Annotated in this window: 54 protein-coding genes and 3 tRNA genes (1 of these 57 cut by a window edge); 41 read left to right on the forward strand and 16 right to left on the reverse strand. The window is 67.2% G+C overall.

The genetic code is table 11. From position 1 onward, the window contains the following. Positions 1-98 precede the first annotated feature (98 nt). Positions 99-1,004 (reverse strand): M23 family metallopeptidase, encoded by a 906-nt coding sequence (locus ACWF4Z_RS26855; RefSeq protein ID WP_452245920.1) that lies wholly within the window; start codon positions 1,002-1,004, stop codon positions 99-101. A 256-nt stretch (positions 1,005-1,260) separates the two neighbouring features. Then, positions 1,261-1,893, reverse strand: a complete 633-nt coding sequence (locus ACWF4Z_RS26860) for a DUF899 family protein (RefSeq protein ID WP_452245921.1) — start codon at positions 1,891-1,893, stop codon at positions 1,261-1,263. Positions 1,894-2,090: 197 nt separating this feature from the next. Between ACWF4Z_RS26860 and ACWF4Z_RS26865 the strand changes: the two genes are divergently transcribed. From ACWF4Z_RS26865 to rpmG, 3 genes are all read left to right on the forward strand, one after another. After that, positions 2,091-2,163: transfer RNA gene (locus tag ACWF4Z_RS26865), tRNA-Thr, on the forward strand. 50 nt (positions 2,164-2,213) lie between these two features. Beyond that, a tRNA-Met gene (locus ACWF4Z_RS26870) sits at positions 2,214-2,287 on the forward strand. A 68-nt stretch (positions 2,288-2,355) separates the two neighbouring features. Beyond that, complete coding sequence (gene rpmG / locus ACWF4Z_RS26875; protein ID WP_209692755.1) at positions 2,356-2,523, forward strand: 50S ribosomal protein L33; 168 nt, start codon at positions 2,356-2,358, stop codon at positions 2,521-2,523. Positions 2,524-2,596: 73 nt separating this feature from the next. Here the strand turns inward: rpmG and ACWF4Z_RS26880 are convergent, their stop codons facing one another. After that, positions 2,597-3,343, reverse strand: coding sequence for a hypothetical protein (locus tag ACWF4Z_RS26880; RefSeq protein WP_452245922.1), 747 nt, complete (start codon positions 3,341-3,343; stop codon positions 2,597-2,599). Between the two features lie 82 nt (positions 3,344-3,425). On the opposite strand from ACWF4Z_RS26880, the gene ACWF4Z_RS26885 reads away from it, so the two are divergent. From ACWF4Z_RS26885 to ACWF4Z_RS26895, 3 genes are read left to right on the forward strand one after another with little or no spacing between them, the layout of a single operon-like run. After that, positions 3,426-3,848 carry an FAS1-like dehydratase domain-containing protein gene (locus ACWF4Z_RS26885; protein ID WP_452245923.1) on the forward strand — a complete coding sequence of 141 codons (423 nt, stop codon included), beginning with the start codon at positions 3,426-3,428 and terminating at the stop codon, positions 3,846-3,848. Continuing rightward, positions 3,845-4,252: a MaoC family dehydratase gene (locus ACWF4Z_RS26890; protein ID WP_452245924.1), complete on the forward strand. Its 408-nt coding sequence runs from the start codon at positions 3,845-3,847 to the stop codon at positions 4,250-4,252. Before ACWF4Z_RS26885 ends, ACWF4Z_RS26890 begins: the two co-directional genes overlap by 4 nt. Positions 4,253-4,260: 8 nt before the next feature. Next, positions 4,261-5,274 carry a UDP-N-acetylmuramate dehydrogenase gene (locus ACWF4Z_RS26895; RefSeq protein WP_452245925.1) on the forward strand — a complete coding sequence of 338 codons (1,014 nt, stop codon included), beginning with the start codon at positions 4,261-4,263 and terminating at the stop codon, positions 5,272-5,274. A 205-nt stretch (positions 5,275-5,479) separates the two neighbouring features. Here the strand turns inward: ACWF4Z_RS26895 and ACWF4Z_RS26900 are convergent, their stop codons facing one another. The 3 genes from ACWF4Z_RS26900 to ACWF4Z_RS26910 are packed head-to-tail and all read right to left on the reverse strand — an operon-like array spanning position 5,480 to position 7,967. Further along, positions 5,480-5,998: a hypothetical protein gene (locus ACWF4Z_RS26900; protein ID WP_452245926.1), complete on the reverse strand. Its 519-nt coding sequence runs from the start codon at positions 5,996-5,998 to the stop codon at positions 5,480-5,482. 19 nt (positions 5,999-6,017) lie between these two features. After that, positions 6,018-6,632 (reverse strand): 2'-5' RNA ligase family protein, encoded by a 615-nt coding sequence (locus tag ACWF4Z_RS26905; protein WP_452245927.1) that lies wholly within the window; start codon positions 6,630-6,632, stop codon positions 6,018-6,020. Between the two features lie 12 nt (positions 6,633-6,644). Continuing rightward, positions 6,645-7,967, reverse strand: a complete 1,323-nt coding sequence (locus ACWF4Z_RS26910) for a hypothetical protein (protein ID WP_452245928.1) — start codon at positions 7,965-7,967, stop codon at positions 6,645-6,647. Between the two features lie 525 nt (positions 7,968-8,492). On the opposite strand from ACWF4Z_RS26910, the gene ACWF4Z_RS26915 reads away from it, so the two are divergent. Next, the gene (locus ACWF4Z_RS26915; protein WP_452245929.1) at positions 8,493-9,041 is read left to right on the forward strand and encodes a hypothetical protein; all 549 of its coding nucleotides are present in this window, start codon (positions 8,493-8,495) and stop codon (positions 9,039-9,041) included. A 10-nt stretch (positions 9,042-9,051) separates the two neighbouring features. Here the strand turns inward: ACWF4Z_RS26915 and ACWF4Z_RS26920 are convergent, their stop codons facing one another. The 4 genes from ACWF4Z_RS26920 to ACWF4Z_RS26935 form a co-directional block, all read right to left on the reverse strand. Continuing rightward, a complete protein-coding gene (locus tag ACWF4Z_RS26920; RefSeq protein ID WP_452245930.1) occupies positions 9,052-10,422 on the reverse strand; it encodes a TrpB-like pyridoxal phosphate-dependent enzyme in 1,371 nt (456 codons plus the stop codon). 64 nt (positions 10,423-10,486) lie between these two features. Next, positions 10,487-11,056: a histidine phosphatase family protein gene (locus ACWF4Z_RS26925; RefSeq protein ID WP_452245931.1), complete on the reverse strand. Its 570-nt coding sequence runs from the start codon at positions 11,054-11,056 to the stop codon at positions 10,487-10,489. Next, on the reverse strand, positions 11,053-12,093 hold the full coding sequence (locus ACWF4Z_RS26930) for an adenosine deaminase (RefSeq protein ID WP_452245932.1): 1,041 nt from the start codon (positions 12,091-12,093) through the stop codon (positions 11,053-11,055). The genes ACWF4Z_RS26925 and ACWF4Z_RS26930 overlap by 4 nt, the downstream gene beginning before the upstream one ends. A gap of 37 nt (positions 12,094-12,130) precedes the next feature. Further along, on the reverse strand, positions 12,131-13,324 hold the full coding sequence (locus ACWF4Z_RS26935; protein WP_452245933.1) for a pyridoxal phosphate-dependent aminotransferase: 1,194 nt from the start codon (positions 13,322-13,324) through the stop codon (positions 12,131-12,133). Between the two features lie 269 nt (positions 13,325-13,593). Here ACWF4Z_RS26935 and ACWF4Z_RS26940 point away from each other — a divergent pair. The 5 genes from ACWF4Z_RS26940 (at position 13,594) to rplA (ending at position 16,509) form a co-directional block, all read left to right on the forward strand. Continuing rightward, positions 13,594-13,666 (forward strand) — tRNA-Trp (locus ACWF4Z_RS26940). A gap of 55 nt (positions 13,667-13,721) precedes the next feature. Further along, a complete protein-coding gene (gene secE / locus ACWF4Z_RS26945) occupies positions 13,722-13,964 on the forward strand; it encodes a preprotein translocase subunit SecE (RefSeq protein ID WP_363687857.1) in 243 nt (80 codons plus the stop codon). Between the two features lie 283 nt (positions 13,965-14,247). After that, positions 14,248-15,219: a transcription termination/antitermination protein NusG gene (gene nusG / locus ACWF4Z_RS26950; protein ID WP_452246002.1), complete on the forward strand. Its 972-nt coding sequence runs from the start codon at positions 14,248-14,250 to the stop codon at positions 15,217-15,219. A gap of 12 nt (positions 15,220-15,231) precedes the next feature. Beyond that, positions 15,232-15,663 (forward strand): 50S ribosomal protein L11, encoded by a 432-nt coding sequence (rplK, locus tag ACWF4Z_RS26955; protein ID WP_452245934.1) that lies wholly within the window; start codon positions 15,232-15,234, stop codon positions 15,661-15,663. A gap of 123 nt (positions 15,664-15,786) precedes the next feature. Beyond that, the gene (gene rplA / locus ACWF4Z_RS26960; protein ID WP_452245935.1) at positions 15,787-16,509 is read left to right on the forward strand and encodes a 50S ribosomal protein L1; all 723 of its coding nucleotides are present in this window, start codon (positions 15,787-15,789) and stop codon (positions 16,507-16,509) included. A gap of 58 nt (positions 16,510-16,567) precedes the next feature. Here rplA and ACWF4Z_RS26965 read toward each other — a convergent pair whose 3' ends face one another. Next, positions 16,568-17,422, reverse strand: coding sequence for a methionyl-tRNA formyltransferase (locus ACWF4Z_RS26965; RefSeq protein ID WP_452245936.1), 855 nt, complete (start codon positions 17,420-17,422; stop codon positions 16,568-16,570). A 161-nt stretch (positions 17,423-17,583) separates the two neighbouring features. On the opposite strand from ACWF4Z_RS26965, the gene ACWF4Z_RS26970 reads away from it, so the two are divergent. Next, positions 17,584-18,603, forward strand: a complete 1,020-nt coding sequence (locus tag ACWF4Z_RS26970; RefSeq protein WP_452245937.1) for a DNA glycosylase AlkZ-like family protein — start codon at positions 17,584-17,586, stop codon at positions 18,601-18,603. 93 nt (positions 18,604-18,696) lie between these two features. Here ACWF4Z_RS26970 and ACWF4Z_RS26975 read toward each other — a convergent pair whose 3' ends face one another. After that, entirely contained in the window at positions 18,697-19,740 is a 1,044-nt protein-coding gene (locus ACWF4Z_RS26975; protein WP_452245938.1) for an alpha-hydroxy acid oxidase, read from the reverse strand. 305 nt (positions 19,741-20,045) lie between these two features. Between ACWF4Z_RS26975 and srmL the strand changes: the two genes are divergently transcribed. Beyond that, positions 20,046-21,167, forward strand: a complete 1,122-nt coding sequence (gene srmL, locus ACWF4Z_RS26980) for a PheS-related mystery ligase SrmL (protein ID WP_452245939.1) — start codon at positions 20,046-20,048, stop codon at positions 21,165-21,167. On the opposite strand, the gene ACWF4Z_RS26985 is transcribed toward srmL, so the two are convergent. Next, on the reverse strand, positions 21,154-21,654 hold the full coding sequence (locus tag ACWF4Z_RS26985) for a hypothetical protein (protein WP_452245940.1): 501 nt from the start codon (positions 21,652-21,654) through the stop codon (positions 21,154-21,156). The genes srmL and ACWF4Z_RS26985 overlap by 14 nt on opposite strands. Positions 21,655-21,820: 166 nt before the next feature. On the opposite strand from ACWF4Z_RS26985, the gene ACWF4Z_RS26990 reads away from it, so the two are divergent. The 3 genes from ACWF4Z_RS26990 to ACWF4Z_RS27000 are packed head-to-tail and all read left to right on the forward strand — an operon-like array spanning position 21,821 to position 24,436. Then, positions 21,821-23,098 (forward strand): sensor domain-containing protein, encoded by a 1,278-nt coding sequence (locus ACWF4Z_RS26990; RefSeq protein WP_452245941.1) that lies wholly within the window; start codon positions 21,821-21,823, stop codon positions 23,096-23,098. Between the two features lies 1 nt (position 23,099). Beyond that, entirely contained in the window at positions 23,100-23,744 is a 645-nt protein-coding gene (locus tag ACWF4Z_RS26995) for a response regulator transcription factor (RefSeq protein WP_452246003.1), read from the forward strand. Beyond that, a complete protein-coding gene (locus ACWF4Z_RS27000; RefSeq protein ID WP_452245942.1) occupies positions 23,744-24,436 on the forward strand; it encodes a DUF4097 family beta strand repeat-containing protein in 693 nt (230 codons plus the stop codon). The genes ACWF4Z_RS26995 and ACWF4Z_RS27000 overlap by 1 nt, the downstream gene beginning before the upstream one ends. Here the strand turns inward: ACWF4Z_RS27000 and ACWF4Z_RS27005 are convergent, their stop codons facing one another. The 3 genes from ACWF4Z_RS27005 to ACWF4Z_RS27015 are packed head-to-tail and all read right to left on the reverse strand — an operon-like array spanning position 24,437 to position 27,966. Then, positions 24,437-25,069 carry a bifunctional 4-hydroxy-2-oxoglutarate aldolase/2-dehydro-3-deoxy-phosphogluconate aldolase gene (locus ACWF4Z_RS27005; RefSeq protein WP_452245943.1) on the reverse strand — a complete coding sequence of 211 codons (633 nt, stop codon included), beginning with the start codon at positions 25,067-25,069 and terminating at the stop codon, positions 24,437-24,439. 10 nt (positions 25,070-25,079) lie between these two features. Further along, positions 25,080-26,663 carry an N-acyl-D-amino-acid deacylase family protein gene (locus ACWF4Z_RS27010; RefSeq protein ID WP_452245944.1) on the reverse strand — a complete coding sequence of 528 codons (1,584 nt, stop codon included), beginning with the start codon at positions 26,661-26,663 and terminating at the stop codon, positions 25,080-25,082. Position 26,664: 1 nt separating this feature from the next. Next, positions 26,665-27,966, reverse strand: coding sequence for an amino acid deaminase (locus tag ACWF4Z_RS27015; protein WP_452245945.1), 1,302 nt, complete (start codon positions 27,964-27,966; stop codon positions 26,665-26,667). Between the two features lie 141 nt (positions 27,967-28,107). Between ACWF4Z_RS27015 and ACWF4Z_RS27020 the strand changes: the two genes are divergently transcribed. From ACWF4Z_RS27020 to tuf, 24 genes are all read left to right on the forward strand, one after another. Next, positions 28,108-29,085, forward strand: a complete 978-nt coding sequence (locus tag ACWF4Z_RS27020; RefSeq protein ID WP_452245946.1) for a sugar kinase — start codon at positions 28,108-28,110, stop codon at positions 29,083-29,085. After that, the gene (locus tag ACWF4Z_RS27025) at positions 29,082-29,816 is read left to right on the forward strand and encodes an IclR family transcriptional regulator (protein ID WP_452245947.1); all 735 of its coding nucleotides are present in this window, start codon (positions 29,082-29,084) and stop codon (positions 29,814-29,816) included. Before ACWF4Z_RS27020 ends, ACWF4Z_RS27025 begins: the two co-directional genes overlap by 4 nt. 15 nt (positions 29,817-29,831) lie before the next feature. Further along, a complete protein-coding gene (locus tag ACWF4Z_RS27030) occupies positions 29,832-30,236 on the forward strand; it encodes a RidA family protein (protein ID WP_452245948.1) in 405 nt (134 codons plus the stop codon). A gap of 246 nt (positions 30,237-30,482) precedes the next feature. Continuing rightward, positions 30,483-31,643 (forward strand): MFS transporter, encoded by a 1,161-nt coding sequence (locus ACWF4Z_RS27035; protein WP_452245949.1) that lies wholly within the window; start codon positions 30,483-30,485, stop codon positions 31,641-31,643. 242 nt (positions 31,644-31,885) lie between these two features. Then, a complete protein-coding gene (gene rplJ / locus ACWF4Z_RS27040; protein ID WP_452245950.1) occupies positions 31,886-32,506 on the forward strand; it encodes a 50S ribosomal protein L10 in 621 nt (206 codons plus the stop codon). A 63-nt stretch (positions 32,507-32,569) separates the two neighbouring features. Further along, complete coding sequence (rplL, locus tag ACWF4Z_RS27045) at positions 32,570-32,956, forward strand: 50S ribosomal protein L7/L12 (protein ID WP_452245951.1); 387 nt, start codon at positions 32,570-32,572, stop codon at positions 32,954-32,956. Between the two features lie 237 nt (positions 32,957-33,193). Then, positions 33,194-34,141, forward strand: a complete 948-nt coding sequence (locus ACWF4Z_RS27050; RefSeq protein WP_452245952.1) for an ABC transporter ATP-binding protein — start codon at positions 33,194-33,196, stop codon at positions 34,139-34,141. Continuing rightward, entirely contained in the window at positions 34,138-34,911 is a 774-nt protein-coding gene (locus ACWF4Z_RS27055) for an MlaE family ABC transporter permease (RefSeq protein ID WP_452245953.1), read from the forward strand. The genes ACWF4Z_RS27050 and ACWF4Z_RS27055 overlap by 4 nt, the downstream gene beginning before the upstream one ends. A gap of 5 nt (positions 34,912-34,916) precedes the next feature. Further along, positions 34,917-35,750, forward strand: coding sequence for an MlaE family ABC transporter permease (locus ACWF4Z_RS27060; RefSeq protein WP_452245954.1), 834 nt, complete (start codon positions 34,917-34,919; stop codon positions 35,748-35,750). Next, the gene (locus tag ACWF4Z_RS27065; RefSeq protein WP_452245955.1) at positions 35,747-37,075 is read left to right on the forward strand and encodes an MCE family protein; all 1,329 of its coding nucleotides are present in this window, start codon (positions 35,747-35,749) and stop codon (positions 37,073-37,075) included. The genes ACWF4Z_RS27060 and ACWF4Z_RS27065 overlap by 4 nt, the downstream gene beginning before the upstream one ends. Next, positions 37,072-38,118 (forward strand): MCE family protein, encoded by a 1,047-nt coding sequence (locus tag ACWF4Z_RS27070; RefSeq protein ID WP_452245956.1) that lies wholly within the window; start codon positions 37,072-37,074, stop codon positions 38,116-38,118. Before ACWF4Z_RS27065 ends, ACWF4Z_RS27070 begins: the two co-directional genes overlap by 4 nt. Then, positions 38,115-39,128: an MCE family protein gene (locus tag ACWF4Z_RS27075; protein WP_452245957.1), complete on the forward strand. Its 1,014-nt coding sequence runs from the start codon at positions 38,115-38,117 to the stop codon at positions 39,126-39,128. The genes ACWF4Z_RS27070 and ACWF4Z_RS27075 overlap by 4 nt, the downstream gene beginning before the upstream one ends. Further along, a complete protein-coding gene (locus ACWF4Z_RS27080) occupies positions 39,128-40,315 on the forward strand; it encodes an MCE family protein (RefSeq protein WP_452245958.1) in 1,188 nt (395 codons plus the stop codon). Before ACWF4Z_RS27075 ends, ACWF4Z_RS27080 begins: the two co-directional genes overlap by 1 nt. Further along, positions 40,312-41,556 (forward strand): MCE family protein, encoded by a 1,245-nt coding sequence (locus ACWF4Z_RS27085; protein WP_452245959.1) that lies wholly within the window; start codon positions 40,312-40,314, stop codon positions 41,554-41,556. The genes ACWF4Z_RS27080 and ACWF4Z_RS27085 overlap by 4 nt, the downstream gene beginning before the upstream one ends. Continuing rightward, on the forward strand, positions 41,553-42,845 hold the full coding sequence (locus ACWF4Z_RS27090; RefSeq protein ID WP_452245960.1) for an MCE family protein: 1,293 nt from the start codon (positions 41,553-41,555) through the stop codon (positions 42,843-42,845). The genes ACWF4Z_RS27085 and ACWF4Z_RS27090 overlap by 4 nt, the downstream gene beginning before the upstream one ends. Then, on the forward strand, positions 42,842-43,366 hold the full coding sequence (locus tag ACWF4Z_RS27095; RefSeq protein ID WP_452245961.1) for a hypothetical protein: 525 nt from the start codon (positions 42,842-42,844) through the stop codon (positions 43,364-43,366). Before ACWF4Z_RS27090 ends, ACWF4Z_RS27095 begins: the two co-directional genes overlap by 4 nt. Positions 43,367-43,370: 4 nt before the next feature. Next, positions 43,371-44,075, forward strand: coding sequence for a hypothetical protein (locus tag ACWF4Z_RS27100; protein ID WP_452245962.1), 705 nt, complete (start codon positions 43,371-43,373; stop codon positions 44,073-44,075). 277 nt (positions 44,076-44,352) lie between these two features. After that, entirely contained in the window at positions 44,353-47,838 is a 3,486-nt protein-coding gene (gene rpoB, locus ACWF4Z_RS27105) for a DNA-directed RNA polymerase subunit beta (RefSeq protein WP_452246004.1), read from the forward strand. Between the two features lie 71 nt (positions 47,839-47,909). Next, on the forward strand, positions 47,910-51,770 hold the full coding sequence (locus tag ACWF4Z_RS27110) for a DNA-directed RNA polymerase subunit beta' (protein WP_452245963.1): 3,861 nt from the start codon (positions 47,910-47,912) through the stop codon (positions 51,768-51,770). A gap of 201 nt (positions 51,771-51,971) precedes the next feature. Next, positions 51,972-53,366, forward strand: coding sequence for a nuclear transport factor 2 family protein (locus ACWF4Z_RS27115; RefSeq protein ID WP_452245964.1), 1,395 nt, complete (start codon positions 51,972-51,974; stop codon positions 53,364-53,366). A 344-nt stretch (positions 53,367-53,710) separates the two neighbouring features. Further along, positions 53,711-54,085, forward strand: coding sequence for a 30S ribosomal protein S12 (gene rpsL / locus ACWF4Z_RS27120; protein ID WP_452245965.1), 375 nt, complete (start codon positions 53,711-53,713; stop codon positions 54,083-54,085). Then, positions 54,085-54,555: a 30S ribosomal protein S7 gene (gene rpsG / locus ACWF4Z_RS27125; RefSeq protein WP_112243231.1), complete on the forward strand. Its 471-nt coding sequence runs from the start codon at positions 54,085-54,087 to the stop codon at positions 54,553-54,555. Before rpsL ends, rpsG begins: the two co-directional genes overlap by 1 nt. A 122-nt stretch (positions 54,556-54,677) precedes the next feature. Beyond that, positions 54,678-56,738, forward strand: a complete 2,061-nt coding sequence (gene fusA / locus ACWF4Z_RS27130) for an elongation factor G (RefSeq protein WP_452246005.1) — start codon at positions 54,678-54,680, stop codon at positions 56,736-56,738. Between the two features lie 72 nt (positions 56,739-56,810). Further along, positions 56,811-57,046 carry the 5' portion of an elongation factor Tu gene (gene tuf / locus ACWF4Z_RS27135; RefSeq protein WP_452245966.1) on the forward strand. It continues 958 nt past the right edge of the window, so 236 of the gene's 1,194 nt are visible here — the first part of the coding sequence; its start codon is at positions 56,811-56,813; its stop codon lies beyond the right edge, outside the window.

The following is a 57,046-nucleotide window of genomic DNA, read 5'->3' on the forward strand; positions in this document are numbered from 1 at the left end:
GACTTTGTAGAGCTTCAAGAGTTCCCCCTCTTGGAAGTGTGGGGGAAACCGTAGCGGGTGGAAGGAATCGACCTCCCACCCGCCTGGTGATGCTGCGATTACGGCGTGAGGCCGTGGGAGCGGAGCCAGGGGTCGGGGTCGATGGGGGCGCCGCCGTTGGGGAGGACCTCGAAGTGGACGTGGGGGCCGGTGGTGTTGCCGGTCATGCCGATCGCGCCGACCTTGGTGCCGGCCTCGACGGTGTCGCCGACCGAGACGTCGAACTCGGACATGTGGCTGTACGACGTGACCGTGCCGTCGGCATGACGCACCTTCACCTGGCGGCCGTAGGCGCCTTCGAAGTCGGCCTGGATGACCTCGCCGGCCATCACGGACAGGACCGGCGTACCCATCGGGGCCGCGAAGTCGAGGCCGGTGTGGTTGTGGGCCCAACGCCCGCCGGCCTGGTCGAAGCGAGCGGTCAGGTGGTAGCCCGTGGTCGGCAGAACGACCTTCGGTGCCGCCTTCGCCTTGGCGATAGCGGCAGCCTTCGCCGCAGCAAGTGCCTTTGCCTCCGCAGCAGCCTTCTTCGCGGACGCTGCCTTCGCGGCAGCCAGCGCGAGTCCCCGGCGCTGGGTCAGCGTGGCCGTCGCGGCCAGCTTCGCCGAGCGCTGCTTGGCGAGCTGCTCGGCCTGGGCTTGCCGAGTCGCGGTCAGGCCAAGATCGATCCGGGAAGCGTCCCGCGAACCGAGGTCACGCCGTTCGACGCGGGCCGCCGTCAGAGCGCTGGCCTGTGAGGGGCTCAGTCCAGTGCTCGGGGAGGAGGTGGACGGTCCGGCCGCGGACGAACTGACTCCGACGGCGGTCGTCCCGGCTGCGGCGGCCAGAGCGGCGGTGAGGCCGATCAGCTGCGCGCGGCGGCCGGCACCGCGGCGAGGGGAACGGTGCTTACCCGCCCGGCCCGGTGCAGCCGGTCGACGGGGTGCCGGCCGTTCTACATCCGGCACGTCATGGTGAGGGGGCACGAGAAACCTTCCAGGGAGAGGCACGCCGTCGCTGAGGGGGTGCGACAGCTCATCGACCATAACGACAAGGTCACGGACGCCTCAAACACAGATTGCGAACAGATGAACGAATTCGCGCACGCTCGGTAAGGACCCCTTGTCACCGCGTGCCCGCCCAGGCGTGAACCACCCGGCTCGATCGACGGATCGAGCCGTGATGCGGATCACCCGGTGAATGGCGTCGATCAGCACCCCCGGACCGGTATAAGCCGGGGCCTCAGCCGTACGTCGGGTGCTGCGGCCACCCCTGCGGTGAGTCCTCCCAGGCTTCCTGGCGGCCGTACGGCGCGAGGTCGAGGATGTTGTTCACGAACAGCAGTCGGTCCACGCCGCGCTGACCGGTCGAATAGGTGCGGTACACCTCGTCCCCGTCCCGCAGGAACATGCTGAACAGGAAGCCGCCGCCCGCGCCACAGTCCGCGGAGAACGTCGTACCGGCCGATGAGGCGAACGGGACCGACCAGCCCATCTGCTTCCAGTAGCCGGCCATCTGGTCGAGCGGCATGTCCGACACCGTCGCCCAGGCCACGCCGTCCGCCGAGAGACCGCGGAGGTCGGTCACCTGCCTGGTGAATGCCGTGCAGCCAGGGCAGAAGTGATCCGGCCCGACGTTCATGAACTGATAGAGCGCGAGCTGTGGCCGGTCGCCGAAGAAGTCCAGCAGTGTCACCGGCCCGTCCGGCCCAGCGAACGTGTACTCGCCGAATCGCACCATCGGCAGCCGCCGGCGCTCCGCCGCCAACCGGTCCTGGGCTCGCGTGGCCTCCTTCTCGCGCAGCAGCAGGTCGTTTCGCGCCTGCTCCCACTCCGCGGCGGAGACCACCGGAGGCAGTGCTTTCGCATCACTCATGTCCTCGTCCTCTCAGAGAGTCTTTCGAAGGTACGACGGAGCGGAGCTCCCGCTTTCGACATCGGTCGGCCGGAAAAGTGGTCAGATCTACCGCGGGGAACCGGTATGCTTTCCGGGACGGACTGAGGGGCCTGCACAGTGCGGTCGGCTCGATTTCACATCGGGGCGACGGACCGTGTAATCTCTCTCCTCGGCCCGCCCCTTTAGCTCAGTCGGCAGAGCGTCTCCATGGTAAGGAGAAGGTCTACGGTTCGATTCCGTAAAGGGGCTCTGAGTACGACGTCTCACCCGGTCCGCCGGGTGGGGTGGCGGACTTACCCGGCGGGGTAGCTCAGGTGGTTAGAGCACACGGCTCATAATCGTGGTGTCGCGGGTTCGACTCCCGCCCCCGCTACCCACCAACGCAGTATCTCGAGAGTGCGATCACCCAAGTTGCGCACTCCTGAACACGAAGAGGCAGCAGTGGCCAAGTCAACCGACGTCCGCCCGAAGATCACGCTGGCGTGCACGGTCTGCAAGGAGCGCAACTACATCACCAAGAAGAACCGGCGGAACGACCCGGATCGTCTTGAGCTGAAGAAGTACTGCGCTCGCTGCAACGACCACACCGAGCACCGCGAGACCCGCTGACCTCAGCAGCTTCGCGAGGGCCGCTTCGGATTGCCGAAGCGGCCCTTTCGCTATGCCCTCTTTTGGTGCGAGGTCACACGGTCAGGATCGGGCGGCCGCCCTCGTAGGCGGTGAGGCGCTCGTCGCGGGGAGTGAGGCAGCAGGAGCCGCACACAGTGCCGGTGCCGACCTCGCTGGTGTAGTAGAGACAGCAGGTGTTGCGCAGGTAGACGAGCTTGCCGGCGGCGGTCGCCACCTCGCCGAGTCGGGCCAGGCCGCCGGGTGCCTTGGCCACGAAGGTCTGCCAACGTTCGAGCAGGTACGCCGGTTCCACGGTGACGTCCTCGCGAGTCGCCGCGCAGAACCCCATCGCGCACCCAGCCGCCACACCGCCATGCAACTGACGGACGCCGGCGCGGGTCCGGCGGTGGAGCTCGGCCGACAGCAGAAGCAGGTGCTGGCGGAGGACAACGTCGTACAGCGTCTCCAGTCCGCCCGGTAGGAAGCTGGCTGAGCGCACTGCGACGGCCGCCAGCCCATGTCCGTCGTGCGGCCGGACCCAGAGGTTGTGCGGGCGGATGTCGAGGACGTGGCCTTCCAGCGCCCACAGGAGTAGTGCGGCCGCGGGGGCGCGGCCGGCGTAGAAGGACAGGAAACTGAGGGCGTTCGCGTGGGCGCTGCGGTGGCTACTGGCCTCGTCGTCGCGCTTGAGCAGTTCGGTCAGCTCGGGGCCGTCCGGCTCCAGAATCCGGTCCACTCGCAGCCACTCAGGCCCGGTCGGCTCGCCGATGCGAAGCTCGTACCGAGGCGCATACCTGGCCAGCGCCGCCACTGCCGTCACGTTCAACCTTCCCCAGTCCCGGTCGTACAACAGAGTGGGTGGCGGCACTCAGTATCTCAGTGTGCCAGTAGGGTTGTCCGATATGACGATCGACGCCACGATGGTCGGCCGGAGCTACTCGGCCGCCGAGTCGTACCAGGTGGGGCGGGAGAAGATCCGCGAGTTCGCCGATGCGATCGGCGACGGGAACCCGGCGTACCGGGGGGACGACGCGGTCGCGCCGCCTACCTTCGCGTTCATGCTCGGTAGCCGCGCGCTGGAGCAACTGCTGAACGACGAGGAGCTCGGCCTGCGGCTGGACCGGATCGTGCACGGCGCGCAGAAGTTCACCTACACGCGCCCGATCAAGGCCGGCGACGACATCGCGGCGACCGCCACCATCACCACCGTCCGCAAGGCCGGGGACGTCGAGGTGATCATGTACGAGACCGCCCTGACCACGGTCGCCGGCGAGCTCATCGCCACCTCGGCCTCCACGATCTCCCACAACCGGGCGGACGCATGAAGACCGCCGACGTTGGCCTGGAGCTTCCGCCGCTGACCGTGACGCTGCGGCGCGACGACCTGGTTCGGTACGCCGGTGCGAGCGGCGACTTCAACCCGATCCACTGGAGCGACCGGATGGCGTCCGCGCTCGGGCTGCCCGGCGTGATCGCGCACGGCATGCTCACGATGGCTTCCGCGGTCCGCGTGGTCACGGACTGGCTGGACGACCCGGCCGAGCTGGTCGAGTACGGCGTACGGTTCACCAAGCCGGTCGTCGTACCGGACGATGACAAGGGTGCGAGCGTGACGTTCTCGGCCAAGGTCGACAAGGTCACCGATGGGCTGGCCGAGATCGACATCACCGCGATCGCGGGCGAGGAGAAAGTGCTCGGCCGGGCCAGGGCGGTCGTGCGCGTCCAGTGAGAACCAACGTGCCGCTGGCTGACTTCACCACCCTCCGGATCGGCGGGCCTGCCGATCGGTTCGTCGAGGTGACGACCGAGGACGACCTGATCACCGCCGTCCGTGACGCCGACGCGGCCGGGGAACCGGTGCTCCTGCTGTCCGGCGGCAGCAACGTCGTGATCGGCGACGACGGCTTCCGCGGGACCGTGGTCAAGATCGCGACGCGGGGGATTCGCGTGGACGCGGACATGTGTTCCGGGGCGATGGTCAACATCGCGGCTGGTGAGGACTGGGACGCTGTCGTCCAGCGAGCGATCGCCGAGGAGTGGAGCGGCCTCGAATCGATGTCCGGGATCCCTGGGCTGACCGGCTCGACGCCTGTGCAGAACGTCGGCGCCTACGGTCACGAGGTCGCCGGGACGATCGCGTCGGTCCGGGTCTGGGATCGGGTCGAGAACGCGGTCCGCACGATGTTCGCCGCCGACTGTGACTTCAGCTACCGCAACTCGCGCTTCAAGGCCGACCCGTCGCGGTACGTCGTACTCGAGGTCACCTTCCAGTTGACGCTCGGCGATCTCTCCGCGCCGATCGAGTACGCCGAACTCGCCCGCGTACTCGACGTCGAACCAGGCTCGCGCGCCCCGATGGCCGAGGTCCGGGAAGCCGTCCTCGCCCTCCGCCGCAGCAAGGGTATGGTCCTGGACCCCGACGACCACGACACCTGGAGCGCCGGCTCCTTCTTCACCAACCCCATCCTCGACACCCCCGCCGAGGTCCCCGCCGGCGCCCCCCAATGGCCCCAACCCGACGGTCGCGTCAAAACCAGCGCCGCCTGGCTGATCGAACACGCCGGCATCTCCAAAGGCTTCACCATCGGCGCCGCCGCCGTCTCCACCAAACACACCCTCGCCCTCACCAACCGAGGCACCGCCACCGCCAAAGAACTCCTCTCCCTAGCCGCCCACGTAAGAACCCAAGTCCACCAAGCCTTCGCCATAACCCTCACCAACGAACCAGTCCTGGTGAACTGCTCGCTGTAGGTATGCAGGCGCGAGGTCGGCTGACCCGCCCACCGACCTCCGCACTTGTTGGTCGCGGCGGGTCGGATCGGTCGCCCACCGACCACCGCACTTCTTAGTGGCGCGGGGTCGGATCGGTCGGTATAGTCTTTGGTGCCTAGGGCAATAGCCTGCGGAAGTGGACCCGGCAGCCATCCGGACGGTTGGTGAGCCGGGTTTTGCGCGTCTAGAGCGCCTCGAGCTCGCAGTACTTCCGCACCTGCTCCCGCCATTCGCGCCCTCGTGCCCACGCCCACACCACGGCGTCCGGCACCCATAGCAATGGATCCAGGTGTGGTGCGAGGAGCTCATACTGCAGGCTGTCGGCACAGCCGTACGCCCGCACAGCGCGATAGAGCGTCTGACGGTCGGACTGAAGCGTCGACTCATCCCGCTCCACCACCAGCCTCTCGGTAGTTGGTGCGGCATCCTCGACGATCGCGGTCAAGCAGCGCTGCCGACTCTCCACGCCTGTGTGCGATGCGGCGTACAGCTTGACCTGGAAGTCGAGCTCGGTGATCTCCGCGAGGATCTTGCGCTGGCGGGCCGGGGATTCCTTCTGGAAGTGGATCCGGCGTTGGCCTGCGAGCAGGAGACTCGTGAGGGCTTTCCGGTTGGGGTTCACGGAAGGGGCGGGGCAGGTTGCTGCGGCCATGAGGAGGCCGTGGGCCTTGTTCTCGTCGACGAAGGTGTGGAGGCGGTGCATCGAGTAGGAGCGATGCGGGTTAGTTGAAGGGTGTGGTGAGGGTGGGGGTCCAGTGGTAGAGGTGGTGGGTTCTGGTGAGGGAGATGAGGGTCAGGGCGGTGAGGGAGAGGGCTGTGGAGGGGCGGGGGTGGGCGTTGAGGCGGCCGGTCAGGGGAGCGGTGGGGGTCTGGTTGTTGCTGTAGGCAAGGGTTATGTGGGGGTCGAGTTCGGGGAGTTCGGGGACGGCGTCGTCGCCCCAAACGTCGGTGATGGCGGCTCGGGTGAGGGCGCGGAGGTGTTGGAGGGGCTCGATCGGGCGGACCGGGAGCTGGATGGATTCCGGGTCGAGGACGGCGGGGCCGATCGTGACGGGGATGGGTCCTAGGCCGGTGACTCGGAGCCGGGTCGCTTCGATGATGCCGGCCAGGTCTGCCTCGGAGACCCGGTCGGCGAAGCCGATGCCTTGCAAGGTGAGGTGCAGCCACTGCAGCGGCACGGGCGTGAAGCCGGGGAGCTCGTCGAGCAGATCGGCGTACGACGCCTGGAGCGCAGCGATCTCGGGTCGGCCCGCGAACGTGATGTGCCACGTGTAGAAGGAACGGCCGGGTCGCCAGCCGGGACGCCAGTACCAGTGGTCACGAGTCTCTTCGAACATCGGCGGGTCCTTTCACTTGCTCGGATTGGGTGCGGCCCGGCTGGCCGGGTGGCGGGTGAAGACCCGGATGGCGTCGTGCAGAGCGCGCGCCTTCGGATCGTTGGCGTGTTTGCTCATCCGGGTCAGGGCGGCGACCTCGCTGATCCGGTGGATCAACGGGCGCACCCGGTACTCGACCGGGGTGTTCAGGACGACGGCGACGGCCTCCGTCGCGCCGTCGAGCTCGCCGAGATGCAGGAGGGCCTTGGCCTGCTGGAGCCTGACCATGCGTTCGGAGCCGAAGTTGCGTGCCGCGTACGGCGACGCCTCGAACAGCGCGATGCCTCGATCAGCGTGAGCCAGGGTGAGCTGGGCCTCGCTGAGCGCCAGGTGGGCGTCGGACCAGATCCCCTCGGCGCGCTCCGGCGTACAGAGAAACGGGCCGCCGAGCTCCGCCACGTCGGTGCGGACCGTGGTGCGCTTGGCGATCGTGAGCGCCTCGCGAGCCTCGGCATGGCGGCCCGAGCGGGCCAGATCCACCGCGGCCACGCTGGCGAGGAAGAGGGTGGAGCTGCCCGACGCGTAGCGGAGACCGTCCTCGGCGTACGACGTCGCCCGGTCGAAATCGTCCTGCCAGAACGCGGCGGTGTGCTGGGTCGCACGGACCCACGCCCGCAGGTCGTCGCGGTCCGCCGCATCGGCGCACGCCCAGGCTGTGCGGGTGTGGTTCTCCGCGACGTCCGGGCGGCCGAGATCCACCGAGATCCAGGCGAGCAGGTTGAGCGCCCAGCCGGCCGCGGCGTACAGGTCGCGGGTCTGGTTCGGCGCCTGCCGTCCGGAGAGCAGCCGGAACGCACGGTCCCGGATCGCCCGGCCGCGAACGTACAGCGGTTTCGTCGGGGAGCGGAGGTAGCCCTGGGTGATGCGGAGGATGTCGGCATGCAGTTGCTCGACCGTGAGGTCGCCGACGTTGGACTCCTCGGCGAGGGCGAGCTGTGCGACGGACTCGTCGCCGGCCTGCACCAGGTCGTCCTCGAGATCGATCACCGAACTGACGCCTGGCTCGGGATCGAGGACACCGAGTCCGCCGGGTGGGACGAAGCCCAGCTCGCTGTCGTCGGCGACGTTCAGGACGAACCGGAGACCGGATCGGTACGCGGCGCCGGGCCAGCGGACGGCGCCGCGTTCGAGCTTGGCGAGGTAGTGCCCGTCGAGCTCGTACTTCGTCTCGGTCGTTTCCCAGAGCCAGGTGCAGACCGCCTCGGCGAGCTCGGCCCGCGACATCTGCTCACCGGGCGCGCGCCGCGACGGCGTTCGCTCCCGTGCGGCTCGCAGCAGTTCGTTGGGCTCTGACATGGCGGTAACTGTAGGTGCGCGAACACCCTCTGCGACCCCGAAGACAGGGGCTCCGGGCGATCTGCCCCAAGCTGCCCCGCGATGCCCCGGCATGCCCCGGATTCCCCGCTGTGAAAAGGGTTTCCGGCCACCTCGCGGCGCTGCCGGGAGCCGTGTCGGGGCAGATCGGCGCTGTCGAGACGCTCGCTGAGCGTGAAGAGCCGGGGCAGACCCGGCCAGACCGGGGCAGATGGCGCGGATCAGCCGGGCAACCGCGCCGTTGAGGCGGTGGACAGGACGACGCGACCGGGGATTGTCGGGGACGCGGAGTGCCGAGGTGGTGGAAGGCGCTGGTTGTTGCCGGCGGGCAGCCGGGGGGAGGCGCAGATTGTTGGGGGTGGGCAGCGGGGAACGCGCGGGTTGTCGGGGTGGGGAGCGGGGGATGGTGGAGATGGTCTGACCGGGGCTGACGGGTTTGTCTGGGCACACGGACGGGTGCGGATGGCCTGGCGTGGGTGGAGGTTGTGCGGACTTTAGGGTGGGTGGATGGGCGAGGAAGCGGTGACGACGTTGCGGGCCGAGCTCGATCGGTTCGAGCGGGCGGACGAAGGGCTTGCCTTACTGGAGGTCTTTCTCGAGGTAGCCCGGCCGCGGTTGGGGCCGGTGGTTCTGGACCCGGTGGGACTGCGGTTGTCGGACCAGTTGGCGACCGACCGGGGGTTGGTGCTCGAACTGATCGAGGGGATCGAGAGCGAGCCGCAGACGAACGGACGAGTGGTCGAGCGTGGATTCGATATGGACGACGAGCAAGCGCGGTGGGACTACGTGCGGTTGGCTTACAGCTCCCGGCAGGCGACCGTGTGGAGCGCTCGCCAACGCACGACGTACTTCGAGGCCGCGAACTTCCCGGCCACCAACTTCGCGACGACGGGTCGTGAGACCAGCGGGCAGCACAGAGCGACGTACTGGCTGCCGGACAGCCTCAAGGCTGAGTACTTCGAGGCGTTGACGGCCAGGGGGTGGGCCATCCCGGACGACTGGTTGGCTGCCGTGGCCAAGCGGCCCAAGCCCTGGTGGAAGCGCGGCGGGCGTTAACCAGTGGGCATCACCCCAGGACCGGAAGGCGGGACAGTGCGTCGGCCACGGCGGACTGGATGTCGGCGTCGTCCCATGATCGGTCGGTCATGGCGCCGGTGAGGTAGGCGTCGTACGCGGCGAGGTCGAGGTGACCGTGACCGCAGAGCGCCGTGAGGATGACCTTCTCCTCGCCGGACTCCTTGCAGCGTTGGGCTTCCTCGATCGCGGCGGCCAGCGCGTGCGTCGGCTCGGGAGCCGGCACGATACCTTCCGTCCGGGCGAACTGGAGGCCGGCGGCGAAGCACTCTGACTGCGGTTTCGCGACCGCCTCGATCTCGCCGGTCTCGTAGAGATGGCTGATCAGGGGGCTCATCCCGTGATACCGCAGCCCGCCGGCGTGGATCGGATCGGGGACGAAGTCGTGGCCGAGGGTGTGCATCTTCATCAGCGGCGTCATCCCAAGCGTGTCACCGAAGTCGTACGCGTACGTCCCCTGGGTCAGGGACGGACACGCGGCCGGCTCGACTGCCCGGACGACCGGTGCCATCCGGCCGGCCCACCGCTCCCGCAGGAACGGGAACGCGAGACCGCCGAAGTTCGACCCGCCGCCGGTGCAGCCGACCAGCAGGTCGGGCGTCTCGCCGACCATCGCCAGCTGGATCAACGCTTCCTCGCCGATGATCGTCTGGTGTAGCAGCACGTGGTTCAGCACTGAGCCGAGCGCGTAGTGCACGTCTGGGTCCTGGACGGCGGCCTCGACCGCCTCGCTGATCGCGATGCCGAGCGATCCCGTGGAGTCAGGATTCTCGGCGAGGATCTTGCGTCCGGCCTCGGTCAGGTCCGACGGACTCGGGTGCACGGTGGCGCCGAAGACCTCCATCATCGTGCGGCGGTACGGCTTCTGGTCGTACGACGCACGCACCTGCCACACCTCGCACTCCAGCCCGTACTGCACGCACGCGAAGGCCAACGCCGTCCCCCACTGGCCGGCGCCGGTCTCGGTGGTGAGCTTCCGGACGCCGGATTTCGCGTTGTAATAGGCCTGCGGGACGGCCGTATTCGGCTTGTGTGAGCCTGCTGGCGAGACGCCTTCGTACTTGTAGTAAATCCGTGCCGGCGTATCGAGCGCCTTCTCCAGCCGATGCGCCCGGTACAGCGGACTGGGCCGCCACAGCTTGTAGACATCCAGCACCTCGCCAGGAATGTCGACGTACTGATCCTGTGAGACCTCTTGCCTGATCAGGTCCATCGGGAACAGCGGCGCGAGGTCGTCCGGCCCGATCGGTTGCCCTGTCCCCGGGTGCAGCACCGGCGGCGGGGGAGTCGGCAGATCGTGCAACACGTTGTACCAACGGGTTGGCAGTTCGTCCTCTGGCAGCAGGATCTTCGTCGGCGTCATGCACGCAAAGTTAGGCCCACGCCAGATGCCCCCACAATGACCTGCTCAGGAACTCGACCGGCACTTATTCTGCCCACCCCAAACGCTCGACCACCCGCCCGCGCACCCGGTAGACAACGTTGGACGGCTGCCCGAGGTGCAATGCGTCCGTCACGCCCAACTGCTTCAACAGCATCCGCCCGATCATCTCGTGCGACACCACCAACGGCCGCGCACCGGCGACCTGCGCCAAGGCCCGGCCGGCCCGTACGTCGGCATCCGCATAACTCTCGCCATCAGGAAAGCGGAAGCCGTACTTGTCCCGATCCCGCGCCGCACGCTGTCCCGGCCACCCCGCGTCGATCTCCCCGGACGTGAGGCCGGACCACGCGCCATGCGCGACCTCGGCCAGGTCATCGAGCACCCGAACCGGCAGCCCGAGCCTCGAGCCGAAGATTTCCGCCGTGCGGCGAGCGCGGCCGAGCGGACTGCAGAACAGAGCGTCGATCCCCTCGTCGCGCAGCAGGTCCGCGTTCCGGCGGGCCTGAAGCAGACCCAGAGCGGTGAGCGGCGAGTCGAGCCGTCCTTGGCGGCGTCCCTCGACGTTCCACTCGGTCTGACCGTGGCGGGCCAGGTAGACGACGTCGAACGTCACGCCGGGATGGTGGCTGGGGTTGTGGCGCCTAGCCAGGTGTCGATGTCTGCTAGCAACGTCTTCTGGATGTCGGGTGGGGCGGTGGAGGCGAGGACCGAGCCTCGGGCCAAGTCCGCCAGCTCCTGGTCGGTGAAGTCGTGGACAGAGCGGGCTGTCTCATACTGCTCGGCCAAGCGCGAACCGAACAGCAGTGGGTCGTCGGCGCCGAGGGCGATGCGGGCGCCGGCTTCGTAGAGCTGGCGGAGCGGCACGTCTTCGATGCGGCGGTAGACACCGAGTGAGACGTTGGAAGCCGGGCAGACCTCCAGTGCGACCTGCGCGTCGACCACTCGCTTCAAAAGCTCCGGATCCTCGACCGAGCGCACCCCATGGCCGATCCGCCCGGCGCCAAGCTCATCCAGGCAAGTCCGCACGGTCGCTGGACCACACAGCTCACCGCCGTGCGGTGTAGACAGCAGTCCGGCGTTCCGGGCGATCCGGAAGGCGGGCGCGAACTCAGACGTCGTACCTCGGCGCTCGTCGTTCGACAGACCGAATCCGACCACACCACGACCGACGTACTGCGAGGCGAGCCGCGCCAGCGTCCGTGCGTCGAGGGGATGCCGGGTGCGGTTCGCGGCGATGATCACCTGGACGGCGATCCCGGTCGATGCGGATGCCTCCCGCGCCGCGTCCAGAACGAGATCGGTGAACGGTGTGATCCCGTGGAACCGGTTCGCATATCCGGACGGGTCAACCTGGATCTCGAGCCACCGGGAGCCGTCGGCCTTGTCGTCTTCGGCGGCCTCGCGGACCAGACGCCGTACATCGTCCTCCGTGCGCAGCACCGAACGCGCAATGTCATACAGCCGCTGGAACCGGAACCAGCCGCGCTCGTCGGCCGCGGACAGATCCGGCGGCCAGTCGGTCCGCAGCGCGTCCGGCAGCCGGACCCCGTGCTTGTCCGCCAGCTCGACCAGCGTGAGGTGCCGCATCGACCCGGAGAAGTGCAGATGCAGGTGTGTCTTCGGCAGCACCCGCAGATCCCGCTGCGTCATTACCGAAGGTTACCGACCCCGCACCTATCAAGAGAAATCAGCTGAGCAACTTTGCGATCCGGCCGACGCCTTCGACGAGGTCGGCGTCACCAAGGGCATAGGAGAGGCGCAGGTACCCAGGCGCACCGAAGGCCTCGCCCGGGACGACCGCGACCTCAGCCTGCTCCAGGATGAGGTCGGCGAGCTCGGCTGAGGTTGTCGGCGTACGTCCGTTGATGTCTTTGCCGAGCACACCCTTGACCGACGGGTACGCGTAGAACGCGCCAGTGGGCTCGGGGCACTCGACACCAGGGATCTCGTTGAGCAACCGGACCATGGTCAGCCGGCGGCGGTCGAAGGCCTTCTTCATCTCCTCGACCGCGGACAGGTCACCAGAGACGGCCGCCAGGGCAGCCCGCTGCGCGACGTTGCAGACGTTGCCGGTCTGGTGCGACTGCAGGTTCGCCGCAGCCTTGATCAGGTCCTTCGGCCCGATCATCCAGCCGACCCGCCAGCCGGTCATCGCGTACGTCTTGGCCACACCATTCAGTACGACGGTCTTGTCGGCGAGCTCCGGCACCGCGACCGGAAGAGAGGTCGACTTCGCCCCGCCGTACGTCAGGTGCTCGTAGATCTCGTCCGTGATCACCCAGAGGTCGTGCTCGAGCGCCCAGCGGCCGATCGCCTCGATCGCCTCCGGACTGTCCACCGCACCGGTCGGATTAGAGGGAGAACAGAACAGCAACACCTTGGTCTTGTCGGTCCGGGCCGCCTCGAGCTGCTCGACGGTGACGGAGTAGTTCTGCGACTCGTCCGCGAACACCTCGACCGGCACACCGCCCGCGAGCCGGATGGTCTCCGGGTACGTCGTCCAGTACGGCGCCGGCAGCAGCACCTCATCACCTGGGTCGAGCAGGGTGGCGAACGCGTTGTAGACCGCGTGCTTGCCACCGTTCGTGACCAGGATCTGGCTCGGCTCGACCTCGTACCCCGAGTCCCGCTTCGTCTTCTCGACCAGAGCCTGCTTGAGCTCCGGCAGGCCGCCGACCGGGCTGTAGCGGTGGTTCTTCGGATCCCGTGCGGCCGCGACGGCGGCCGCCACGATGTAGTCCGGCGTCGGGAAGTCCGGCTCACCGGCCCCGAAGCCGATCACCGGGCGCCCGGCCGCCTTGAGCGCCTTCGCCTTGCTGTCCACCGCCAGCGTCGCCGATTCACTGATGGCGCCGATCCGCGCCGAGATCCTGGAACCCATGGGTCCCATCCTGGCACTCGGCGGCGGCCGGATGCAGCGCGATATCACCAGCTGATGCTCCGGGGAACACACCAAGGCCGTGGTCCGTTGACACCCGATGAAGGCTGTAAGGTTCTGCTCGCGGTGCGGCGCCCGATGGGGGTCGTGCGGGGAGGGCCTCAGTTCGACCAGGTGGCTCAGACCCCGTACACTCTTCTAGTCCGGGCGTTGGTGGCCCTGATCCGGCATGCCCGAGATCAGGTTCCGCGCGGCGTCCGGAGGGATTGCAAAGGGCACTAGCTCAACTGGCAGAGCATCGGTCTCCAAAACCGAAGGTTGGGGGTTCAAGTCCCTCGTGCCCTGCAAATCCTGACCGGCGCAGGGCCGGTCAGGCCGCCGCTAGCGAAAGAGGTAGGTCGTGACGGAGACGCGCACCCCGGCACCGTCCGGCGCCGGCAAGCCTGCGGAAGGCAAGCAGCGCAGGGGCCTGCTGCGTTTCTACCGCGAGATCGTCGCCGAGCTCCGCAAGGTCGTCTGGCCGACTCGTAAGCAGCTGTCCACCTATTTCGTGGTCGTCCTGACCTTCGTGGTGTTCGTCATCGCGATCGTGTCGGTGCTCGACCTCGCGTTCGGCTGGGCGATGTTCAAGATCTTCGGCTGAGGTTCGCCCCAGCCGACACTCCCGCCCACGCCCCAGCCGCGGGTCCCGGCCTCCCGGCCCGGCCCCGAAGCAACACAAGACCGATCCACAGATGACGGAGTACAACGTGTCCGAGCGCGACGACGAGGTCCTCGACCTGGAGGACGACTTCGACGTATCCGCTGACTCCGACGACCTCGAATTCGACGAGAACGCCACCGACGACGACCTGTTCGCCGCTGACGACGACGATGACGACGACCCGTTCGCGGGCCTCGACACCGACGACGATGACGACGACGTCGTGGTCGCGGAGGCCGAGGAGTACTCCGCCGACGACGAGGCCGAGGAGCCCCCGGCCGACGACGACGACTCCGACGCCGAGCCGCTCGTGGTGGTCCCGGCCGACGACGAGGCCGAGGACGCCGACGTGGTGACCGAGGACGACGTCGAGGACGCGGCCGAGGAGCTGGCCGAAGAGACCGCGGAGACCGCGCCCGCCAGCACCGAGGAGGTGCCGGCGCCGGTCGACGAGGTCGTCTTCTCCAGCGCCGACGACGATGACGACGCCGACGAGGACGAGGCGGACGACGACGCGGATGTGGACGCGCTCGACGCGGCCGCCGCGGCGGTGGCCGACGAGCCCGAGGAGCCGGTCGACCCGCTCGAGGAGCTCCGCAGCCGGCTGCGGTCCCAGATCGGCGACTGGTACGTCGTGCACACCTATTCAGGGATGGAGAACCGGGTCAAGGGCAACCTGGAGAACCGGATCAACTCCCTGAACATGGAGGACTACATCTTCGAGATCATCGTGCCGACCGAAGAGGTCGCCGAGATCAAGAACGGGCAGCGCCGGATGGTCAAGCGCACCGTGCTCCCCGGCTACGTGCTGGTCCGGATGGATCTGACCGACGAGTCCTGGTCGACCGTGCGGCACACGCCGTCGGTGACCGGCTTCGTCGGAAACAGCCAGAAGCCGGTCCCGCTCAGCCTCGAAGAGGTGGAGAAGATGCTCGCTCCGGCCGTTGTGGCGGCGGCCGAGCAGGCGGCGGCCGATGCCGGCGCCGCACCCGCCAAGACCGCGGCCAAGAAGAAGGTCGAGGTCGCCGACTTCGGTGTGGGCGATTCGGTCATGGTGGTCGACGGGCCGTTCGCGACCCTGCACGCCACAGTCACGGAGATCAATGCCGAGGCCCAGCGGATCAAGGCCCTGGTGGAGATCTTCGGCCGGGAGACCCCGGTGGAACTCAGCTTCAACCAGATCCAGAAAGTCTAAGGACCCGAGAGAATGCCTCCCAAGAAGAAGATCGCTGCCCTGGTCAAGGTGCAGCTCCAAGCCGGTGCCGCGACGCCGGCCCCGCCGGTCGGTACCGCGCTCGGTCCGCACGGCGTCAACATCATGGAGTTCTGCAAGGCGTACAACGCCCAGACGGAGTCCATGCGCGGCAACGTGATCCCGGTCGAGATCACGATCTACGAAGACCGTTCCTTCACGTTCGTCACCAAGACGCCGCCGGCGCCGGAGATGATCAAGAAGGCCGCCGGTCTGCAGAAGGGCTCGGCCGTCCCGCAGAAGGACAAGGTCGGCAAGATCACCAAGGACCAGGTCCGCGAGATCGCCACCACCAAGATGCCGGACCTGAACGCCCGCGACATCGACGCCGCGATGAAGATCATCGAGGGCACCGCCCGTTCGATGGGCGTTGTCGTCGACGGCTGATCGCCGGCATCTCGGTACGACGAACGCCGGCTGGCCGGCTGAGCGTCGTACCAGCACCATCCAGTACGCAGTCGTGGCAGGGCGAAGCGCCGCCCGGAGACCACACCCCAGAGAGGAAACACCATGGCACAGCGCAGTAAGGCTTACCGCGCGATCGCGGAGAAGATCGACTTCGATCACCTGTACACGCCGCTCGAGGCGATCCGGCTGGCCAAGGAGGCCGCCGGCAGCAAGAAGTTCAACTCCACGATCGACGTCGCGATGCGCCTCGGGGTCGATCCCCGCAAGGCCGACCAGATGGTGCGCGGCACCGTCAACCTTCCGCACGGCACCGGCAAGACGGCACGGGTCCTCGTCTTCGCCACCGGTGAGAAGGCGGAGGCCGCGAAGGCCGCCGGCGCCGACTTCGTCGGTGACGACGACCTGATCAAGAAGGTGACCGACGGCTGGCTCGACTTCGACGCCGTCGTCGCCACGCCGGACCTGATGGGCAAGGTCGGCCGGCTCGGTCGCGTCCTCGGCCCGCGTGGTCTGATGCCGAACCCGAAGACCGGCACGGTCACCCCGGACGTGACGAAGGCTGTCACCGACATCAAGGGCGGCAAGATCGAGTTCCGGGTCGACCGGCACGCGAACCTGCACTTCATCATCGGCAAGGCGTCGTTCGACGAGGCCCAGCTGGTGGAGAACTACGGCGCCGCGCTGGACGAGATCCTGCGGCTCAAGCCGGCCAGCTCGAAGGGCCGCTACATCAGGAAGATCGTGTTCTCGACGACGATGGGACCGGGCATCCAGGTTGACCCCAACCTGACCCGCAACCTCCTCGGAGAGCCGGCCGACGCCTGATCGCCGCCGCAGCATCAGAAGGACCCCCGGGAGTTTCCCCGGGGGTCCTTCTCTTTTGTCAGCCGGCTTTGTACGTCAGCCGCAGGAGCCGGTCGTCGGTTTGGACGGTCCAGCCGTCGGCGTGTTCTGCGACGACGGTGCCGGGCGCGGCGGATGAATCGCCGGGTACGACGTCGGTCCGCGTGATGAGGTACGTCGTACCGGCCAGGCGGACCGTGGCTTGCGGCGACGTCACGTTGAGGGCGGCGGCTTTGCGGCGTACGACGGCTGACGGCTCGCTCAGGTCGAGCAGCAGCTCCTCGTCGGTGAAGAACGGCGCCTCGGTGACCGCGGCCGGATCCTGGGGCTTGCCGGGGTCGCCGGCCACGAGTCGGGGCACGGCCTCGTCGAGGCATTGGCTGAGGAGATCGGCCCAGACCTGCATGATGCCGGTGCCGTTGAGGTCATCGGGCAGAGGCGCGATCCGCTGCGCGAGGATCGATCCGGTGTCGAACCCGGCCGCGGTCCGGTGCACGGTCGCGCCGACGCGGTCGTCGCCTTCGTAGATCAGCCGCTGAGGCGTCGGTCCTCGACCGGCCGGTAATGGCGACGGGTGGCAGTTGATCGCGCCGAACTTCGGGATCTGAAGGATTTCGTCCGGGATCAGCCGCGGGAAGGCGGCCGAGATGATGACGTCCGGTCGCATCGCGTCGATGACCGCGGCGGCCACGGACCGCAGCTTGCGCGTGATCAGGACGTTGGTCTGATCCGGCAATCCGCTCACCATCGACTGGTTGTCGCCGTACTGGCCGGTCTCCGGCAGCGTCACCACCAACACGATTTCGTGTCCGTTGCGCTCGGCGAAGTCGTGGACCAACCGGAATCCTGGCAGGAACGCGTTCAGTCCGACGATCCGCAAACCATCTCCACTCATACCGCTAGATACGCCCAGCACACCCCCCGAGGTTCCACTGCGGTCCTGGTGGCGGAGGATTATGGAAACAAGCCATCGGGTGGCGTCTTTTCTGGCTACCGTCGTGGGTTGTGACCGGTCTTGAGATTACTCGTGAACAAGCAGTCTCTTACCGGCTTCGGGTGAACCACCTGGTTGATCGGCTGTCCGCCGGCTCGTACGAGGAAGCGGCGTACATCGGTTTGCAGGACACGGCGCCGCGAGATGCGCTGCTGGGACTGCACGCACGGATCGCGGACTGCCGGCCTTCCGATTGGGAGCATCCGAGCTTCGTCCAGACGTACAGCCCGCGCGATGCGGTGTATGTCCTGCCGTGGAAGGACTTTGGGGTGTTCACGCTCGGGCGGCTTCCGCTGCGTGACGATGCGGTGCGACGGATTGAGGAACTCGCCGAGACCGTGTGTCGGCGGTTGGGCGGTCGTGAGTTGCGTGGTGGGCTTCCGGGTTTGCGTGCGGCGTGCGCGAGTGGGCGGATCGCTTTGCGGTGGACGACCAGTTCGTTGTGGGTGCGGGAGGTGCCGCGGCCGGAGGTTGAGCTCGAGCAGGTACGGCGGGAGCTTTGCCGGCGGCATGTTCATCAGTTCGGGCCGACGACGCCGGGTGCTTTCGCGTGGTGGGCTGGGGTGTCTCGGGCTGATGGGCGGCAGATCTGGGATTCGTTGGCTAGTGAGTTGCTGGAGGTGGACTTCGATGGGGTCCCGGCGTGGATCCTGCGGTCTGACGAGGCGCTCGTCCGCGAGGCGGCGCCCGCGCGCGGGACACGGTTGCTCGTCGCGCCGGATCTTCGGCTGTTCGGTCGAGATCGCGAGGGTCGCTTCATCGCGCCGGGTCTGCGGACTCTGACGGCGGCCTCGGATTCGTTTCACCCCAACGGCGTTCTCGTCGACGGTCGCATCGTCGGGGCGTGGGGTCGGCGGGGCGGCCACGTCGATGTCGTCGTGACCGAGTCGCTCCCGTCCGCCGAGTACGACGCGATCGCCGCCGAGGTCGCGGCTTTCCCCATCCTCGACGCCCAAGTCTCTGTACGCCGCCAGCCCGGCCCCGGCGGAGCCAATTTCATGGGTCGACCACTGAAATCGGGGGATCCCCACTCACGTTCAGGGTCAGCAACCCCCTATTTCGTGGGTCGACCCACGAAATAGGCCAGCGCGACACGGTGACAAACCCCAAACTTTCTAGCGAGGCGCTAGCTGCGAACTACCTGGCGTTGGACGCCTTCCACACGGCCCTGTCTGTTAGGAGCCGAAGCGGGTGGTGACTAGGTCTGGGGTGAGCGTGGCTGGGGTGGAGTGGCCGGAGAGGCGGAGGGTGTGGTCGAGTTCGGTGGCCAGGTCGGTGAGGAGACGGGTGACGCCTTCGGATGAGCCGACCGTGAGTGCCCAGAGGGCGGGACGGCCGAGGAAGACGGCGCGGGCGCCCAGGGCTAGGGCGGCGAGGATGTGTTCGCCACGGCGGATGCCGCCGTCGACGTAGACCTCGGTACCAGTGCCTGCCAGCGCTTCGGCAACGTCCGGCAGTGCCTGTGCAGTCGGGATGGAGCCGTCGAGCTGGCGGCCACCGTGGTTGGACACGATGATGCCCGCGGCGCCTGCGTCCGCGCATCGCTTGGCGTCGTCGCCCCGCAGGACTCCCTTCACCACCACCGGCAGACCGGTCCGCTCAGCGAGCCAGCCGATGACATCGGGACTCAGATCATCAGCCTTCGCCAGGTCGCCGTCGCCCCAGTCGCCCTCGGGCAGATTGGCGAGGAGCTGACCAGGTTGAACAAGATCCCAGACCGTCGCCCCCTCGTCTTCTTTCCGGCCAACGACCGGGGTGTCGACCGTGAGCACGATCGCCCGCGCACCGCCCTCGACGGCCGCATCGAGCATGCGCTTGGTGATCTCGCGATTCCGCACGATATAGATCTGCAGCCACCACGGCACCCCGGTCCCACCGAACTCGGCGAACATCGTGCCGGCGTTGCTGGAAACCCCAAGCACCGACTGCGCCGCGCCGACACCCCTCGCCATCGCGACCTCGCCATCCGGGTCGGCCAACCGTTGCATGGTCGACGGAGCAACCAAGATGGGCGCGTCGACGGGAGTCCCGAGGACTGTAGTGCTGAGGTCGATCGCAGAAACGTCGTTCAACACCCGCGGCCGGAACCGGTACGCCGACCAAGCCGCGACGGCCTCGCCGACACTGATCCCCCCAGCCGAACCCTGCCGAAAGTACCGATGCACAGTCTCCGGCAGCTTCTCCGCAGCCAAGGCCTCAAGTGAGTCGATCCATCGCATGCGCCCATCGTCGCACCGCTCCCACCCACCCGGCCATAACCACCAAAACCCCACCCGAGTTCCTAGCGGTCGGCGGTCGGCGGTCGGCGGTCGGCGGTCGGCGGGTTCGGGACGGCGGGGTAAAGGTGGGGCGGGCGTTGAGCGGGTTGGGTAGAGTTGGGGGTATGAGGTGTGGGCGGCGATTTCTGGGCCCCGGGCGGCACGATGGTGCTGACGGGGTGAGCTGGGGTTGCGCTCTCTCCTGAGGTGATCGCGGTCGGCCGGGGTGGATTCCCAGTCGAGACCGCTTCCTTGGAGAGAAACCCATGTCTGTCCTCACATCCGCAGAACTGCACGCCGCCCTCGCCTTGCGCGACCTCACCGATCCTGCGCAGGGTCCGCACGCCATTCAGTTGATCGTCGACTCCGTGCGTACGGCGCTTGGCCATGCTTGGCCGTACACGGAGATCTGGACCCGTCGCGATCATCCCGTGGTGACCTTGGCCGACAACTACGACAACCTCGGGTACGCCGGTGACGCGGTAACCCGGGAAGAGCGATACACCCGCTACGCCTCACCGACCGAGGTACTGCGAAGTCACACGTCCGCGATGATCCCGCCGGCCTTGCGTGAGCTCGCGGCGTCCGAGTCCTCGGACGTGCTGATGGTGTGCGCCGGCATCTGCTACCGACGCGACTCGGTGGATTGGCAGCACACCGGTACGCCGCATCAGCTCGACCTCTGGCGGATCAGTCGCAACGTCCCGCTCGGCGAGCCCGAGTTGGCAGACCTGATCGCCCGACTGGTCGACACAGTCCTGCCTGGACACGTCTACCGCACGGTGCCGGCAGTCCACCCGTACACGATCCATGGGCGTCAGATCGACGTACTGCTGGACGATCAGTGGATCGAGATCGGTGAATGCGGCGTCGCTGCGCCACACGTCCTTCGGCTGGCCGGTCTGGACGACAGCTGGACCGGACTGGCATTGGGGCCGGGTCTCGACCGGCTTTTGATGCTCCGTAAGGGCATCCGGGACATTCGCTTGCTCAGGTCAACGGATCCGCGCGTAACCGACCAGATGCTCGACCTGTCGCCGTACAGACCCGTCTCGTCGATGCCGCCCGTCCGCCGCGACCTGTCCGTCGTGGTGAGTGCTTCGACCGACGTGTCGGCGGAGGCGCTCGGCGACAAGGTCCGGGAAGCGCTCGGACCTGATGCGGATGCCGCGGAGTCGCTGGAGGTGCTGGGTGAGACGCCGTACGACGACCTGCCGACGACTGCACGCGAGCGCCTCCAACTGACCCCGGGGCAACGCAATCTGGTGATCAGGCTCGCCCTCAGGCCGGTGGACCACACCTTGACCGACGCGGAGGCCAACGCGATGCGGGACAAGGTATATCGCGCCTTGCACGAGGGCCTGGTGCTGGAGCTCATCGCCCCTTGAGCTCGCGGGCGGCGAGAAGGAACGCGCACACGGCCAGGGGCAGCTCCAGCACCAGAGCCTCGGCCAGGGACAGACCGCGGTCGGAGCCGCTCGCAGTGCTCACGTCGAACCAGGCGTCGGCCAGCAGTAGCGTCCCGGCAACCATCGCGGTCAAGACGGCGTACCTGTTGCGGTTGTGTAGCAGGTACGCCGTCAGCCCGGCCGCGATCGCGGTCCCGCAGTCCAGCCCGATCCAGGTGAGCCGCCAGTGGTTGGCCTGGTAGGTGGTCGGCAGTGTGCTTGCAAGGATCAGACACCAGGGCAGCAGCACGGCCGCGACCCCAGCGGCCACTGTGGTGGCCAGACCGCGGCCGGAGCGGCGCGGGCGGATCTTGCCGTCCAGCCGGCCCTCGGCAATGTAGTCGTCCAACGCCTCGGCCACGCGGTCGTCGATCGCGTCGCCGAGCTTGTCGTCCAGGGATCGCCGGGTGTCGAGTGTCGTCGTCATGACTTCGAGCATCCCGGCGGCGGCCGTCCGGCACAGTCCGGTCAGCCCACGAACCAGGGTGGGGATAACCCCCGGTCGCTTCCGTGGGATGTCCTCATGTCGTCCGACCGCCCGGACAACGTAAATTGTCACGGCGAGCACGCGCAGACACGGGGAGGTGATCCGGATGACGGCTGCGGCGAATCCCGTTCCCCGGGCGCCCTGGCGACTGTGGCGTTCGCCGTACTTGTGGTTGGCAACGATCCACCTGCTCGGCGACGCGGTGGTCGTGCTCACCATCGGGAGCCTGGTCCTGGCCACGATCGCGGTTGCCGTCCTGGCCTGGCCGCTGGCGTCCGTCGGCATCCCGCTGACCGTCGGCGCCAACCGGTTCGTCTATCGCCTGGCCGGCTGGGAGCTGGCCCGGGCTCGGATCACCCGTGGGCAACTGATCCAGCCCTTGGTACCGCCGCTGCCGACCGGATCGCGGATCCGGGATGCGCGGCTGGCGATCTCCGACCAAGGGCTGTGGCGGCAGTTCCTGTACTACGTCCTGCTGTTGCCGCTGGCAATGATCTGGATCGTGCTGATCGTCGTCGTGTGGTCGGTTCCGCCGGTGCTGATCGCGCTGCCGGTGTACTACTCGCATTTCGCCGCATCGCAGGCACAGCTCGGGCCGTTCGAGATCGACACGATCACCAAGGCGTCGGTGGTGGCGGCGATCGCTGCGGTCTTCCTGCTGGTGGCCTCGCCGTCGCTGATCCGGCTCGCGTCGGCGCTGGACGCGGAGCTCGCCCGGGTCCTGCTCGGCCGGTCCGAGACAGGCGCGTTAGCGGAGCGTGTCTCTCAGCTGGTGACGAGCCGGCAGCAGGTGGTCGACTCCGTCGAGGCCGAGCGGCGACGGATGGAGCGCGACCTGCACGACGGGGCGCAGCAGCGGCTCGTCTCGCTGGCGATGACGCTCGGTCGGGCCAAGAATCGGCTGGGGGACAAGGAGCCTGCGGTGCGTTCGCTGATCGAGGAGGCGCACTCGGAGGCGATGCAGGCGATCGCCGAGATCCGCGACCTGACCCGCGGGCTGCACCCGCCGGTGTTGAGCGATCGTGGGCTGGATGCGGCGTTGTCGGCGGTCGCGGCCCGGTCGCCGGTGCCGGTCCGGCTGAGCGTCGACGTACAGCCGCGGCCGTCGCTCACGATCGAGTCGATCGCGTACTTCGTGGTGACGGAGGCGCTCGCGAATGTAGCCAAACATGCCGAGGCTGCCCACGCGGAGGTGCAGGTGACCCGGGTCGGCGACGTACTGCGGGTCGTGGTGCGCGACGACGGCCAGGGCGGTGCTGATCCGACCGGCGGCAGCGGATTACGCGGGCTGACCGACCGGGTCGCCGGTGTTGACGGACGACTCACTGTGGAGAGCCCGGCCGGTGGCGGGACGACGTTGATCGCGGAGGTGCCGTGTGGCTGAGATGCGGGTAGTGATCGCTGAGGACTCGGTGTTGCTGCGCGAGGGCATCGTGCGGCTGCTGGAGGAGCAGGACTGCACGGTGGTCGCGGCGGTCGGCGACGGTGACGCACTGCTGAAGGCGGTCGAGGCGCATCGGCCCGACGTGTGTGTGGTCGACGTACGGATGCCACCGACGTTCACCGACGAAGGACTGCGGGCGGCGCTGGTGATCCGCGAGCAGTATGCGGACGTGGGCGTCCTCGTGTTGTCGCAGTACGTCGAGGAGCGGTACGCGAGCGAGTTGATCGGCGGGAACCCGGGCGGAGTCGGGTACCTGTTGAAGGACCGGGTGGCCGACGTGGATCAGTTCATCGACGGCCTGCGCCGGGTCGCGGGCGGTGGCGCTGCGCTGGACCCGGAGGTGATCTCGCAGCTGCTGGTGCGTTCGCGGCGTGCCGACCCGCTGGCGATGCTGAGCCCGCGGGAACAGGACGTTCTCCGGGCGATGGCCGAAGGCAAGTCGAACGGCGGGATCGCGCAGGCGCTGGTCGTCGGTGAGGGCGCCGTCGAGAAGCACATCAGCAACATCTTCCTGAAGCTCAACCTCGCGCCGACCGACGGAGAGCATCGCCGGGTGCTCGCCGTCCTCAGGTTCCTGGACACGTGATGACGACCGCGCAGCGGAGGATGCTGATCATCGGACTGGTGCCGCTTCTGGTGCTCGTCGTCACCGGAGCCGCCGTGACGGTGGCGACGATCCGCGGCAAGCTCCCGTACACGTACGCCGCGTCGTTCGAGCCGGGGCCCCAGGGCGTCGGGATCACATCGGATGTCCAGACGGTGTTGCGGACCAGTGGGGACGGTCGGGTGCATGTGACCGCCGATGGGACGTACACCGTGACTCAGCCGTCGATCCAGGTCACGACGACCGACGGTCGGCTGGTCATCGATGCGAGTTGTCCGGACGGGCACTGCCTGGTCGAGCTCACCGTGGAGCTGCCGCCGGCGTCGGCTACGCGGGTGAAGGTGACGCGGGCTTCGATCAACGGGTACGGGGTGGCCTCGCCGCTGTCGTTGGATGCCAGCGATGGTTCGATCGAGCTGACCGGATTGGAGAGTCCGCGGGTCTCGGCGGATACAGAGCGTGGCTCGATCGACCTGATGTTCGACCAGCCGCCCGAGCAGGTGACCGCGACGGCGAGCGATGGATCGTTGACTGTCCAGGTCCCGCGGAGTGCGGCGTACGCGATCGATGCAGTTGCGGCACAGGGGTCGAGCGAGCTCAACCTGCCTAGCGATCCGAGTGCGACCCGACGGCTTTACCTACGGACCAGCTACGGCAGCATCACGGTGCAGTAGTTACAGCGCGGCGCAGAAGGTCTTGGCCTTGTCGGTGATCGTGGACCAGTTGGCTGCGGCCACGTCGGCAGGTGACACGACGTTTGTGCCGGCGCTGACGGCGAGGGCGCCTGCGTCGAGGAAGTCGCGGGCATTGTCGGCGTTCACACCGCCGGACGGGATCAGCGGTACGCCGGGGAACGGGCCGTTCAGGTCCTTGAAGTACTTGGGTCCGAGTTGATGTGCGGGGAAGATCTTCACCGCGGCCGACCCCAAGGCCAACGCCGTCATCACCTCGGATGGAGTGAAGGCGCCGAGGACCACGGGGATCCCGGCGGACGACGCGGCCGCGGCGATGGCGGCAGCGTCCGGACCCTGCCCAGGCGTCACCAGGAACTGCGCCCCGGCATCGATCGCCTGCTGTGCTTGCACACCGGTCTGCACAGTGCCAGCGCCAACGACAGCACCGGTCTCAGCCGCAGTCGACGCCGCCCGCTCGAGGTGTCGGGGCAGGTCCGGCGTGGTGTAGGTCAGCTCCACCACATGAATGCCACCGGCAACCAACGCCACACACAAATCGCGGGCGTCAGAGATCTCCGGCGCCCGTACGACGGTCAGCACCCGATCGGCCCGCAGTAGGTCCAGCGTGTTCATGAAAGTCCTCTCACAATCGGCGGATCGCGTTACCAGGAAGCGCATCGGTACGGATCCCGTCGTCGATAACGGGTACGCCGTTCACGAATACGTAAGGGATCCCCGAAGCCTGTTGGCGGGGGTTGTCGAAGGTGGCGTTGTCGTGCACGGTCGCGGGATCGAACAGCACGAGGTCAGCGCGATAGCCGAGTCGGATCAGACCGCGGTCCGTCAACCGCAACCGCCTCGCCGGTCGGCCGGTGAGGTGATGCACGCAGTCCGCCAACTCCAGTACGCCGAGCTCCCGCACGTACCGGGACAAGTACCGCGGGAACGTGCCCCACGAACGCGGATGAGGTTTGGCCCCGACCAGGATCGCGTCGGAACCGCCGGTGTGGCTGCGGTGACGCATGATCGTCCGAACGTTCTCCTCGTGACCCACGTGCTGCAGGATCGACGTCGCGAGATCGTCCTCGATCAGCAGGTCGTAGAAGACGTCAGCCGACGACGTGCCGGCCTCTGCCGCGAGCGCCGCGACAGTACGACCAACGGCGCCGGACAGGGCTGGATTACGCACCCCGCCGATCTCGATGGTCTCCCACTCGATCACGCAGCCGTGGCAGCCGTCCGAGCCGATGTTCTCCATCTCGTACGTGATCCGCTCGCGCATCGCCGGATCACGCAGCCGGCCCACCAACGCGTCCGGCCCACCCTCGGCCGTCCAGCTCGGCAGGATCGCAGCCAAGGTGGTTGCTCCAGGCAAGTACGGGTAGGTGTCCGTGGTGACATCGATGCCCGCGGCAAGCGCCTTGTCGATCATCGCGACCAGTTCGGTACCGCGACCGCCGTTCGGTCCGAAGTTCATCACCGCGTGGGTCAGGTGCAGGGCACAGTCGGAACGCCGTGCCACCTCGACCATCTCGGCGTACGCATCGAGCGCACCCTTGCCGTACGACCGCTGGTGTGGCGCGTAGTACCCGCCGTACTGCGCGACGACCTCGCAGAGCTCGACCAGCTCGTCCGTGGTCGCGAACATCCCCGGTGTGTAGGTGAGCCCGCTGCTCATGCCGACCGCGCCGTCCCGCAGTCCTTCGGCGAGCAGCCGCTTCATCTCGTCGAGCTCGGCCCGGGTTGCGGGCCGGTTGGACGTGCCGACGACCATCATCCGCAGCGTGCCCTGCGGGACCAGGTACGCCGCGTTGCAGGCGATCCCCTGGTCGAGCCGGTCGAGGTACCCGGCGACCGTCGACCAGGTGAAGTCGAAGTCGTCGGGCTCGCCGTTCCAGCCGGCGATCTGGCGGCGCACCGCCGTCCGGGTCGGGTCGTCGATCGGCGCGAACGACAGACCGTCCTGTCCGAGCACCTCCAGCGTGACGCCCTGGCTGACCTTCGCGGTGTGGTCCGGGTTGGCCAGGATCTGCAGGTCGGAGTGCGCGTGCATGTCGATGAAGCCGGGCGACAACGCCAGGCCGTCCGCGTCGATCGTCCGCCGGGCCGACGGCAGATCGTTGCCGATAGCCACGATCCGGTCAGCCTCGACCGCCACATCGGCCCGTACGCCGGGAGCCCCGGAACCGTCCAGCACCAAGGCGCCGGTGATCAGGAGATCTGCCATCTCAGAAGAACGTTCGGACCAGGTCGACCACGACCGGATCGATCGCGTCCGGGTCGTCGACGACCGGGATCAGACCCCACTTGTCGAACGCCGTACACGGATGCGACAGGCCGACCCGGAGCTCGTCGCCGATCACCACCGGAACCTCGTCGAAGCGCAGGAACCCGTGCTGATCGTTGAGCTTGGTGACCGTCATACCCGTGGCTGCCAGGATCGGCTCGCCGTCGGCGCGCGGCCGGATCAGCTGCGGCTCCGGCATGTCCTGGTCGAACGGCAGATCGCGCTTGCCCGCATCGAAGATCGCCAGCCCGGGCTCGGGCTGCGAGGTGATCCGGACCCATGCGTGCATCGCCGACACCAACTGCTCGCCGTCGGTTCGCGGCGACTCGCCGAGCGGCGACACCCGGCGGTAGAGCCCGTCGTCGTGGGCGATGTAGGCGCCGGACCGCAGCACGACCCGCGCGCCCTCGCCCGCGAGCGACGCAAGCACCTTCGCGACCTGCTCGAAGTACTGGCTGCCGCCGGCCGACACCACCGGTACGACGTCCTCGTCGTACAGATCGCGCAGCCGATGATGAACGTCGGCCAGGTCGCGCAGATACGCACGGACCTCCTCGAGGTCGGCCTCGTCGATCCCGTGCCCGATCGCGCCCTCGTACCCGGCGACCCCGGCCAGCCGCAACGTCGATGCCTGAGCGATCGCCTCGCCGACGGCCAGCGCGGTCTCGGCGTCGCGGGCGCCGGTCCGGCCGCCGATGCCACCGACCTCGACCTGGACGTCGAGCGGGCGCGCATCAGGACCGACGTACGCCGATCGTGCGGCCTCCATGATCTCGACAGTCCGCACCGAGTCGGCCCACACCATCAGCTCGAACGACGGATCCGCCGCGAGCTCGTCGGCGATCCAGCGCAGCTGCAGCGGGGAGATCACCGCGTTCGCGATCAGGACGCGTTGGACGCCGTACGCGCGGGCGACGCCGAGCTGGAAGGCGTTGGCCAGCGTGATTCCCCAGCAGCCGGCGTCGAGCTGCATCGCCCAGAGCGCCGGCGCCATCGTGGTCTTGCCGTGCGGTGCGAGCTCGACGCCGTGGCGGGTGCACCACCGGGCGAGCGTGTCCACGTTGTGGCGCAGGCCGGGCGCGGACAGCGTCATCAGCGGGGTCGGGAACCGCGAGAGCGGGGGCTTCTCGGCCAGCACCTCGGCGACGGTCTTGCCCCAGAAGGCGGGCGGCAGGGCCTTGTCCTGCCAGCTGACCCGCTGGTCGGCGAGAGCGGCGACGGCGTCGGCATCGTAAGCAGGCATGAAGTCCTCTGATGGAGTGAGTTGCAGAATACGCAACGTTCATTGCGTATTCTGACTTGTCGGTTGTAGCATCGCGCCCAAAGTTGCGTCAATGACCGCTACTTCACACCTATCCCATCACTTCGCGCCCGAGGAGTGCAGATGCCCGAGTCGGTCGGTGAGACAGCGCGCCCGGCCGCGGTGTGCGTCGGCGAGGCGATGATCATGCTCGCGGGTACGCCGGGGACCGCGCTGGAGGACGTGGAGACGTTCCGGCGGTCAGTGGGTGGGGCGGAGTGCAACGTGGCTGGTGGGCTCGCTGCACTGGGGGTTGCGACCAGTTGGGTCTCGCGGCTCGGTGACGACGGCTTCGGCCGGCACGTGCTACGTGATCTGCAGGGGCGCGGCGTTGAGGTCGGTGGGGTTGAGCTGGATCCCCAACGGCCCACTGCGCTCTATGTGAAGGAGTCTTTCGACGGGCGCTCCCGGATGCACTACTACCGGACCGGTTCGGCGGCGGCCGCGATGGATCCGGCGTTCCTGGATCGTCCTGAGGTCCGCGAGCGGTTGGCGAACGCGCAGGTCGTTCACACCACCGGAATCACTGCAGCCATCTCCACTACTGCGGCAGACATGCTGGAACGCCTGGCAGCGCAGGACCACCGCTTTCTCCTGAGTGTCGACCTGAACTGGCGGCCGGTGCTGTGGCGTGACAAGGACCCTGAGCCACTCTGGCGATTGCTTCGCGCGGCCGACGTCGTACTGATCGGTGCGGATGAGGCGCAGGTCTTCGCGGGCACAGGGGACCCTGCCGAGCTGCATGAACGAATCGGCGGGACGTTGGTCGTGAAGAACGACGCGCACACTGCGGTGGTGCTGGAGCCGGACGGTCGGCGTACTGAGGTTCCCTCGCTGACGGTTGACGTGGTTGAGCCGGTTGGCGCGGGTGACGCGTTTGCGGCCGGGTTCCTGGCAGGGACGTTGCAGGGGCTGCCGATGAGGCAGCGGCTCCGGCTGGGGCATCTGACCGCGGCGGCGGTGCTGATCGTGCCGGAGGACCACGCCGCGCCGCTGGAGCCTGCCGTGCGTGAACGGCTGCTGACCTGCTCCGACGAGGAGTGGGCGGCGACCAAAGTATGAGCCAGAGCCTCGGGAGAGCCCTGCAGATCCTGGCGAGTCTCAGCGAGGGCGAGCGGTCGCTGGATCAGTTGGCGGCCGAGCTCGACGTACACAAGACGACTGTGCTGCGACTGCTGCGGACGATGGAGGCAGAGCGATTCGTACGGCGTGACGCGGCGCACCGGTATCGGTTGGGTTCGCGGCTGTTCGCGTTGGCGGACGTTGCCCGCGAGCAGCACGTCGTACGGGAAGTCGCGGCACCGCATCTGCGTGAGCTGAACCAGAAGACCGGTCAGACCGTGCATCTGGCCGCCTGGGAGAGCGGTGAGGCCATCTACATCGACAAGCTCGACAGTGTGCGGTCGGTGCGGATGTACTCGCAGGTCGGCGTACCGGCGGCTTTGCACTGCACTGCGGTCGGGAAGGTGCTCCTCGCCGCGCAGCCCACACGGTCGCGGGAGGCGTTGCTGGCGTCGATGGACTATCACGCCTACACGCCGAACACGATCACCGAACCCGACACACTGCGGGACGAGCTGGACCTGGTCCGGGAGCGTGGCTGGGCCCAGGACCGGGCTGAGCACGAGTCGTTCATCAACTGTGTCGGCGCACCGATCACGGACCGCGACGGGCGGGTCGTGGGGGCCGTGTCAGTGTCGGTCCCCGACGTACTGCTGAACTATGCGCAAGTGCTCGAGCTCCTGCCCGACCTGCTCGCGACCACGAAGGCGATCACCGCCGACTACAACTGAGAGGTGTCAGACCTGATGTCCGACAAGACCGTCATCTCCACCACCGACGCACCCACTCCGATGCCGGTGTTCTCGCAGGGAGTGCGCAAGGGCAACATCCTGCAGGTGTCCGGCCAGGGTTCGGTCGATCCGGCCAGTGGCCAGTTCGTCTTCACCGGTGACGTGAAGGCGCAGACCACGCGGGTCCTGCAGAACATCGAGGCGATCCTCAAGGCCGGCGGCGCGAGCATCGACGACGTACTGATGCTGCGCGTCTACCTGACCACGCGCGACGACTTCACCGCGATGAACGACGCGTACGCCGAGTTCATGTCCAGCCGCACCCCCAGCGGCGTCCTCCCGTCCCGGACCACCGTCTTCACCGGCCTCCCGCTGCCGGACATGCTGGTCGAGATCGACGCCCTCGCCGTCCTCAGCTGACCGCCGTGCCACCTGGCGCCGTGCACTAGCACCAGGTGGCACGTCGCGGACTGATCGAAGCGCATCCCTCCGGCCGTCCACTGAGCGAGCGCCGTCCGCGGTCGGGCGTCGCCTGTGACAGCATTGTCGACGGCAATCGTTTGCCAATCGACCTGCTCGACGTAATGGGCGCAGCCGGATGGAGGAGTTCGGGATGCTCGGTGCCAGACCGGCCGGCAGGCGGTGATGTCGCAGGCGCGGAGTCTGTTGAAGATCGCCCCTGCGATCTATCTGCCCGCATTGCTCTACGGAATCGGTCAGGGGGCGATCGCACCCGTCGTCGCGTTGTCGGCGACGCATCTGGGTGCTTCGGTCGCAGTAGCAGGGCTGGTGGTCGCCGCTGCCGGACTCGGGCAGGTGATCGGCGATATCCCGGCCGGTGCGCTGACCAACCGGATCGGTGAACGCAGGGCGATGCTGGGCGCGACCGTCCTGGTCTCGGTGGCTCTGGCCGCGTGTCTGGTCGTACCGAACGTCTGGGGGCTTGCCCTGGCGATCGCCTGCACCGGACTGGCCGGTGCGGTCTGGGGCCTGGCTCGGCAGGCCTATCTCAGTGAAGCGGTGCCGATCGAGCTCCGGGCTCGTGCACTGTCCACACTGGGAGGCGTCCAGCGGATCGGCTCGTTCATCGGACCGTTCCTGGGCGCGCTGGCGATGAAGTTCCTCGGTACGGACGGCGCCTACTGGGTGCACCTGGTCGCCGCGCTGCTGGCATGTGTTGTCCTACTGAGCCTTCCGGATGTTGCACACGCGCGGGGCAGCCGCCCGGTCGCGGCACAGTCGACCTGGACGGTGATTCGCGACCACATCCCGGTACTGCGGACTCTTGGTGTCGGTGCGCTGCTGGTCGGGGCAGTCCGCGCGTCACGCCAGGTGGTGATCCCCCTCTGGGCACTTCACATCGGCCTTGATGCTCAGACGACCAGCATCATCTTCGGACTCTCCGGTGCGGTCGACATGTTCCTGTTCTATCCAGCCGGCTCGGTGATGGACCGCATGGGCCGCAAGTGGGTCGCCGTACCGTCCATGTTCGTGCTGGGTCTTGCCCATCTGTTGCTGCCACTCACTCACACGGCCGTCACGCTGACCGCAGTCGCCCTGCTGATGGGAGTCGGGAACGGCCTGGGTGCAGGCGTGATCATGACCTTGGGCGCGGACGCGTCACCACCGGTCGGGCGAGCCCAGTTCCTCGGCGCGTTCAGGCTCTTCGCCGACACCGGCAACGGCGCCGGGCCATTACTACTGGCCGGCGCCACCGCCTTGCTCGGTCTTGGTCCCGCGATCGTCATCATGGCCGGGACGGGCTGGGCCGCCGCGGCCGCGATGAAGCGTTGGATCCCGCCGCACCCCGTGTCCCAAGGCCCCTGAGGAACCGATTTGGTTTCCGGGGCGACCTTCGGGCACACTGTGTGTTGCCGAAGACCGCTGGTTGCTGGCCATGTGCAAACGTGGTAGCTGAAAGTCCCACTCAGGTGGGCGGCCCGCGCAGGTGACTTGGATAGTGTGACAGCTGTATGTTCACGCCCCTTGCGCCTGCGCAGGGGCGCTTTTTATTGGGTGGAGTTTTTTTGCCAGGGGTCGAAGCGTGGAAGCGAAACGAAGGAGACCCCATGGCGAGGCCGGACAAGGCAGCCGCAGTCGCCGAGTTGACGGACGAGTTCCGTAGCTCGGCCGGTGCCGTGCTGACCGAGTACCGCGGACTCACCGTGGCGCAGTTGCGGGAACTCCGCACTACGCTCGGTGACGACGTGAACTACGCCGTGGTGAAGAACACGCTGACCAAGATCGCGGCCAAGGACGCGGGTGTCGAGTCGTTCGACTCGCTGCTCGAGGGTCCCTCGGCGATCGCCTTCTTCAAGGGCGACCCGGTGGTCGTGGCCAAGGGACTGCGTGACTTCGCCAAGGCGAATCCCCTGCTCGTCATCAAGGGTGGAGTGCTGGAAGGCAAGGCACTCGGCTCTGACGAGATCAACAAGCTCGCTGACCTGGAGTCGCGTGAGGTCCTCCTCGCGAAGCTCGCAGGTGCGATGAAGGCGGCTCCGCAGCAAGCGGTGTCGTTGTTCGCTGCTCCGCTGTCGCAGGCCGCGCGCCTGTTCGCGGCGCTGCAGGAGAAGCTGCCGGCCGAGGCCGCACCTGTGCAGGATGCAGTGGCGGACGAGGCACCCGTGCAGGACACGGTCGAGGCACCTGCCGAGGCGAGCACCGAGGAGGCTGCGCCGGCCGAAGGCTGACGCGGATCTCAGCAGTACACCCATCAGTGATCATCAGCACCATCGTTAGGAAGGACCGCCACAATGGCGAAGCTCAGCACCGAAGAGCTCCTCGGCCAGTTCAAGGAACTGACCCTGCTGGAGCTGTCGGAGTTCGTTAAGGCTTTCGAGGAGGAGTTCGGCGTCACCGCCGCCGCCCCGGTTGCCGTTGCCGCTGCCCCGGGCGCCCCGGGTGCCCCGGTCGAAGAGGCCGCGGAGCAGGACGAGTTCGACGTCGTTCTCGAGAGCGCCGGCGACAAGAAGATCCAGGTCATCAAGGAGGTGCGTGGTCTCACCAGCCTTGGGCTGAAGGAGGCCAAGGACCTCGTCGAGTCGGCCCCGAAGGCCGTCCTGGAGAAGGTCGACAAGGCTGCCGCCGAGAAGGCCAAGGAGTCCCTCGAGGCTGCCGGCGCCACCGTCACCCTCAAGTGATCTCAGTTACGTTCAGCTATTGGACGTAACGAATGTGTAGAGAAGGGCGGTCCCTGCAAGGGGGCCGCCCTTTCTGCATTGCCTCGTGGTTAGGATCGCAATCGCTTGACTGCCAGGGGTTACGCAAAACTGTACTCGTGCGTAACCTAGGCCACTGCTCCCTCGTTGAGACCGAAGCACTCGTCGGTTCGGGGCCAAGAGTGAAATCCCGTGAGGCAGAGCCGATTGGAGGGCCAGGTGGGCGTTGAAGTCCGCGTCGAAGGTCTCACCAAGTCCTTCGGAAGCCAGCTGATCTGGGGCGATGTGTCCCTGACCCTGCCGGCCGGTGAGATCTGCGTGATGCTCGGCCCCTCCGGTACCGGCAAGTCCGTCTTCCTCAAGACGTTGATCGGTCTGCTCAAGCCCGACAAGGGCCATGTGTTCATCGAGGGCACCGATATCGCCGCGTGCTCGGAGCGCGAGCTCTACGAGGTACGGCGACTGTTCGGCGTGCTCTTCCAGGACGGCGCGATGTTCGGCTCGATGAACCTCTACGACAACGTGGCGTTCCCGCTGCGCGAGCACACCAAGAAGTCCGAGTCCGACATCCGTTCCATCGTGATGGAGAAGATGGAGATGGTCGGCCTGGTCGGCGCGGAGCGGAAGCTGCCCGGCGAGATCTCCGGCGGGATGCGCAAGCGGGCCGGCCTGGCCCGCGCGCTGGTGCTCGACCCCGAGATCCTGCTGGTCGACGAGCCGGACTCCGGTCTCGATCCCGTGCGTACGTCGTTCCTCAACCAGGTCATGATCGACCTGAACGAGGCCTTCGGCCCGACGTTCCTGATCGTCACCCACGACGTGAACACCGCGCGGACGGTGCCGGACAACATCGGCATGCTCTATCACCGGCACCTGGCGATGTTCGGCCCGCGCGAGATGCTGCTGTCCAGCGAGGAGCCGGTGATCCGCCAGTTCCTGAACGCCCAGATGGTCGGCCCGATCGGCATGTCCGAGGAGAAGGACGCCGACGAGCTCGCCGCCGAGGCCGGTCAGGAGTTGCCGCCGCTGCCGCCGATCCCGCTGCAGCAGCTGCCCAGCAGTGGGGTACGCCGCCCGACCCAACGTGAGCCAGGTGAGTGGTGCCGTGAGAACGGAGTCACCCCGCCGCCCGGATCCTTTGCCACCGCGACAGTGGGGGCGACGTGACGGTTGATGCGACCGCTCCGCTGAAGGCCGCTGGTTCGCTGTTCGCCTTTGCTCTTGATACCGCTCGCGCTTCGGTCCGGCGGCCTTTTCAGGTCAAGGAGTTCCTCCAGCAGGCCTGGTTCGTCGCGAGCGTGACGATCATCCCGACCGCGCTGGTCGCCATCCCGTTCGGCGCGGTGATCGCGCTGCAGGTCGGCGGGCTGATCAAGCAGTTCGGCGCGCAGGCGTTCACCGGCTCGGCCGCGGTCCTGGCCGTTGTGCGGGAGGCGTCGCCGATCGCGACCGCGCTGCTGATCGCCGGCGCCGGTGGATCCGCGATCTGCGCCGACCTCGGCTCCCGCAAGATCCGCGAAGAGCTCGACGCGATGATGGTCCTGGGCATCGACCCGATTCAGCGGCTGGTCGTGCCGCGCGTGCTGGCCACGATGCTGGTCGCGTTCTTCCTGAACGGGTTCGTCAGCGTGGTCGGCGTGATGGGCGGTTACATCTTCAACGTCGTCCTGCAGGACGGCACACCGGGTAGCTACATAGCGTCGTTCACTGCGCTCGCACATCTGCCAGACCTGTGGCAGGGCCAGGCGAAGGCCCTGGTGTTCGGGTTCATCGCCGCGGTTGTCGCCTCGTACAAGGGTGTGAACGCCGGTGGCGGTCCGAAGGGCGTCGGTGACGCGGTGAACCAGTCCGTCGTGATCACGTTCATGCTGCTGTTCGTCGCGAACTTCTCGATGACGGCCATCTACTTCCAGCTCGTCCCGCCGAAGGGGGCGTGAATCCGATGGCAGGGTCCGCCCTCGACGTTCTGGTCAAGAAGCCGCTCAACTCGCTCGACAAGCTCGGCGAGCAGCTGGCCTTCTACATCAAGGCACTGGCCTGGTCCGGCAAGTCGCTGACCCGGTACCGCAAGGAGATCTTCCGGCTGCTGGCCGAGGTCACCCTCGGCTCCGGCGCGCTCGCGGTGATCGGCGGCACGGTCGGTGTGATCACGTTCCTGGCCTTCTTCACCGGCACCGAGGTCGGCCTGCAGGGCTACTCGGCGCTGAACCAGATCGGTACGTCGGCCTTCGCCGGCTTCGTCAGCGCGTACATCAACACCCGCGAGATCGGCCCGCTGATCGCCGGCATCGCGCTGGCCGCGACGGTCGGCTGCGGCTTCACCGCGCAACTCGGCGCGATGCGGATCAGCGAGGAGATCGACGCCCTCGAGGTGATGGCGATCCCGTCGCTGCCGTTCCTGGTCACGACCCGGATCATCGCCGGTCTGGTCGCGGTGATTCCGCTGTACGTCGTCGGCCTGTTGTCGTCGTACTTCGCCACCAGACTCACCGTGACCACCTTCTACGGGCAGAGCACGGGCACGTACGACCACTATTTCCATCTGTTCTTACCGCCCGGCGACGTGCTCTGGTCGTTCGGGAAGGTGCTTGTCTTCTCCGTGCTGGTGATCCTGGTGCACTGCTACCACGGCTACCACGCGACCGGCGGTCCGGCCGGAGTCGGTGTCGCTGTCGGCCGCGCCGTACGGACGTCGATCGTCGTGATCAACGTGGTCGACCTGCTGTTGTCGATGGCCATCTGGGGTACGACGACCACCGTGAGGCTGGCCGGATGACCCGAATCTTCTCGCACAAGGTGCTCGGCATCGCCTTCATCGGCGTGCTGTGTTTCCTGCTGTGGCTGACGTACGCCTTCTACGCCAAGGTCTTCACCAAGACCGTGGACGTCGAGCTGAAGACCAGCCACATCGGCCTGCAGCTGAACGAGCACGCCGACGTGAAGCTGCGCGGCATCATCGTCGGCGAGGTCACCGGAGTCTCCACCGATGGCGACGAGGCGACCGTCGACCTGGCGCTCAAGCCCGATCAGATCGACGAGATCTCCAGCGCGGTCAGCGCGCGGATCCTGCCGAAGACGCTGTTCGGCGAGAAGTACGTCGCGCTGGTGCCGCCGGCCGGCGCCGAGGGGCAGCACATCCGGGCCGGCGACGTGATCTCGCGCGACAAGACAGCGGTCGGTATCGAGATCGAGAAGGTCCTGAACGACGCACTCCCGCTGCTGCAAGCCGTCGACCCAGCGGACCTGAATGCCACGCTGAACACGCTGGCCACCGCCCTGGAGGGTCGCGGCGCCGAGATCGCCGGCACGCTGACCCAGCTGGACGGCTACCTGAAGAAGCTGAATCCGAGCGTCCCCAAGCTGATGCAGGCGCTGACCAAGCTGACCCAGGTCGCCCAGTTGTACGGCGATGCCACGCCGGATCTCGTCACGGCCCTGCGCAACCTGACCATCACCGGCAACACCGTGGTGGAGAAGCAGGTGCAGCTGCAGAAGTTCTTCGGCGACGTGCAGAACCTGTCCACGACCGGCAACACGTTCCTCAAGGTCAACGAGGATCGCGTGATCCGGCTGGGCGAGGTGAGCAGGCCGGTGCTGGACCTGCTCGAGCGGTACTCACCCGAGGTGCCGTGCTTCCTCAAGGTGATGACGGACACGACGCCGATCCTGAACGACACGTTCCGCAACGGCCAGCTGAACATCAACCTCGAGCTGATCACCAACCAGCCGACGCCGTACGCGCCGAACGAGCTGCCCGTCTACAAGGACCACCGCGGACCGACCTGCGTCGGCAAGAACTACAGCCAGCCCGGATCGAAGCCAGGTCCGTACACGCAGCAGAACCCGGCGCCCTACATCACCGGTGACGACGGCGTGATCGGCGACCACAACAAGACGACGCGCTTCCCGCTCAACCTGCAGCTGAACCGGGCGATGCCCGGCTTCGACATGGACACCCAGGGCGTCGGCACGCCGGCCGAGCAGAAGGTCGTCAACTCGGTCGTCGCCCCGGCGATGGGCATCCCGGCGAACGACGTACCCGACCTGACCACCCTCCTGGTCGGCCCGCTCCTCCGCGGCGGGCAGGTGAACCTCAAATGAGTTTCCTCGACCGCAAGACGACGTTCGACACCGTGCGGCTGGCGATCTTTGTCGTGGTCACGACGATCGCGACCGCGCTGCTGGCGGTGACGATCGGGAACATCACCTTCAACTCGACCACGAAGTACCGGGCCGTGTTCACCGATGCCGTCGGGCTGAACACGGGTGACGACATCCGGATCGCCGGTGTGAAGGTCGGGCAGGTCGACAAGATCGCGTTGGACCAGACCAACGGCGGGCAGAGCGGCTTGGCGATGGTGACGTTCAGCGTCGACGCCGACCAGATTCTCGACACCTCCACGCACGCGACGCTGCGCTACCGGAACCTGGTCGGCAACCGCTACATCGCGCTGACCGATGGTATCGGTGGCGGCCCGCGGCTGAAGAAGAACGGCGTCATCCCGAAGGAACGCACGGCGCCGGCACTGGACCTGTCCGTGCTGTTCAACGGTTTCAAGCCGCTCTTCACCGCGCTGACCCCCGCGGACGTGAACCAGTTCGCGTTCGAGGTGATCAAGGTGCTGCAGGGCGAGGGCGGCACGATCGAGTCGCTGCTCGCGAAGACCGCGTCGCTGACCACCACGCTGGCCGACGCGGATCAGGTGATCGGCGATCTGATCACCAACCTGACCTCCACCCTGCAGATCGTCTCGCAGCGGCAGCAGAACTTCTCCCAGCTGCTGGTGAACCTGCAGCAGTTCATCACCGGGCTCAGCCAGGACATCACCCCGATCCTCAACTCGCTCGGCTCGATCAACTCGCTGAACAGCAAGACCGCCGGCCTGCTGCAGCAGACCCGGGTGCCGATCAAGGCCGACCTGGACAAACTGCGCATCACCGCCAGCACCCTCGACGACACCCAGGCGATCTGGGTGAAGACGCTGCAGTTCATGCCGGAGAAGCTGAACACGATGACCCGGACCGCGACGTACGGATCCTGGTTCAACTTCTACCTGTGCAACTTCGACGGCAACGTCACCCTGCCCACCGGGACGCGCATCCCGGTGGCCTACGACCTGAACTCCGCGAGGTGCCAGAAGTGAAGCCCTTCCGCGAGCAGAACCAGGTGACGATCGGCGTCATCGGCCTGACGGTGATCGGGCTGATCATGCTGGCCGCGTTCAAGGCACAGGATCTCCCGCTGATCGGCGGCGGGACGAAGTACTCCGCGCAGTTCTCCGAGGCCGGCGGACTGAAGCCGAACGACGAGATCCGGGTGGCCGGCGTCCGGGTCGGGCAGGTCCGCAAGGTCGAGCTCGAGGGCACGCACGTGCGGGTCGACTTCGTGGTGGACAAGGGCGTGAAGCTCGGCGACCAGACCAGCGCCGAGATGAAGATCAAGACGCTGCTCGGGCAGAAGTACCTCAAACTGGACCCGGCCGGCGGCGGCGAGCTCAAGCCCGGCACCGAGATCCCGCTGGCCCGGACGGTCTCGGCGTACGACGTCGTCGACGCGTTCACGGATCTGGCCAACACGACCGAGCGGATCGACACCGCCCAGCTGGCCAAGGCCCTGGACACGTTGTCGGCGACGTTCAAGAACACGCCGGAGGAAGTGCAGGCCTCACTGACCGGCCTGTCCCGGCTGTCGCGGAACGTCGCCAAGCGGGACGAGCAGCTCAAGTTGTTGCTGCAGCACTCCAACGTGGTGACCAAGGTCCTTGCCGACCGCAACCAAGAACTGATCAAGCTGATGAAGGACGGGAACACGGTGTTCCAGGCCGTGCAGGCCCGCCGGGCGCTGATCCACGAGCTGCTGGTCTCGACGCAGAAGCTCGCCGCGCAGATCACCGCACTGGTCCGGGAGAACCGCAAGGATCTCGGCCCGACCCTGACGAAGGTGAACGCCGTCCTCGCCGTCCTGCTGAAGAACCAGAACTCGCTGGATGCCAGCATCCGTGGTCTGGTGCCGTTCGTCCGCGTCTTCACCAACACGCTCGGCACCGGGCCGTGGTTCGACGTCTACCTGCAGAATCTGGCGCCGGTCCCGGAGATCCCGTTGCCGAAGGTGCCGATCCCCGGCCTGCCGCCGCTGCTGGGAGGTGGCAGCTGATGAAGGTCCAGTGGCTGTCCCGGCTGGTCGCGATCGGCGTGGTCGTGGTGATCCTCGCGGTCAGCGTCGTATCGCTGTGGCCGAAGTCCGATCGCGTCACGGCGACGGCGTACTTCCCGCGCGCGGTCTCGGTGTATCCGGGGTCCGACGTGCGGATCCTCGGCATCAAGGTCGGCGAGATCGAGAGCGTCACGCCGGCCGGGCGGACCGTCCGGGTGAAGTTCTGGTGGGACGCCAAGCACAAGGTGCCGGCCGGGGCCAAGGCGGTGATCGCGTCGCCGTCGATCGTGGCGGACCGCTACATCCAGCTGACTCCGGCGTACTCGAGCGGTCCCGCGATGGCCGATGGTGCCGAGATCCCGCTGGCGCGGACCGCCGTACCGCTGGAGCTGGACCAGATCTACCAGAGCCTGAACGACCTGTCCGTAGCGCTCGGTCCGAAGGGCGCGAACGATCAGGGCGCGTTGGCGCGGCTGCTGGACGTCTCGGCGAAGAACCTGAACGGTCAGGGCGCGAAGCTGAACCAGACGATCACCGATGTGTCCAAGCTGACCGGCACGTTGGCGGGCAACTCGCAGAGCCTGTTCGCCACCGTTCGGCAGTTGCAGACGTTCGTGTCCGCGCTGGCCGCGAACGATCAGCTGGTTCGCCAGTTCAACACCAACTTCGCCGCCACCTCGACGACCTTGGCCGGTGAGCGCAAGGATCTTTCCCAGGCGCTGTCGTTGCTGGCGACCGCGTTGGGCGAGGTCGCGTCGTTCGTGAAGGACAACCGGACGCTGGTGAAGACCACGGTCTCCAGCGCGACCGACCTCTCGCAGATCCTGGTTAAGGAGAAGGCCGCGCTGGCCGAGATCCTCGACACCGCACCGCTCGGCCTGGGGAACCTGGCCCGCATCTACAACCCGCAGTTCGGCACGCTGGACCAACGGCTCAACGTTGCTCAGCTGGACGACCCAGCGTCGTTCATCTGCTCGTTGCTACTGCAGGTTAACCAGCCGCTGTCGACCTGTTCGGCCCTCAAGCCTGTTCTTGACGCACTGCCCAAGCTGCCGCTGATCAGCCAGCTGGTCGGCGGCCTCACGGGAAGTGGTGGCCCAGCCGGCACTCCGTGGGCCCCGCCGCCGACGGCGCCGTTGAACAGCCCGGACCCGGTCGACCCGACGCTGGGAGGGCTGGTCAAGTGATACCCAGAATTCGGTACCGTACGTCGTTCGTCGCCGGCCTGGTCGCGTTGGCGATCCTGCTGACCGGCTGTGACTTCAGCGTGTATTCGCTGCCGTTGCCGGGTGGCGCGAAGATCAAGGGACCGTCGTACACGGTGACCGTCGAGTTCGCCGATGTGCTGGACCTGGTGCCGAAGTCGTCGGTGAAGGTGGACGACGTCACCGTCGGCACGGTGCAGAAGGTCTGGCTGGACGGGTACATCGCGAAGGTGCGGATCAAGCTGCCGGAGAGTCTCGCTCTGCCCGACAACACGCACGCCACGATCCGCCAGACCAGCCTGCTGGGGGAGAAGTTCGTGTCGCTGGCCCGGCCGACCGGGTCGGAGCAGCCGCGCGGCAAGCTCGACAATGGCGAGGTCATCCCGTTGTCGCGGACGACCAGCAACGTCGAGGTCGAGGAAGTCCTGTCCGCGCTCTCACTGCTGCTGAACGGCGGTGGCGTCGCGCAGCTGCAGATCATCACGCAGGAGCTGAACAAGGCGCTGACCGGCAACGAGCCGGCCATCCGCAGCGTGCTGACGCAGCTGAACACCTTCGTCGGGACGCTGGACCAGAACAAGCAGCAGATCATCTCCGCGATCACCGCGGTCGACGCGCTGGCCAAGAAGCTGAACGCGCAGAAGACCACGCTGGCCACCGCCATCGACTCGCTGCCGAAGTCGATCGCGACCCTGGACAAGCAGCGTGCGGCCCTGGTCAAGACCCTGCAGGCGCTGGCGACACTCGGCAACACCGCGACCCGCGTGATCACGTCGGCGCAGAAGGACCTGGTCGCGAACCTGAACTCGCTGTACCCGATCCTGACGAACCTGGCCAAGGCCGGGACGGACCTGCCGAACTCGCTGCAGCTGCTCTTCACCTACCCGTTCCCGGACGGCGCGGCGAGGGCGGTGCAGGGTGACTTCACCAACCTGGGCATCACGCTCGACGTGAACACCCAATCGGCGCTGAAGGGGCTGATCGGGCTGGATCTGCCGACCATCGGCCCGACCGCGCTGCCGACCGGGCGGATCAGCCTGCCGATCCACAACCCGCCGATCCCGCAGAAGTCCGGCGCGGTCCTGCCGTCGCTGCCGGTTCCGACCGGTACGGCGACCACCTGCATCACCCTGCTCGGTCTGCCGGTCTGTACGCCGAAGCTGAACCGGTCCGGGTTCGATCCGGATCTGGCGAGGGCACTGATGCCGGGGATGGTCAAATGATCACCAGGACGGTCCGGATCCAGCTGATGGTGTTCCTGTTGATCACCGTGGTCGGCGTCGCGTTCGTGGGTGCGAAGTACGCCCAGGTCGACAAGCTGTTCTTCGACGAGGACTACACCGTCAGCGCGAGCTTCGCAGAGTCCGGCGGCATCTTCACCGGCGCCGAGGTGACGTACCGCGGCCAGCCGGTCGGCCGGGTCGGCAAGCTGACGCTGCTGTCCGACGGCGTCAACGTGGACCTCGACATCGACAAGAAGACCAAGATCCCGAACGACCTCCTGGCCGTGGTCGCGAACCGGTCCGCGATCGGCGAGCAGTACGTCGATCTGCAGCCCCGGCGCGACGGTGGTCCGTACCTGCAGAACAACTCGAAGATCGCCCGCCAGGACACCGCGATCCCGATCGACACCACCGAGCTGCTGCTGAACCTCGACCAGCTGGTGAACTCGGTCGACAAGGAGAGCCTGCGGACCACCGTCCGCGAGCTCGGCGAGGCGCTCAAGGGCAAGGGCACCGATCTGCAGAAGATCATCGACAGCTCCGGCAAGCTGATCGACGACGCCGACGCCAACGTGCTGCAGACGATCAAGCTGATCAACGACGGCGACACCGTGCTCGCCACCCAGGTGGCCAGCGGCGACGCGATCAAGACCTGGGCGAAGAACCTCGCGCTGCTGTCCGACACCCTGGTCAACTCCGACACGGACCTGCGGACGGTGATCGACCAGGGCTCGGCGGCCTCGGAGCAGCTGGCCGGTCTGATCAACGACAACAGCGCGGACCTCGCGGTGCTGCTCGGTAACCTGCTGACGGTGAGCCAGGTAGCAGCGGTCCGGCTGGATGCCATCGAGCAGTTGTTCGTGGTGTACCCGGCCGTCTCGATGGGCGGGTACGTCGTACCGGCCAAGGACCCGGGCACCGGGCACTACGACGCGCACTTCGGCCTCGTCCTCGGGTTCAGCCCACCAGCCTGCCGGGCCGGGTACGGCGGCACCGACAGGCGGCCGCCGCAGCTCGTCACGAACACCCAGGCCAACGACAAGGCGGGCTGTACGGCGAACCCGTCGACGGGCGTCAATGTCCGCGGCGCCCAGAACAAGCCGAGCCCGTCGTCGCGTCCGGACCTGAACCGGCCCGGGTACGGTCTGGCCTACGACCCGGCCACCGGTGACGCCGGCGGAACCGATGGCGCGCCGGAGCTGATCCTCGGCTCCACCGGCGGACAGGCTGACCTGCTCGGCAGCGACTCCTGGAAAGCCCTTATCCTCGGACCGGTGACCGGCAAGTGAGCTCCAGTACCCTCAGCAAGTCCCCTTCCCGCGGCTCCCGGCGAGCCCGGCTGATCCTGGCGTGGGGCCTGAGCCTCCTGCTGGTCGTCTCCCTGGCCGGGATGACGATCGCGGTGATCGCCCTACGGAAGCAGAAGTCCGACACCTCCGAGCGCGCCGCGGCGATGAAGTCGGCCCGCCAGATGGGCCTGGACTTCACCACCTACGACTACAAGACCTGGGACGACGACTCCAAGCGGGTCGTGAACGACTCCACCGGGCAGTTCAAGTCCGAGTTCCAGGACACGCTGGCGACGGTGAAGACCACGGTCACCACCGACAAGGCGACCTCGAAGGGTGACGTGAAGGAGGCGGCGGTGGTCTCGAACGACAAGGACTCCGCCCAGGTGCTGCTGATCGTGGACGCGGTCGTGACCAACTCGGCGTCGGCCGACGGCGTGCAGCGCCGGTACCGGATGAAGCTCGACCTGGTCCGCGAGAAGGACCAGTGGCTGACCGCCGACCTCGAGATGGTGGGGTGACCTGATGTCCGATCGTTCCCGGAACCGCCCGCGCATCGCCGGTCAGCGTCGTACGGCGCCGGACTCCGACCGCGGGACCGTCAAGGTCGCCGAGCTGACAACGAACGACACCGAAGTCGCTCCGGAGGCACCTGCCGAGGGTGTGACCCCAGCCACATCGACGCTCGTGGGGACCGGATCCCAGCAGGCCGCCGAGGTCGCGACGGTTACGAAGAGTGACGGAAAGCAGGGTTTGGGGACGGTTCTGTCCGTCGTTCTCGCGGTCGCCGTCGTTCTCGTCCTGACCGTCGCGGTGGTGCTCGGGGTCCAGGCGTGGCAGGGCAAGCAGGCCGAGAACGCCCGCGACCAGGCCGCCGCGGCCGGCCGGAAGGCGGCCGCGACCGCGCTCAGCTACGACTACCGCGACCTGAACAAGAGCTTCGCCGCCGCGCGGGCGACGATGACCCCGGAGTTCGCCGGGAAGTTCGACGAGACCGCCAAGGTGGCCGGCGAGCTGGCCACCAAGACCAAGGCGACGGTGGTGGCCGATGTCCGCGACGTCGCGGTCCGCGACGGCGACGCCGACCGGGTCACGCTGATCATCTTCGTGAACCAGACCACCACCAGCACGATCACGCAGGGTAAGCCCCGGGTGGATCAGAACCGGACCCGGTTCACGATGGTACGAAAGGACGGCCGATGGCTGGTCCAGGAGATCGCCGGACTGTAGTCTCTTTGTGACTCCGTACCAGGAGGACGCCGGAAGTCTCGCGGGTGATCTATCCGCTGGAGATCCCGGGTCGGTCCTTGACGGGAAGGGGGGTCCGAAGGCAAACTATCGGACCCCATTGGACAGGCTTGCCTGTATCGGGTAGCCTATTGCTTTGCGCTGCCTTTCTCCTCGCTCTGGCTCAGGTCCCGACTTGACTAGGGCGGCTTGGCATGCGCCGACAGCACCGAAGTGCCAGCACCGCACGTAACTTTGCGAGCCCGTGGAAGGACGCCCCTTGGTCGCCTCGCGCAACCCCCAGTCCGACAGTATTTCCGACGTTTCCGGCTCACCACGCCGCATCTCCTTCGCAAAGATCTCCGAACCTCTTGAGGTTCCGGATCTTCTTGCGTTGCAGGTGGACAGTTTCGACTGGCTGGTCGGCAACGAAACCTGGCAGGCCCGTGTGGCCGCCGCCGAGGCCGAGGGGCGGACCGAGTTGTCCGGCCCGAGCGGCCTCGAAGAGATCTTCGAGGAGATCTCCCCGATCGAGGACTTCAGCGGCACCATGTCGCTGTCGTTCCGCGACCACCGTTTCGAGCCACCGAAGAACACGGTCGACGAATGCAAGGAGCGCGACGTCACGTACTCCGCGCCGCTGTTCGTCACGGCCGAGTTCATGAACAACGAGACCGGTGAGATCAAGAGCCAGACCGTCTTCATGGGCGACTTCCCGTTGATGACGCGCAAGGGCACCTTCGTCATCAACGGCACCGAGCGGGTCGTCGTCTCGCAGCTCGTCCGGTCGCCCGGTGTGTACTTCGAGCGCACGCCGGACAAGACCTCGGACAAGGACATCTTCACCGCCAAGATCATCCCGTCGCGCGGTGCGTGGCTGGAGTTCGAGGTGGACAAGCGCGACATGGTCGGCGTCCGCCTCGACCGCAAGCGCAAGCAGAACGTCACCGTCCTGCTGAAGGCGCTGGGCTGGACCGACGCGCAGATCCTCGAGGAGTTCGGCGACTACGAGTCGATCCGCCTCACCCTGGAGAAGGACCACACCTCCGGGCAGGACGACGCGCTGCTGGACATCTACCGCAAGCTGCGCCCGGGCGAGCCGCCGACGCGCGAAGCCGCGCAGGCGCTGCTGGACAACTACTACTTCAACGGCAAGCGCTACGACCTGGCCAAGGTCGGCCGCTACAAGATCAACAAGAAGCTCGGCCGCGACGAGGCCCACGACACCGCGGTGCTGACGATCGACGACATCGTCGCCACGATCAAGTACCTGGTGGCGCTGCACGAGGGCAAGACCGAGCTGCCCGCCCCGACCGGCGAGATCGTGGTCGAGGAAGACGACATCGACCACTTCGGCAACCGTCGGCTGCGTACGGTCGGTGAGCTGATCCAGAACCAGTTGCGCACCGGCCTGGCCCGGATGGAGCGCGTGGTCCGGGAGCGGATGACGACCCAGGACGTCGAGGCGATCACGCCGCAGACCCTGATCAACATCCGTCCGGTGGTGGCGGCGCTGAAGGAGTTCTTCGGTACGTCGCAGCTGTCGCAGTTCATGGACCAGACCAACCCGATCGCGGGACTCACCCACAAGCGCCGCCTGTCGGCCCTTGGCCCGGGTGGTCTGAGCCGCGAGCGGGCCGGCTTCGAGGTTCGCGACGTGCACCCGTCCCACTACGGCCGGATGTGCCCGATCGAGACCCCGGAAGGCCCGAACATCGGTCTGATCGGCTCGCTCGCGACGTACGGCCGGGTGAACCCGTTCGGCTTCGTCGAGACGCCGTACCGCAAGGTCGTCGACGGCCGGGTCACCGACCAGGTCGACTACCTGACCGCGGACGAGGAGGACCGGTTCGTCATCGCCCAGGCCAACGCGGCGCTGAACGACGACGACTCGTTCGCCGAGGACCGGGTGCTGGTTCGCCGGCGCCACGGTGAGGTCGAGCTCGTGCTGGTCGACGACGTGGACTACATGGACGTCTCGCCGCGCCAGATGGTGTCGGTCGCGACGGCGATGATCCCGTTCCTCGAGCACGACGACGCCAACCGCGCCCTGATGGGCTCCAACATGCAGCGCCAGGCCGTTCCGCTGATCACCGCGGACGCCCCCCTGGTCGGTACCGGCATGGAGTTCCGCGGTGCGGTCGACGCCGGCGACGTGGTCGTGGCCGACAAGGCCGGTGTGATCAAGGAGGTCTCGGCCGACCTGATCGAGGTCGCCGCCGACGACGGTACGTACCAGACCTACCGGCTGGCGAAGTTCCGCCGCTCGAACCAGGGCACCTGCATCAACCAGCGCCCGCTGGTCGACGCCGGTCAGCGGGTCGAGGTCGGGTCGCCACTGGCCGACGGTCCGTGCACCGACGAGGGTGAGATGGCGCTCGGCCGCAACATGCTGGTCGCGTTCATGCCCTGGGAGGGTCACAACTACGAAGACGCGATCATCCTGTCCCAGCGCGTCGTCCAGCAGGACCTGCTGACCTCGATCCACATCGAGGAGCACGAGGTCGACGCTCGCGACACCAAGCTGGGCCCGGAGGAGATCACCCGGGACATCCCGAACGTCTCCGACGAGATGCTGGCCGACCTCGACGAGCGCGGCATCATCCGCATCGGCGCCGAGGTCACCACCGGCGACATCCTGGTCGGCAAGGTCACCCCCAAGGGTGAGACCGAGCTGACCCCGGAGGAGCGGCTGCTGCGCGCGATCTTCGGCGAGAAGGCCCGCGAGGTCCGCGACACGTCGCTGAAGGTTCCGCACGGCGAGGAGGGCACCGTCATCGGTGTCCGCGTCTTCGACCGTGACAACGGCGACGAGCTGCCGCCGGGCGTCAACCAGCTGGTCCGGGTGTACGTGGCCCAGAAGCGGAAGATCTCGGTCGGCGACAAGCTGGCCGGCCGGCACGGCAACAAGGGCGTCATCTCCAAGATCCTGCCGGTCGAGGACATGCCGTTCCTCGAGGACGGGACCCAGGTCGACATCATCCTGAACCCGCTGGGCGTGCCCGGCCGGATGAACGTCGGTCAGGTGCTCGAGATCCACCTCGGCTGGATCGCCAGCCGCGGCTGGGAGATCGATCCGGAGAACCAGGAGGAGTGGGCCCAGCGGCTGATCAAGATCGGCGCCGGTTCCGCGGCTCCGATGACGAACGTCGCCACCCCGGTCTTCGACGGCGCGCGGGAGGAAGAGGTCACCGGCCTCCTCAGCTCCACGCTGCCGAACCGCGACGGCGTCCGGATGGTCGACGGCAAGGGCAAGGCCAAGTTGTTCGACGGCCGTTCGGGTGAGCCTTTCCCGGAGCCGGTCGGCGTGGGCTACATGTACATGCTGAAGCTGCACCACCTGGTCGACGACAAGATCCACGCACGGTCGACCGGTCCGTACTCGATGATCACGCAGCAGCCCCTGGGTGGTAAGGCCCAGTTCGGCGGCCAGCGGTTCGGCGAGATGGAGGTGTGGGCCCTCGAGGCCTACGGTGCCGCTTTCGCGCTGCAGGAGCTGCTCACCATCAAGTCCGACGACGTGGTCGGTCGCGTCAAGGTGTACGAAGCGATCGTCAAGGGCGAGAACATCCCGGAGCCGGGTATCCCGGAGTCCTTCAAGGTTCTGGTCAAGGAAATGCAGTCCCTGTGTCTGAACGTGGAAGTGCTCTCGTCCGACGGAAGCCGGGTCGAGATGCGCGACAGCGAGGAGGACGTCTTCCGTGCCGCGGAGGAACTGGGCATCGACCTGTCCCGGCGCGAGCCGAACAGCGTCGAGGAGGTCTGAGCGGGTTGCCGCTTGAGATCAACAACCAACTCACTCAGACCGCTTCAACAGCAATTGGGAGATAACACATCGTGCTCGACGTGAATTTCTTCGACGAGCTTCGGATCGGCCTGGCCACCGCGGATGAGATCCGTCAGTGGTCGCACGGCGAGGTCAAGAAGCCCGAGACGATCAACTACCGGACGCTCAAGCCTGAGCGTGACGGCCTTTTCTGCGAGAAGATCTTCGGTCCCACCCGGGACTGGGAGTGCTACTGCGGTAAGTACAAGCGCGTTCGCTTCAAGGGCATCATCTGCGAGCGGTGTGGCGTCGAGGTCACCCGCTCCAAGGTGCGCCGCGAGCGGATGGGCCACATCGAGCTGGCCGCGCCGGTCACCCACATCTGGTACTTCAAGGGTGTCCCGTCGCGACTGGGCTACCTGCTCGACCTCGCCCCGAAGGACCTCGAGAAGGTCATCTACTTCGCGGCGTACATGATCACCGACGTCGACGACGAGGCGCGGCACCGCGACCTCTCGTCGTTGGAGGGCCGGACCGACGTCGAGCGCAAGCAGCTCGAGAACCGGCGCGACAACGACATCGAGACCCGGATGAAGAAGCTCGAGGAGGACCTGGCGCAGCTCGAGGCCGAGGGCGCCAAGGCCGACGTACGCCGCAAGGTCAAGGAAGGCGCCGAGCGTGAGGTCAAGCAGCTGCGCGACCGTGCGCAGCGCGAGATCGACCGCCTCGACGAGGTCTGGACCCGGTTCAAGAACCTGAAGGTCCAGGACCTCGAGGGCGACGAGATCCTCTACCGCGCCATGAAGGAGCGGTTCGGCAAGTACTTCGAGGGCGCCATGGGTGCCGCCGCGATCCAGCGGCGGCTGGAGACCTTCGACCTGAAGGCCGAGGCGGACAACCTGCGCGAGACGATCAAGACCGGTAAGGGCCAGCGCAAGACGCGGGCCCTGAAGCGGCTCAAGGTCGTCACGGCGTTCCTCGCCACCAACAACAGCCCGATGGGCATGGTGCTCGACTGCGTTCCGGTGATCCCGCCGGACCTGCGGCCGATGGTTCAGCTCGACGGTGGCCGGTTCGCCACCTCGGACCTGAACGACCTGTACCGCCGGGTGATCAACCGCAACAACCGGCTCAAGCGACTGCTCGACCTGGGCGCGCCGGAGATCATCGTCAACAACGAGAAGCGGATGCTGCAGGAGGCCGTCGACGCACTGTTCGACAACGGCCGTCGTGGCCGTCCGGTCACCGGCCCGGGCAACCGGCCGCTGAAGTCGCTCTCGGACATGCTCAAGGGCAAGCAGGGTCGCTTCCGGCAGAACCTGCTGGGCAAGCGCGTCGACTACTCCGGTCGTTCGGTGATCGTCGTCGGGCCGCAGCTGAAGCTGCACCAGTGTGGTCTGCCGAAGGCGATGGCGCTGGAGCTGTTCAAGCCGTTCGTGATGAAGCGGCTGGTCGACCTCAACCACGCGCAGAACATCAAGTCCGCCAAGCGGATGGTCGAGCGCCAGCGCGCCCAGGTCTGGGACGTGCTGGAAGAGGTCATCACCGAGCACCCGGTTCTGCTCAACCGTGCACCAACCCTGCACCGGCTGGGTATCCAGGCGTTCGAGCCGCAGCTGATCGAGGGCAAGGCGATCCAGATCCACCCGCTCGTCTGCTCCGCGTTCAACGCGGACTTCGACGGTGACCAGATGGCGGTGCACCTGCCGCTGTCGGCCGAGGCGCAGGCCGAGGCCCGGATCCTGATGCTGTCGACCAACAACATCCTGAAGCCGGCCGACGGCCGTCCGGTCACGATGCCGACGCAGGACATGATCATCGGCATCTACTTCCTGACCATGCTGAAGGAAGGCGTCAAGGGCGAGGGCCGTGCGTTCAGCTCGGTCGCCGAGGCGCTGATGGCCTTCGACAAGCTCGAGCTGTCACTGCAGGCCAAGATCACGCTGCGGCTGGACGAGTCCGGCGTACCGGCTGGTGCCACCGCGCTGCCCGATGGTGGGTTCGTGCTGGAGACCACGCTGGGGCGGGCGCTGTTCAACGAGGCGCTGCCGATGGACTACCCGTTCGTCGACGTCGAGGTCGGTAAGAAGCAGCTGGGCGGGATCGTCAACGACCTGGCCGAGCGCTACTCCAAGGTCGAGGTCGCGAACGCGCTGGACAACCTGAAGGACCTCGGTTTCCGCTGGGCCACCCGCTCGGGTGTCACGGTGTCGATCGACGACTTCAGCACGCCGCCGTCCAAGCCGGAGATCATGGCGCGGTACGAGGCGCAGGCCGAGAAGGTCCAGAAGCAGTTCGAGCGAGGTCTGATCACCTCGTCCGAGCGGCGGCAGGAACTGATCGAGATCTGGACCGGAGCCAACGCCGAGGTCGGCAAGGCGATGGAAGAGAACTTCGAGAAGGACAACCCGATCTGGATGGCCGTGCACTCCGGTGCCCGCGGCAACATGATGCAGATCCGGCAGATCGCCGGTATGCGTGGTCTGGTGGCCAACCCGAAGGGCGAGATCATCGCCCGGCCGATCAAGTCCAACTTCCGCGAGGGCCTGTCGGTGGTCGAGTACTTCATCGCCACCCACGGTGCTCGTAAGGGTCTTGCCGACACCGCGCTGCGGACCGCCGACTCCGGGTATCTCACCCGTCGTCTGGTGGACGTGTCGCAGGACGTCATCATCCGCGAGGAGGACTGCGGTACCGAGCGCGGCCTGCCGAAGAAGATCGGCGAGCCGGGTCCGGACGGCAAGGTCGTGCACGCGGAGAACGTGGAGACCAGCGCCTACGCGCGCACCCTGGCGACGGACACGTTCGACGCCAAGGGCGAGCTGGTGCTGGCGGCCGGGAGCGACCTGGGCGACGTGTCCATCGCCGCTCTGGTGGCCGCCGGGATCGAGGAGGTCAAGGTCCGCTCCGTGCTGACCTGTGACGCCAAGACCGGTACCTGCGCCAAGTGCTACGGGCGTTCGCTGGCGACCGGCAAGCCGGTCGACATCGGCGAGGCGGTCGGCATCATCGCGGCCCAGTCCATCGGTGAGCCGGGGACGCAGCTGACGATGCGTACCTTCCACACCGGTGGCGTCGCGGGTGACGACATCACCCACGGTCTGCCGCGTGTTGTCGAGCTCTTCGAGGCTCGTCAGCCCAAGGGCAAGGCGCCGATCGCCGAGGCGGCCGGCCGGATCGCGATCGAGGACACCGACAAGACCCGGAAGCTGGTGCTCACCCCGGACGACGGTTCCGAGGAGGTCGCCTACCCGGTGTCGAAGCGTGGCCGCCTGCTGATCGAAGAGGGTCAGCACGTCGAGGTTGGTCAGCAGCTGACGCAGGGTACGCCGGACCCGCAGGAGGTCCTGCGGATCCTCGGCGTACGCAAGGCGCAGGAGCACCTGGTCGACGAGGTCCAGGCGGTGTACCGGTCGCAGGGTGTCGCCATCCACGACAAGCACATCGAGATCATCGTCCGGCAGATGCTGCGCCGGGTCACGGTGATCGAGTCGGGCGACGCCCAGCTGCTGCCGGGTGAGCTCGCGGACCGGATCATGTTCGAGGCGGAGAACCGTCGCGTCGTGGCCGAGGGCGGTACGCCGGCCTCGGGTCGTCCGGTGCTGATGGGTATCACCAAGGCCTCGCTGGCCACCGAGTCGTGGCTGTCGGCCGCCTCCTTCCAGGAGACGACCCGCGTCCTGACCGAGGCCGCGATCCACGGCAAGTCCGACTCGCTGGTCGGTCTGAAGGAGAACGTCATCATCGGCAAGCTGATCCCGGCCGGTACGGGCATGGACCGTTACCGCAACATCCGGGTGGAGCCCACCGAGGAGGCGAAGGCCGCGATGTACTCGATGGTCGGCTACGAGTCGTACGACTACGACTTCGGCCCGTCCAGCGGACAGGCGGTCCCGCTCGACGACTTCGACCTCGGTTCCTACCAGAACTGAGTCGGGTCACAGACAACCGCGAGGGCGGCACTCCCACTTTGGGGGTGCCGCCCTCGCGGCATTCTCCTGACATTCTTGGGGCGTCTCAAACGCTTGGCAGACAAGGATTTCCGGCCTACTCGCGGACTTTGTGCGACGGTCTGGACAAGACACTCGGGGTAGGGGCTGTAACTGTCGGTTGGATGCGCCAAGATTGAGCCCATGACGGATCTCCCGGCCTACCTGCGGCCTTTCGTCCTAGGAGTTTTGGACGGCCCCGACGTTCGGGTGGACAGGCTCGGAGAGATCGACTTCTATCGCCCGGCCGGTACCGCCCGCACCGGAGGGTTGTTGTTCGTGCACGGGGGTCCTGGGCCCGACGGCCTCGAGGTGATGCCTCGGGACTGGCCGGTCTACCGGGGGTACGCGACCGCCGCCGCCAGACGAGGACTGGTGGCAGCTGTCGTCGACCACAGCCTGATCCGCGGCTTCGACCAATTGGTCACCGCCGCGGACGAGGTGGAGGCTGCGGTCGGCGTCCTGCGTTCGGATCCACGCGTCGACCCGGACCGGGTCGGACTGTGGTTCTTCTCCGGCGCCGGCCTGCTGGCAGGGGAGTGGCTGGACAGCCGCCCCGACTGGCTGCGGGCCGTCGCCCTCACCTATCCGCTGCTCGCCACCCCGCCCGGTGCCGACGAGCTGGTCAATGCCATCGAAGTGATCGGCAAGTACGACCGCAGCGGTGGGGTGGGACCCGCATCAAGTTCAGTCCTGCCGGTGTTGCTGACCAGGGCCGGGCTCGAGCACGAGGAGCTCGCCGGCCCGGTCGCGGAGTTCGTCTCCGCAGGTGGCTCCGCGCTGGACATCATCGACGTACCGAAAGGGCACCACGGGTTCGACATGCTCGACCACACCGAAGAATCACGCGCCGCCGTCACCAAGGCCCTGGACTGGGCGATCGCCCACCTGGGCGAGGACCCGGACGGCCAGGAAAAACTCCTCGTCCCGCCACCCAAGACCAAGACCCCCACCCGGACGCCGGCCGCCACCAAGCCGGCGACGACCAAGCCGGCCAGCACCAGACCGGCCCCGGTGGCCGAAAAGACTCCTGCTGTTGTCCCGGCGGCACCTGCTGAACCCGCCAGTCAGCCGGCGCTCGTCCAGCCTTCTCCCCAGCCTTCGACCCAGATCTCCACTCAGCCTTCCACTCAGCCTGACGTTCGGCCCGCGCAGACCACCAGGACGCCACCGCTGGCCGACCTCGGCGCGGCCACCGTTGCCGCTGTGACGGCCGATACCGTGGCCGCGCGGGTGATCGGCCGCGAGCACGCCGCGTACGCCGCGCACGACCTCGAGGCCTTCCTGGCGATGTACTCACCGACCGCCCGGATCCTGCTCGCGGACGGCACCGAGCTGAAGGGCCGCAGGTTCCTGCGCGAGCACTACCGGCCGCGGTTCGACGCCGGTCGCTGCAAGACCGAGGTTGTGCAGAAGTTGATGCTCGGCGAGTGGGTGGTCGAGCACGTCCTGGCCTACGACAGCGGGGATCCGGTCCCGACCCTCGCGCTCTACCGGGTCACCGAAGGACTGATCTCCGAGGTCGAATTCCGGGTGTGATCCACGCGCAAGTGGTCTGGCCGCCGTACCAGCGGCCGGGCCACTCTCGTGCCTGCGTCAGGCTCCTGCGGAGAGCCTGTAGACTGTAAGAGCGGATAGACCTCAGCCGCGGTCGATGACTCATTTTGACCGTGCTTGAGGCAGACGCTAGTCTTAACGATCGTGCCCGGGTCATCCTGGGCCGTCATGCGTGCCCCTCCCCAATCGGGTCTGCGCGCGTGACACGGGATTCCTGCCGACAGTCCGGAAGATTACGGCTTCGGTACGCCCGTGCGCACGCGACACACCCGACCGCGGGGGTCAGGCAACAGAAGAAAGCCGGACGACAGAAAGAGACCTACGCGGTGCCCACCATTAACCAGTTGGTCCGCAAGGGCCGCCAGGACAAGGTGTCCAAGAACAAGACGCCCGCCCTGAAGGGTTCCCCCCAGCGTCGCGGTGTGTGCACGCGCGTCTACACGACCACACCGAAGAAGCCGAACTCGGCGCTTCGTAAGGTCGCGCGTGTCCGCCTGACCAGCGGCATCGAGGTCACCGCGTACATCCCCGGTGTCGGCCACAACCTGCAGGAGCACTCGATCGTGCTCGTGCGTGGCGGTCGTGTGAAGGACCTCCCGGGTGTCCGGTACAAGATCATCCGCGGTTCGCTCGACACCCAGGGTGTGAAGAACCGCAAGCAGGCGCGCAGCCACTACGGCGCGAAGAAGGAGAAGAGCTAATGCCGCGCAAGGGCCCCGCCCCGAAGCGTCCGGTCATCATCGACCCGGTCTACAGTTCGCCGCTCGTCACCCAGTTGATCTCCAAGATCCTGGTCGACGGCAAGAAGCAGATCGCGCAGAGCATCGTCTACACCGCGCTCGAGGGCACCCGGACCAAGACCGGCACCGACCCGGTGATCACGCTGAAGCGTGCGCTGGACAACGTGAAGCCGAGCATCGAGGTCAAGAGCCGCCGCGTCGGTGGTGCCACCTACCAGGTGCCGATCGAGGTCAAGCCCGGTCGGTCCACCACGCTGGCGCTGCGCTGGCTGACGTCGTACTCCCGCGCCCGTCGCGAGAAGACCATGTCCGAGCGCCTGATGAACGAGATCCTGGACGCCTCCAACGGTCTGGGTGCCTCGGTCAAGCGCCGCGAGGACACGCACAAGATGGCCGAAGCCAACAAGGCTTTCGCCCACTACCGCTGGTGATCCGGAGTCCGTATCCGGACTCCGGTCTTCACACTTTGACGCAGTACAGAATCGAGAGGTAGACCACCGAGGTGGCCGTACAAATCACCACCGACCTGGCCAAGGTCCGCAACATCGGGATCATGGCTCACATCGACGCCGGCAAGACGACGACGACCGAGCGGATCCTCTTCTACACCGGTATCACCTACAAGATCGGTGAGGTCCACGACGGCGCCGCCACGATGGACTGGATGGAGCAGGAGCAGGAGCGCGGCATCACGATCACGTCCGCCGCGACGACCTGTACCTGGAAAGACCACACCATCAACATCATCGACACCCCGGGTCACGTCGACTTCACCGTCGAGGTGGAGCGCTCGCTGCGCGTCCTCGACGGCGCTGTCGCCGTCTTCGACGGTGTCGCGGGAGTCGAGCCGCAGTCCGAGACCGTGTGGCGCCAGGCCGACCGGTACGGCGTGCCGCGGATCTGCTTCGTCAACAAGCTGGACCGGACCGGCGCGGAGTTCATGCGCTGCGTCGACATGATCGTCGACCGGCTGGCCGCGGTGCCGCTGGTGCTGCAGCTGCCGATCGGCGCGGAGTCGGACTTCATCGGCGTCGTCGACCTGGTCGGCATGCGCGCGCTGACCTGGCGCGGCGAGACCACGATGGGTGAGGACTACACCGTCGAGGAGATCCCGGCCAGCCACACCGAGCTGGCGGCCGAGTGGCACGACAAGCTGATCGAGACGCTGGCCGAGGCCGACGACGAGATCATGGAGATGTACCTCGAGGGCGAGACCCCGACCGAGGCGCAGATCGTGGCCGGCATCCGGCGGGCGACCATCGCGAGCAAGCTGACCCCGGTCCTGACCGGTACGGCGTTCAAGAACAAGGGCGTCCAGCCGCTGCTCGACGCGATCAACGCCTTCCTGCCCAGCCCGCTCGACGTTCCGGCCATCGAGGGCCACGACGTCAAGGACAGCGACCAGGTCGTGCTGCGCAAGCCGGACGACAGCGAGCCGTTCTCGGCGCTGGCGTTCAAGATCGCGGCCGACCCGCACCTGGGCAAGCTGACCTTCATCCGGGTGTACTCCGGCAAGCTGGAGACCGGCACCCAGGTGCTGAACCCGACCAAGGGCCGCAAGGAGCGGATCGGCAAGATCTACCGCATGCACGCGAACAAGCGTGAGGAGATCGCGTCGATCGGCGCCGGCCACATCGTCGCCGTGATGGGTCTGAAGGACACCACCACCGGTGAGACGCTGGCCGACCCGGCCAAGCCCGTCGTACTGGAGTCGATGCAGTTCCCGGCTCCGGTCATCTCGGTCGCCATCGAGCCCAAGTCGAAGGGCGACCAGGAGAAGCTCGGCGTCGCGATCCAGCGCCTGGCCGAGGAGGACCCGACCTTCCAGGTCCGGACCGACGAGGACACCGGCCAGACGATCATCGCCGGGATGGGCGAGCTGCACCTCGAGGTGCTGGTCGACCGGATGAAGCGCGAGTTCCGCGTCGAGGCGAACGTCGGTAAGCCGCAGGTCGCCTACCGCGAGACGATCAAGAAGAAGGTCGAGAAGGTCGACTACACGCACAAGAAGCAGACCGGTGGTTCTGGTCAGTTCGCGCGCGTGATCATCAACATCGAGCCGACTTCGGTCGAGGCCGGTGGCGAGGGCGGGTACGAGTTCGTCAACGCCGTCACGGGTGGCCGCATCCCCCGGGAGTACATCCCGTCGGTGGACGAGGGTGCCCAGGAGGCGATGGAGTTCGGCGTACTGGCCGGCTACCCGATGGTGGACGTCAAGGTCACGCTGACCGACGGCGCCTACCACGACGTCGACTCTTCCGAGCTCGCCTTCAAGATCGCCGGTTCGATGGCCTTCAAGGACGCCGCCCGCCGGGCGACGCCGGTCATCCTCGAGCCGATGTTCTCGGTCGAGGTCATCACGCCCGAGGACTACATGGGTGAAGTGATCGGCGACCTCAACTCACGCCGTGGCCAGATCCAGTCGATGGACGAAGGCCCCGGTGGCAGCCGGGCCGTGAAGGCTCTGGTGCCGTTGTCCGAGATGTTCGGGTACGTCGGTGACCTGCGGTCGAAGACCCAGGGCCGCGCGTCGTACTCGATGCAGTTCGATTCCTACGCCGAGGTTCCGAAGAACGTGGCGGAAGAGATCATCAAGAAGGCCCGCGGCGAGTAATCTCGCCCGGACCAACCAACCCACAGCGCGTCGGCGTACGGCGTAAGTCAACATTTATCCAGGAGGGCCCCAGTGGCGAAGGCGAAGTTCGAGCGGACCAAGCCGCACGTCAACATCGGCACCATCGGTCACATCGACCACGGTAAGACCACTCTTACCGCGGCGATCACCAAGGTGCTGCACGACAAGTACCCGACCCTGAACGAGGCGTCGGCCTTCGATCAGATCGACAAGGCGCCGGAAGAGCGCCAGCGCGGTATCACCATCTCCATCGCGCACGTCGAGTACCAGACCGAGGCCCGGCACTA

It is taken from the genome of Kribbella sp. NPDC055071 (assembly GCF_053608045.1).

Bases quoted from the DNA above. Each gene is read 5' to 3' on its own strand.
- ACWF4Z_RS27020 (WP_452245946.1), top strand. From the start codon at position 28,108: ATGCCCGAGTCGGTCGGTGAGACAGCGCGCCCGGCCGCGGTGTGCGTC.
- fusA (WP_452246005.1), top strand. From the start codon at position 54,678: ATGGCTCACATCGACGCCGGCAAGACGACGACGACCGAGCGGATCCTC.
- ACWF4Z_RS27070 (WP_452245956.1), top strand. From the start codon at position 37,072: ATGAGTTTCCTCGACCGCAAGACGACGTTCGACACCGTGCGGCTGGCG.
- ACWF4Z_RS27010 (WP_452245944.1), bottom strand. From the start codon at position 26,663: ATGGCAGATCTCCTGATCACCGGCGCCTTGGTGCTGGACGGTTCCGGG.
- ACWF4Z_RS26985 (WP_452245940.1), bottom strand. From the start codon at position 21,654: ATGACGACGACACTCGACACCCGGCGATCCCTGGACGACAAGCTCGGC.
- ACWF4Z_RS26900 (WP_452245926.1), bottom strand. From the start codon at position 5,998: ATGCACCGCCTCCACACCTTCGTCGACGAGAACAAGGCCCACGGCCTC.
- rplA (WP_452245935.1), top strand. From the start codon at position 15,787: ATGGCACAGCGCAGTAAGGCTTACCGCGCGATCGCGGAGAAGATCGAC.
- ACWF4Z_RS26860 (WP_452245921.1), bottom strand. From the start codon at position 1,893: ATGAGTGATGCGAAAGCACTGCCTCCGGTGGTCTCCGCCGCGGAGTGG.
- ACWF4Z_RS27100 (WP_452245962.1), top strand. From the start codon at position 43,371: ATGTCCGATCGTTCCCGGAACCGCCCGCGCATCGCCGGTCAGCGTCGT.
- ACWF4Z_RS27090 (WP_452245960.1), top strand. From the start codon at position 41,553: ATGATCACCAGGACGGTCCGGATCCAGCTGATGGTGTTCCTGTTGATC.
- ACWF4Z_RS27065 (WP_452245955.1), top strand. From the start codon at position 35,747: ATGACCCGAATCTTCTCGCACAAGGTGCTCGGCATCGCCTTCATCGGC.
- rplJ (WP_452245950.1), top strand. From the start codon at position 31,886: ATGGCGAGGCCGGACAAGGCAGCCGCAGTCGCCGAGTTGACGGACGAG.
- ACWF4Z_RS27060 (WP_452245954.1), top strand. From the start codon at position 34,917: ATGGCAGGGTCCGCCCTCGACGTTCTGGTCAAGAAGCCGCTCAACTCG.
- rplL (WP_452245951.1), top strand. From the start codon at position 32,570: ATGGCGAAGCTCAGCACCGAAGAGCTCCTCGGCCAGTTCAAGGAACTG.
- ACWF4Z_RS27080 (WP_452245958.1), top strand. From the start codon at position 39,128: ATGAAGGTCCAGTGGCTGTCCCGGCTGGTCGCGATCGGCGTGGTCGTG.
- srmL (WP_452245939.1), top strand. From the start codon at position 20,046: ATGTCTGTCCTCACATCCGCAGAACTGCACGCCGCCCTCGCCTTGCGC.
- rplK (WP_452245934.1), top strand. From the start codon at position 15,232: ATGCCTCCCAAGAAGAAGATCGCTGCCCTGGTCAAGGTGCAGCTCCAA.
- ACWF4Z_RS26905 (WP_452245927.1), bottom strand. From the start codon at position 6,632: ATGTTCGAAGAGACTCGTGACCACTGGTACTGGCGTCCCGGCTGGCGA.
- ACWF4Z_RS26965 (WP_452245936.1), bottom strand. From the start codon at position 17,422: ATGAGTGGAGATGGTTTGCGGATCGTCGGACTGAACGCGTTCCTGCCA.
- ACWF4Z_RS27030 (WP_452245948.1), top strand. From the start codon at position 29,832: ATGTCCGACAAGACCGTCATCTCCACCACCGACGCACCCACTCCGATG.
- ACWF4Z_RS27000 (WP_452245942.1), top strand. From the start codon at position 23,744: ATGACGACCGCGCAGCGGAGGATGCTGATCATCGGACTGGTGCCGCTT.
- ACWF4Z_RS26915 (WP_452245929.1), top strand. From the start codon at position 8,493: ATGGGCGAGGAAGCGGTGACGACGTTGCGGGCCGAGCTCGATCGGTTC.
- rpsG (WP_112243231.1), top strand. From the start codon at position 54,085: ATGCCGCGCAAGGGCCCCGCCCCGAAGCGTCCGGTCATCATCGACCCG.
- ACWF4Z_RS26910 (WP_452245928.1), bottom strand. From the start codon at position 7,967: ATGTCAGAGCCCAACGAACTGCTGCGAGCCGCACGGGAGCGAACGCCG.
- ACWF4Z_RS26935 (WP_452245933.1), bottom strand. From the start codon at position 13,324: ATGGGTTCCAGGATCTCGGCGCGGATCGGCGCCATCAGTGAATCGGCG.
- ACWF4Z_RS27025 (WP_452245947.1), top strand. From the start codon at position 29,082: ATGAGCCAGAGCCTCGGGAGAGCCCTGCAGATCCTGGCGAGTCTCAGC.
- ACWF4Z_RS26890 (WP_452245924.1), top strand. From the start codon at position 3,845: ATGAAGACCGCCGACGTTGGCCTGGAGCTTCCGCCGCTGACCGTGACG.
- ACWF4Z_RS26885 (WP_452245923.1), top strand. From the start codon at position 3,426: ATGACGATCGACGCCACGATGGTCGGCCGGAGCTACTCGGCCGCCGAG.
- ACWF4Z_RS26990 (WP_452245941.1), top strand. From the start codon at position 21,821: ATGACGGCTGCGGCGAATCCCGTTCCCCGGGCGCCCTGGCGACTGTGG.
- ACWF4Z_RS27115 (WP_452245964.1), top strand. From the start codon at position 51,972: ATGACGGATCTCCCGGCCTACCTGCGGCCTTTCGTCCTAGGAGTTTTG.
- ACWF4Z_RS26920 (WP_452245930.1), bottom strand. From the start codon at position 10,422: ATGACGCCGACGAAGATCCTGCTGCCAGAGGACGAACTGCCAACCCGT.
- ACWF4Z_RS26930 (WP_452245932.1), bottom strand. From the start codon at position 12,093: ATGACGCAGCGGGATCTGCGGGTGCTGCCGAAGACACACCTGCATCTG.
- ACWF4Z_RS27005 (WP_452245943.1), bottom strand. From the start codon at position 25,069: ATGAACACGCTGGACCTACTGCGGGCCGATCGGGTGCTGACCGTCGTA.
- ACWF4Z_RS26995 (WP_452246003.1), top strand. From the start codon at position 23,100: ATGCGGGTAGTGATCGCTGAGGACTCGGTGTTGCTGCGCGAGGGCATC.
- ACWF4Z_RS27015 (WP_452245945.1), bottom strand. From the start codon at position 27,966: ATGCCTGCTTACGATGCCGACGCCGTCGCCGCTCTCGCCGACCAGCGG.
- ACWF4Z_RS26975 (WP_452245938.1), bottom strand. From the start codon at position 19,740: ATGCGATGGATCGACTCACTTGAGGCCTTGGCTGCGGAGAAGCTGCCG.